This window comes from Leptospiraceae bacterium (assembly GCA_025059995.1).
In the GTDB taxonomy this organism is placed as follows: Bacteria; Spirochaetota; Leptospiria; order Leptospirales; family Leptonemataceae; genus SKYB61.
Genome location: JANXCF010000006.1, coordinates 57,672 through 115,342, shown reverse-complemented (window position 1 = coordinate 115,342; position 57,671 = coordinate 57,672). Strand labels below are relative to the sequence as shown.

General features: G+C 33.1%; 59 protein-coding genes (2 of these 59 cut by a window edge). 32 read left to right on the top strand and 27 right to left on the bottom strand.

The features are described 5' to 3' along the window. The 3 genes from NZ853_09370 to NZ853_09360 all read left to right on the top strand — a co-directional run. Nucleotides 1-947, top strand: the end of a protein-coding gene (locus NZ853_09370) for a methyl-accepting chemotaxis protein (protein ID MCS7205896.1). It extends 1,558 nt beyond the left edge of the window; the window shows 947 of its 2,505 coding nt (coding positions 1,559-2,505); its start codon lies off the left edge, out of view; the stop codon is at nucleotides 945-947. Between the two features lie 69 nt (nucleotides 948-1,016). Continuing rightward, the gene (locus NZ853_09365; protein ID MCS7205895.1) at nucleotides 1,017-2,798 is read left to right on the top strand and encodes an acyl-CoA dehydrogenase family protein; all 1,782 of its coding nucleotides are present in this window, start codon (nucleotides 1,017-1,019) and stop codon (nucleotides 2,796-2,798) included. A gap of 1 nt (nucleotide 2,799) precedes the next feature. After that, nucleotides 2,800-3,672: a patatin-like phospholipase family protein gene (locus NZ853_09360; GenBank protein MCS7205894.1), complete on the top strand. Its 873-nt coding sequence runs from the start codon at nucleotides 2,800-2,802 to the stop codon at nucleotides 3,670-3,672. Here NZ853_09360 and NZ853_09355 read toward each other — a convergent pair. After that, nucleotides 3,655-4,332: a riboflavin synthase gene (locus tag NZ853_09355; protein MCS7205893.1), complete on the bottom strand. Its 678-nt coding sequence runs from the start codon at nucleotides 4,330-4,332 to the stop codon at nucleotides 3,655-3,657. The two genes, NZ853_09360 and NZ853_09355, sit on opposite strands and share 18 nt — an antisense overlap. A gap of 85 nt (nucleotides 4,333-4,417) precedes the next feature. On the opposite strand from NZ853_09355, the gene NZ853_09350 reads away from it, so the two are divergent. The 5 genes from NZ853_09350 to NZ853_09330 all read left to right on the top strand — a co-directional run bounded on the left by NZ853_09350 (nucleotide 4,418) and on the right by NZ853_09330 (nucleotide 9,535). Further along, complete coding sequence (locus tag NZ853_09350) at nucleotides 4,418-5,209, top strand: adenosylcobinamide-GDP ribazoletransferase (GenBank protein ID MCS7205892.1); 792 nt, start codon at nucleotides 4,418-4,420, stop codon at nucleotides 5,207-5,209. Next, on the top strand, nucleotides 5,191-5,715 hold the full coding sequence (gene cobC / locus NZ853_09345) for an alpha-ribazole phosphatase (protein ID MCS7205891.1): 525 nt from the start codon (nucleotides 5,191-5,193) through the stop codon (nucleotides 5,713-5,715). Before NZ853_09350 ends, cobC begins: the two co-directional genes overlap by 19 nt. 15 nt (nucleotides 5,716-5,730) lie before the next feature. Beyond that, nucleotides 5,731-6,270, top strand: a complete 540-nt coding sequence (gene msrA / locus NZ853_09340) for a peptide-methionine (S)-S-oxide reductase MsrA (GenBank protein MCS7205890.1) — start codon at nucleotides 5,731-5,733, stop codon at nucleotides 6,268-6,270. Nucleotides 6,271-6,480: 210 nt separating this feature from the next. Continuing rightward, nucleotides 6,481-8,502: a sigma 54-interacting transcriptional regulator gene (locus tag NZ853_09335; protein ID MCS7205889.1), complete on the top strand. Its 2,022-nt coding sequence runs from the start codon at nucleotides 6,481-6,483 to the stop codon at nucleotides 8,500-8,502. Between the two features lie 46 nt (nucleotides 8,503-8,548). Next, a complete protein-coding gene (locus NZ853_09330) occupies nucleotides 8,549-9,535 on the top strand; it encodes an acetylxylan esterase (GenBank protein ID MCS7205888.1) in 987 nt (328 codons plus the stop codon). Nucleotides 9,536-9,541: 6 nt separating this feature from the next. On the opposite strand, the gene NZ853_09325 is transcribed toward NZ853_09330, so the two are convergent. Then, nucleotides 9,542-10,357, bottom strand: a complete 816-nt coding sequence (locus NZ853_09325; protein ID MCS7205887.1) for a hypothetical protein — start codon at nucleotides 10,355-10,357, stop codon at nucleotides 9,542-9,544. Between the two features lie 84 nt (nucleotides 10,358-10,441). Here NZ853_09325 and NZ853_09320 point away from each other — a divergent pair, with 84 nt between their 5' ends. From NZ853_09320 to NZ853_09310, 3 genes are read left to right on the top strand one after another with little or no spacing between them, the layout of a single operon-like run. After that, a complete protein-coding gene (locus NZ853_09320; protein ID MCS7205886.1) occupies nucleotides 10,442-10,756 on the top strand; it encodes a polymer-forming cytoskeletal protein in 315 nt (104 codons plus the stop codon). An 11-nt stretch (nucleotides 10,757-10,767) separates the two neighbouring features. Then, nucleotides 10,768-11,754: a homoserine kinase gene (thrB, locus tag NZ853_09315; protein MCS7205885.1), complete on the top strand. Its 987-nt coding sequence runs from the start codon at nucleotides 10,768-10,770 to the stop codon at nucleotides 11,752-11,754. A 12-nt stretch (nucleotides 11,755-11,766) separates the two neighbouring features. After that, nucleotides 11,767-12,765 (top strand): thioredoxin domain-containing protein, encoded by a 999-nt coding sequence (locus NZ853_09310; GenBank protein MCS7205884.1) that lies wholly within the window; start codon nucleotides 11,767-11,769, stop codon nucleotides 12,763-12,765. 1 nt (nucleotide 12,766) lies between these two features. Here NZ853_09310 and flgE read toward each other — a convergent pair whose 3' ends face one another. From flgE to NZ853_09280, 6 genes are all read right to left on the bottom strand, one after another. Next, the gene (flgE, locus tag NZ853_09305) at nucleotides 12,767-14,158 is read right to left on the bottom strand and encodes a flagellar hook protein FlgE (protein MCS7205883.1); all 1,392 of its coding nucleotides are present in this window, start codon (nucleotides 14,156-14,158) and stop codon (nucleotides 12,767-12,769) included. Between the two features lie 4 nt (nucleotides 14,159-14,162). Next, nucleotides 14,163-14,738 (bottom strand): endoflagellar hook capping protein, encoded by a 576-nt coding sequence (locus NZ853_09300; GenBank protein ID MCS7205882.1) that lies wholly within the window; start codon nucleotides 14,736-14,738, stop codon nucleotides 14,163-14,165. A gap of 5 nt (nucleotides 14,739-14,743) precedes the next feature. Then, nucleotides 14,744-16,288 (bottom strand): flagellar hook-length control protein FliK, encoded by a 1,545-nt coding sequence (locus NZ853_09295; GenBank protein ID MCS7205881.1) that lies wholly within the window; start codon nucleotides 16,286-16,288, stop codon nucleotides 14,744-14,746. A gap of 84 nt (nucleotides 16,289-16,372) precedes the next feature. Beyond that, complete coding sequence (locus NZ853_09290; protein MCS7205880.1) at nucleotides 16,373-16,861, bottom strand: Hsp20/alpha crystallin family protein; 489 nt, start codon at nucleotides 16,859-16,861, stop codon at nucleotides 16,373-16,375. 10 nt (nucleotides 16,862-16,871) lie between these two features. Continuing rightward, nucleotides 16,872-17,279 carry an Hsp20/alpha crystallin family protein gene (locus NZ853_09285; protein MCS7205879.1) on the bottom strand — a complete coding sequence of 136 codons (408 nt, stop codon included), beginning with the start codon at nucleotides 17,277-17,279 and terminating at the stop codon, nucleotides 16,872-16,874. 101 nt (nucleotides 17,280-17,380) lie between these two features. Further along, entirely contained in the window at nucleotides 17,381-18,052 is a 672-nt protein-coding gene (locus NZ853_09280) for a bifunctional precorrin-2 dehydrogenase/sirohydrochlorin ferrochelatase (GenBank protein ID MCS7205878.1), read from the bottom strand. 415 nt (nucleotides 18,053-18,467) lie between these two features. Between NZ853_09280 and NZ853_09275 the strand changes: the two genes are divergently transcribed. The 11 genes from NZ853_09275 (at nucleotide 18,468) to NZ853_09225 (ending at nucleotide 32,599) form a co-directional block, all read left to right on the top strand. Then, a complete protein-coding gene (locus tag NZ853_09275) occupies nucleotides 18,468-18,752 on the top strand; it encodes a ferredoxin family protein (GenBank protein ID MCS7205877.1) in 285 nt (94 codons plus the stop codon). Nucleotides 18,753-18,970: 218 nt separating this feature from the next. Next, nucleotides 18,971-19,537, top strand: coding sequence for an aminoacyl-tRNA hydrolase (gene pth / locus NZ853_09270; GenBank protein ID MCS7205876.1), 567 nt, complete (start codon nucleotides 18,971-18,973; stop codon nucleotides 19,535-19,537). Between the two features lie 71 nt (nucleotides 19,538-19,608). After that, on the top strand, nucleotides 19,609-21,618 hold the full coding sequence (gene ftsH, locus NZ853_09265) for an ATP-dependent zinc metalloprotease FtsH (protein ID MCS7205875.1): 2,010 nt from the start codon (nucleotides 19,609-19,611) through the stop codon (nucleotides 21,616-21,618). Nucleotides 21,619-21,632: 14 nt separating this feature from the next. Beyond that, nucleotides 21,633-23,237, top strand: coding sequence for a hypothetical protein (locus NZ853_09260; GenBank protein ID MCS7205874.1), 1,605 nt, complete (start codon nucleotides 21,633-21,635; stop codon nucleotides 23,235-23,237). A gap of 76 nt (nucleotides 23,238-23,313) precedes the next feature. Then, a complete protein-coding gene (locus NZ853_09255; protein MCS7205873.1) occupies nucleotides 23,314-24,240 on the top strand; it encodes an ATP-binding cassette domain-containing protein in 927 nt (308 codons plus the stop codon). Nucleotides 24,241-24,247: 7 nt separating this feature from the next. Then, nucleotides 24,248-24,976, top strand: coding sequence for an ABC transporter permease (locus NZ853_09250; GenBank protein MCS7205872.1), 729 nt, complete (start codon nucleotides 24,248-24,250; stop codon nucleotides 24,974-24,976). A 9-nt stretch (nucleotides 24,977-24,985) separates the two neighbouring features. Further along, a complete protein-coding gene (locus NZ853_09245; GenBank protein ID MCS7205871.1) occupies nucleotides 24,986-26,710 on the top strand; it encodes a GldG family protein in 1,725 nt (574 codons plus the stop codon). Further along, nucleotides 26,707-27,732, top strand: a complete 1,026-nt coding sequence (locus tag NZ853_09240; GenBank protein MCS7205870.1) for a DUF4340 domain-containing protein — start codon at nucleotides 26,707-26,709, stop codon at nucleotides 27,730-27,732. Before NZ853_09245 ends, NZ853_09240 begins: the two co-directional genes overlap by 4 nt. A 10-nt stretch (nucleotides 27,733-27,742) precedes the next feature. After that, nucleotides 27,743-30,484 carry a YfhO family protein gene (locus tag NZ853_09235; protein ID MCS7205869.1) on the top strand — a complete coding sequence of 914 codons (2,742 nt, stop codon included), beginning with the start codon at nucleotides 27,743-27,745 and terminating at the stop codon, nucleotides 30,482-30,484. 117 nt (nucleotides 30,485-30,601) lie between these two features. Further along, nucleotides 30,602-31,438 carry an HDOD domain-containing protein gene (locus tag NZ853_09230; protein MCS7205868.1) on the top strand — a complete coding sequence of 279 codons (837 nt, stop codon included), beginning with the start codon at nucleotides 30,602-30,604 and terminating at the stop codon, nucleotides 31,436-31,438. Then, nucleotides 31,439-32,599 (top strand): adenylate/guanylate cyclase domain-containing response regulator, encoded by a 1,161-nt coding sequence (locus NZ853_09225; protein ID MCS7205867.1) that lies wholly within the window; start codon nucleotides 31,439-31,441, stop codon nucleotides 32,597-32,599. It begins immediately after the preceding gene. Here NZ853_09225 and NZ853_09220 read toward each other — a convergent pair. Then, nucleotides 32,582-33,772: a formylglycine-generating enzyme family protein gene (locus tag NZ853_09220; protein ID MCS7205866.1), complete on the bottom strand. Its 1,191-nt coding sequence runs from the start codon at nucleotides 33,770-33,772 to the stop codon at nucleotides 32,582-32,584. The genes NZ853_09225 and NZ853_09220 overlap by 18 nt on opposite strands. A 108-nt stretch (nucleotides 33,773-33,880) precedes the next feature. On the opposite strand from NZ853_09220, the gene NZ853_09215 reads away from it, so the two are divergent. After that, on the top strand, nucleotides 33,881-34,210 hold the full coding sequence (locus tag NZ853_09215; protein ID MCS7205865.1) for a hypothetical protein: 330 nt from the start codon (nucleotides 33,881-33,883) through the stop codon (nucleotides 34,208-34,210). On the opposite strand, the gene NZ853_09210 is transcribed toward NZ853_09215, so the two are convergent. Beyond that, entirely contained in the window at nucleotides 34,207-35,373 is a 1,167-nt protein-coding gene (locus tag NZ853_09210) for a pyridoxal phosphate-dependent aminotransferase family protein (protein MCS7205864.1), read from the bottom strand. The genes NZ853_09215 and NZ853_09210 overlap by 4 nt on opposite strands. A 65-nt stretch (nucleotides 35,374-35,438) precedes the next feature. Between NZ853_09210 and NZ853_09205 the strand changes: the two genes are divergently transcribed. The 4 genes from NZ853_09205 to NZ853_09190 are packed head-to-tail and all read left to right on the top strand — an operon-like array spanning nucleotide 35,439 to nucleotide 37,065. Then, nucleotides 35,439-35,774 carry a hypothetical protein gene (locus NZ853_09205; protein MCS7205863.1) on the top strand — a complete coding sequence of 112 codons (336 nt, stop codon included), beginning with the start codon at nucleotides 35,439-35,441 and terminating at the stop codon, nucleotides 35,772-35,774. Nucleotides 35,775-35,786: 12 nt separating this feature from the next. Further along, entirely contained in the window at nucleotides 35,787-36,344 is a 558-nt protein-coding gene (locus NZ853_09200; protein MCS7205862.1) for an RNA polymerase sigma factor, read from the top strand. Further along, nucleotides 36,337-36,798, top strand: coding sequence for a hypothetical protein (locus tag NZ853_09195; GenBank protein ID MCS7205861.1), 462 nt, complete (start codon nucleotides 36,337-36,339; stop codon nucleotides 36,796-36,798). Before NZ853_09200 ends, NZ853_09195 begins: the two co-directional genes overlap by 8 nt. Before the next feature lie 45 nt (nucleotides 36,799-36,843). Continuing rightward, entirely contained in the window at nucleotides 36,844-37,065 is a 222-nt protein-coding gene (locus tag NZ853_09190; GenBank protein MCS7205860.1) for a hypothetical protein, read from the top strand. Here the strand turns inward: NZ853_09190 and NZ853_09185 are convergent. From NZ853_09185 to cobT, 5 genes are all read right to left on the bottom strand, one after another. Beyond that, a complete protein-coding gene (locus NZ853_09185; GenBank protein MCS7205859.1) occupies nucleotides 37,056-37,976 on the bottom strand; it encodes a hypothetical protein in 921 nt (306 codons plus the stop codon). The two genes, NZ853_09190 and NZ853_09185, sit on opposite strands and share 10 nt — an antisense overlap. Nucleotides 37,977-38,395: 419 nt before the next feature. Further along, nucleotides 38,396-38,902 carry a hypothetical protein gene (locus NZ853_09180; GenBank protein ID MCS7205858.1) on the bottom strand — a complete coding sequence of 169 codons (507 nt, stop codon included), beginning with the start codon at nucleotides 38,900-38,902 and terminating at the stop codon, nucleotides 38,396-38,398. Between the two features lie 242 nt (nucleotides 38,903-39,144). Then, nucleotides 39,145-39,684: an OmpA family protein gene (locus NZ853_09175; protein ID MCS7205857.1), complete on the bottom strand. Its 540-nt coding sequence runs from the start codon at nucleotides 39,682-39,684 to the stop codon at nucleotides 39,145-39,147. A gap of 72 nt (nucleotides 39,685-39,756) precedes the next feature. Continuing rightward, nucleotides 39,757-40,140: an HU family DNA-binding protein gene (locus NZ853_09170; GenBank protein ID MCS7205856.1), complete on the bottom strand. Its 384-nt coding sequence runs from the start codon at nucleotides 40,138-40,140 to the stop codon at nucleotides 39,757-39,759. Nucleotides 40,141-40,204: 64 nt separating this feature from the next. Next, a complete protein-coding gene (gene cobT, locus NZ853_09165; GenBank protein ID MCS7205855.1) occupies nucleotides 40,205-41,221 on the bottom strand; it encodes a nicotinate-nucleotide--dimethylbenzimidazole phosphoribosyltransferase in 1,017 nt (338 codons plus the stop codon). A gap of 225 nt (nucleotides 41,222-41,446) precedes the next feature. On the opposite strand from cobT, the gene NZ853_09160 reads away from it, so the two are divergent. Next, nucleotides 41,447-41,851, top strand: a complete 405-nt coding sequence (locus tag NZ853_09160) for a response regulator (GenBank protein MCS7205854.1) — start codon at nucleotides 41,447-41,449, stop codon at nucleotides 41,849-41,851. Here the strand turns inward: NZ853_09160 and NZ853_09155 are convergent. Next, nucleotides 41,838-42,758 carry a M23 family metallopeptidase gene (locus NZ853_09155; GenBank protein ID MCS7205853.1) on the bottom strand — a complete coding sequence of 307 codons (921 nt, stop codon included), beginning with the start codon at nucleotides 42,756-42,758 and terminating at the stop codon, nucleotides 41,838-41,840. The two genes, NZ853_09160 and NZ853_09155, sit on opposite strands and share 14 nt — an antisense overlap. A gap of 90 nt (nucleotides 42,759-42,848) precedes the next feature. Between NZ853_09155 and NZ853_09150 the strand changes: the two genes are divergently transcribed. Together NZ853_09150 and NZ853_09145 are read left to right on the top strand one after the other, a co-directional pair. Beyond that, nucleotides 42,849-43,547, top strand: a complete 699-nt coding sequence (locus tag NZ853_09150; protein ID MCS7205852.1) for a hypothetical protein — start codon at nucleotides 42,849-42,851, stop codon at nucleotides 43,545-43,547. A gap of 1 nt (nucleotide 43,548) precedes the next feature. After that, complete coding sequence (locus NZ853_09145) at nucleotides 43,549-44,226, top strand: RluA family pseudouridine synthase (protein MCS7205851.1); 678 nt, start codon at nucleotides 43,549-43,551, stop codon at nucleotides 44,224-44,226. On the opposite strand, the gene nadD is transcribed toward NZ853_09145, so the two are convergent. The 10 genes from nadD to ndk all read right to left on the bottom strand — a co-directional run bounded on the left by nadD (nucleotide 44,212) and on the right by ndk (nucleotide 53,347). Then, nucleotides 44,212-44,835, bottom strand: a complete 624-nt coding sequence (gene nadD / locus NZ853_09140) for a nicotinate (nicotinamide) nucleotide adenylyltransferase (protein MCS7205850.1) — start codon at nucleotides 44,833-44,835, stop codon at nucleotides 44,212-44,214. The two genes, NZ853_09145 and nadD, sit on opposite strands and share 15 nt — an antisense overlap. Beyond that, on the bottom strand, nucleotides 44,832-46,133 hold the full coding sequence (locus NZ853_09135; protein ID MCS7205849.1) for a glutamate-5-semialdehyde dehydrogenase: 1,302 nt from the start codon (nucleotides 46,131-46,133) through the stop codon (nucleotides 44,832-44,834). Before NZ853_09135 ends, nadD begins: the two co-directional genes overlap by 4 nt. Before the next feature lie 55 nt (nucleotides 46,134-46,188). Beyond that, entirely contained in the window at nucleotides 46,189-46,869 is a 681-nt protein-coding gene (locus tag NZ853_09130; GenBank protein ID MCS7205848.1) for a FecR family protein, read from the bottom strand. A gap of 59 nt (nucleotides 46,870-46,928) precedes the next feature. After that, nucleotides 46,929-48,200 (bottom strand): hypothetical protein, encoded by a 1,272-nt coding sequence (locus NZ853_09125; protein ID MCS7205847.1) that lies wholly within the window; start codon nucleotides 48,198-48,200, stop codon nucleotides 46,929-46,931. After that, the gene (gene secF / locus NZ853_09120; GenBank protein MCS7205846.1) at nucleotides 48,166-49,086 is read right to left on the bottom strand and encodes a protein translocase subunit SecF; all 921 of its coding nucleotides are present in this window, start codon (nucleotides 49,084-49,086) and stop codon (nucleotides 48,166-48,168) included. Before secF ends, NZ853_09125 begins: the two co-directional genes overlap by 35 nt. Beyond that, nucleotides 49,083-50,999: a protein translocase subunit SecD gene (gene secD / locus NZ853_09115; protein ID MCS7205845.1), complete on the bottom strand. Its 1,917-nt coding sequence runs from the start codon at nucleotides 50,997-50,999 to the stop codon at nucleotides 49,083-49,085. The genes secF and secD overlap by 4 nt, the downstream gene beginning before the upstream one ends. Before the next feature lie 10 nt (nucleotides 51,000-51,009). Continuing rightward, nucleotides 51,010-51,336 carry a hypothetical protein gene (locus tag NZ853_09110; protein MCS7205844.1) on the bottom strand — a complete coding sequence of 109 codons (327 nt, stop codon included), beginning with the start codon at nucleotides 51,334-51,336 and terminating at the stop codon, nucleotides 51,010-51,012. A gap of 3 nt (nucleotides 51,337-51,339) precedes the next feature. Next, nucleotides 51,340-51,717 carry a preprotein translocase subunit YajC gene (gene yajC / locus NZ853_09105; GenBank protein MCS7205843.1) on the bottom strand — a complete coding sequence of 126 codons (378 nt, stop codon included), beginning with the start codon at nucleotides 51,715-51,717 and terminating at the stop codon, nucleotides 51,340-51,342. Between the two features lie 183 nt (nucleotides 51,718-51,900). Continuing rightward, nucleotides 51,901-52,953, bottom strand: a complete 1,053-nt coding sequence (locus NZ853_09100; GenBank protein MCS7205842.1) for a polyprenyl synthetase family protein — start codon at nucleotides 52,951-52,953, stop codon at nucleotides 51,901-51,903. After that, the gene (gene ndk, locus NZ853_09095; GenBank protein MCS7205841.1) at nucleotides 52,931-53,347 is read right to left on the bottom strand and encodes a nucleoside-diphosphate kinase; all 417 of its coding nucleotides are present in this window, start codon (nucleotides 53,345-53,347) and stop codon (nucleotides 52,931-52,933) included. Before ndk ends, NZ853_09100 begins: the two co-directional genes overlap by 23 nt. A 97-nt stretch (nucleotides 53,348-53,444) precedes the next feature. Between ndk and NZ853_09090 the strand changes: the two genes are divergently transcribed. Next, nucleotides 53,445-54,833 (top strand): MFS transporter, encoded by a 1,389-nt coding sequence (locus NZ853_09090; protein ID MCS7205840.1) that lies wholly within the window; start codon nucleotides 53,445-53,447, stop codon nucleotides 54,831-54,833. Between the two features lie 648 nt (nucleotides 54,834-55,481). Here NZ853_09090 and NZ853_09085 read toward each other — a convergent pair. Next, entirely contained in the window at nucleotides 55,482-56,873 is a 1,392-nt protein-coding gene (locus NZ853_09085) for an amino acid permease (GenBank protein MCS7205839.1), read from the bottom strand. Between the two features lie 138 nt (nucleotides 56,874-57,011). Here NZ853_09085 and NZ853_09080 point away from each other — a divergent pair, with 138 nt between their 5' ends. Further along, a protein-coding gene (locus NZ853_09080; protein MCS7205838.1) for a hypothetical protein crosses the window boundary here: on the top strand, nucleotides 57,012-57,671 show its 5' portion. The gene runs 60 nt beyond the window's last position; only the first 660 of its 720 coding nucleotides appear in the window; the start codon lies at nucleotides 57,012-57,014; its stop codon lies beyond the right edge, outside the window.

Sequence of the window (57,671 nt, the reverse complement as noted above, 5' to 3'; positions counted from 1 at the left end):
TCAGAAATAGTTTTCGTACTATTATTGAAAAAGTAAACACTCTTTTAGAAAATCTTTTTGAAGTTTCGAAGGAATTCCAAAAGCTTACAAAAGAACAACTCGAGAATACAGATTTAGAAAGTACCGCAATAGAAGAAATGTCAAGCACTACCATAGAAATTTCTACTTCAATGGACAATATAACCAATTTCACAATAGAACAAGATGCTCTAATTCAAAATCTTAAAAAAAATATTCATGCATTGAGTGATGTTATCAAAGAAACAAAACTAAGTTTCCTTGAAATCCAAGAAAAAATGAGAAAAACCAATGAAATCAAAGAAGAAAACGAAAAGGAAATACAGAAAATTCTATCATACATAAACCAAATTCAAGAAACATCAGGTAAAATTCATCAAGTAACTAATATCGTCAAAGACATAGCAGATCAAATAAGCTTGTTATCTTTAAATGCTTCAATAGAGGCTGCGAGAGCTGGAGAAGCAGGGAAAGGGTTTGCCGTCGTTGCCGATGAAATTTCAAAATTATCTGATAAAACAAGGCTCAGTATAAAGGATATTAGGGAATTCATAAACACAACTCAACAAAATATTATTAAAATTAATGAGTTCAGCAACTTCGTAAAAGATAGCTTTAATAAAGTTTTAGCCGAATTTGATTATATCTATCAATTATTTCAAAATACCCAACAAGTGATGAATAGACAGGAAATGGTGAATTTGGGGGTTTTAAATCAAATACAAGCAGTAGCAAAACGCTCACAGGAAATCAAAAACAATATCTATGAAAAGAAAATCGCCATTGATGAGATTACGAAAAATTTAGCTTCCATCATTAAAATCATAACACAAACGTCTGAACATTCAAAAACCATCCATGAAACCACAAAATTGGTTCATAAAGAATTCAATGAACTAAGTAATGCCATCAATTTCTTTAAACTATAGAATCAGCTTCAGTTAAAAATTGACTTTTTAGTCAAAATCGAAAGGTTGGTTTATCAGTGGAGGAAATCTATGATTGTAAGCAACTATTTTTCTGATAATGAAGATTTACAATTGAATTTTGAATATATCGTAGATTGGGAAATCCTAGTTCAAGAATACGAAAATCAATTTGAAGATGCTAAAAAATACAAAGAAACGAAAGATGAGCGATTTGCCACTGCCCCCGATAGTCTGGAGGCTGCGATTGATTATTACCGAACAGTATTAGATGCTTATGGTGAAATTTCAGGAAAAGAAGTAGCTCCCAGAGCAAAAGCGATTGATGAAAAAGGACTTATTTTTGACAAAGGAAAAGTAATCTTCCCTCAAGAAATGATCGAAGCATTGGAAATCATCAAAGAAGCAGGAATACTTCCCTACTCTACCCTGAGGGAAAATGGGGGTTTGGGGCTCCCTGCAAGTGTGCAAATGATGATTGCTGAAATTATATCTCGTGCTGACGCTTCCGTTGCTGTTTGTTTAGGCTGTGTGAATTTAGGAGAGACCATTGAGAGTTTTGGCTCAGAAGAACAAATCAAAAAATGGGTTCCATTAATGACGAAGGGGGAATACTGGGGAGCTATGGCACTTACAGAACCAAATCATGGCTCGGATCTACAACGCATACAAACCAAAGCCGTAAAAGGTGAAGACGGAAAATGGTATATAACAGGAACAAAACGTTTTATTACTCATGGTTGTGGTTTTGCCGACAAACCTGCTATAATACTTACTTTAGCAAGAACTGGCACACCTGAAAGTGGAGGAAAGGGTCTTTCTTTTTTTATCGTAGATGGAAGACACGTGGAGATTGCAAAGATAGAAAAAAAATTAGGTTTACATGGTTCTCCTACTTGTGAAGTGGTTTATGAGAATGTTCCTGCTGAACTCATAGGCGAAGAAGGAAAAGGGCTCATTAAATACGCTATCCAGATGATGAATGGTGCAAGATTGAGTGTAGCAGCACAGGCTTTAGGTATAGCTGAAGCTGCCTATCGAGAATCTAAAAAATACGCATCAGAACGCATCCAATTTGGAAAACCCATAGAACAAATCCCAGCCGTAAAACGAATGTTAGAAAACATGGAAATGGAAATTGTAGCGATGAGGTCCTTGCTGATGGAGGCAAGTAAGACAGTAGATATGTATCATTGGAGAAAAAATCGAATGCATCGTTCTAAAACCCCCGAAAGAGAAATCCGAAAGGACCCCCATATCTATAAATGGGAAAAATTAGCGGACTTGTTTACACCGCTTTCAAAGTTCTATAACTCAGAAATGGCAAACAAAATCGCTTACAATGCTATCCAAGTATTTGGAGGATCTGGATATATAGAAGAATATGATGTAGCCAGAATTTATCGAGATGCACGAATCACGAACATCTACGAAGGTACCACACAATTACAAGTTGTAGCTGCAATTGGAAATATCCTTTCTGGTATGCAAGAAAAAGGAATACTCAAAGAATATATTGATAGTGAATTACAAAATTTTCCTCCATCAGAAAAACTTATTCAATTATTAAGACTATTCGAAGATATTGTAGGACATTATCGTAATATCGAAGACAAAGAAATCAAAGATGGTTTTGCGATTGAGGTGGTTGAATCAGGAGCTCGATTTTTAGCTTCTTTGTTAATTGAAAGATCCATTGCCAGATTAAATGGAAAAGTAAGTTTAGACGTCATATTCAAAAGAAAAGAAATTTCTAACAAATACCTAAATGAAAGCATAGCCATCTTGAGTGGTAATTTGCAAAGAATTCTACTCTTAACAGAAACAGAAAGAAAAGAAGTTTTGACTCACTAAAGTGAAGATTGCCAACCTCAAAATTGGAAAACCCAAGATTGGCTTAGCTTTAGGCTCTGGCGCAGCAAGGGGTTGGGCTCACATTGGTGTGATCAAAGCCTTAGAAGAAAATCAAATTTTCCCTGATGTCATTGCTGGCACTTCTTCAGGTGGTGTTGTCGGAGCATTTTACGCTGCTGATGGTCTTTCTATTTTAGAAGATGCATTAAGAAATTTTAAAAGTTTGAAGGACACTTTGCTTTATTTGGATTTCGGTATAGGATCTGGAGGAATCGTAACAGGAAAAAGGTGGTGGAAAAAATTTTTAGAAACTTATCTGCCTGTGAGAACATTTTCTGAACTAAAAAAGTCCTTTGGGGTGGTAGCAGTGGATTTACTTACTATGCAAGAAGTTTATATCACTGAAGGAGAATTGATGCCTGCCATTCGTTCAACCATTGCTGTGCCTGGAATTGTTTCTCCTTTTGAATACAAACAATTTAAATTCGTTGATGGGGGGGTTTTGAATCCTGTTCCCGTGGATTTAGCAAGGAGATTGGGTGCAGATATAGTGATCGCAGTTGATTTGGATTTTCAACCAGAAGTTAAAAATCCTGAATCCGTTAGAGATATTCTTCTTCGAAGCATTGAAATCATGAAGCATCGAATCAGAATTGATAACATGATTTTCACGAAGCCAGATATAGTAATCAAACCCAATCTAAAAGATATTGCTTTTTTTGATTATCATAAACATAAAATCTCTATTTCAGAAGGATATCGAGCCACTATGGAACAAATAGAACTCATAAAAAAGATCATCAAACGAAAGATTACATTTCTGAAAAAAACTGAAGATTATCATCCAAAAACATTTTTAAAAATCGCTTCTTGAATTATGAACATCCAGATACCTTTGTAAATACTTTCCTAACATATCAAATTCCAAGTTGACCAAACTACCCTCTTTCCACTGTGATACATTTGTGATTCTATAGGTGTGAGGAATGATGTTTACAAACAAAGATAAGTAATCCTCGTAAAGAAAAATACTTTGATTCATAAAAAATCGTTCTAGAATTTGTTTTTGGGAAATCGTTTGATCAGCCAAGTTTGAAATCGTCAAACTAATTCCATCGATAGCAATACTACCACGAGGTATTACGAGATTTTTATATACATCAGGATAAAGTATTTGAAATTCCCAGCTCCCATCTCGAAAGGTTTTCTTCCAGACAATCCCCATACAATCTACATGACCCATAACGAAATGTCCTTCTAATCGATCTTGCAATCGTAAAGATCGCTCCAAATTGATTATACTATTTTCCTGAATGAACATAAAGTTTGTTTTCGATAAAGTCTCAATAACAGTAGTAACGCGATGTTCGGAGTTTTGAATTTCTTCAATTGTCAAACAAACACCGTTATGACTTACACTATCACCTATCCGAAACTCATGAGAGATCGGTGACTCAATGAAAAAGATTTTATTTGTTCCAGACAATTGAATTTTTTTGACCATCCCTGTTGTCTCTACGATTCCTGTAAACATGTTTAAAAAATTTTATCTTTCTTTACTTTATCTGGCAATAAAAAAAGCAGTTGAGTTATCCCAAAAGCCAACTTTTCTGTGAGGGATGTTGAATTTTTTACGAAATGAAAAAGACATTTTTTTATTAGCATTGTCTTATTATACTCGCATCTCTGTTCCAAAGGATCTACCCTATTCAGAAGAAAGACTCCAACACTCCACAAGATATGTAGCTATAATAGGTTGGATTGTGGGTGTGTTTTCTTTTGTTTTTTATGTGATTTTTGAGTTTTTGGTTCATCCATCGTTTGGAGTTTTCTTTTCTCTTTTAGCAGGGGTTTGGATCACGGGTGCCTTCCATGAAGATGGTCTTACTGATACAATTGATGCTTTCGGTGGTGGTTGGACAAAAGAAGACATCTTACGCATCATGAAAGACAGTAGAATTGGTTCTTTTGGCACAATTGGTATTTTTTTTCTTTTGATGGGAAAGTATTTGTTATTAGAAAAATTAGCATCATCTAAAAATACCCTTTTCATTTTCTTAGTAATGATTCTCTATCACTCTTTGGCAAGAATTGCTCCTTTGTATTTGGCAAATTTTTCTTCTTATGTTCGTGATGAAGGAAAAGCAAAACCTATAGCTAAACACATCCATTGGGAAAACATACTGATGGCTACTTTACTTGGGTTTATTCCTTTTTTCGTTTTTAGTTGGATATTTTCTTTTTGGTATCTTGCGATTGTGATTCCGTTGGTTCTTCTTGTGATTTATTTAAAATCTTTTTTTGAAAAATGGATCCAAGGAATCACGGGGGATTGTTTAGGAGCTACAGAACAAATTGCAGAATTTTTGATTTTGCTAAGCATCACTGTTATATGGAAATTCACATCATAAGGCATACGAAAACCATCAAAGAAAAAAACCGAATCTACGGAAGATTTGATCCTCCATTAGCTGATACTTTCTATCAAGAAGCCATGCAGTATAAACAAATTTTAGATCAAAATTACGATAAGGTTTTTTGTAGTCCCTTGGAACGTTGCAAACGATTGGCTGAATTTCTGGGTTTTCGTGATGTGATTTATGAACCGTCATTGATGGAATATTCGTATGGAGACTGGGAAAACAAACGCTGGGATGAAATCAATCCTAAAGAACTTCAACACTGGATGGAAAATTATTATCACGTTGCTCCCCCTAATGGCGAAAGTTTTCTTGGCTTTCACGAAAGAGTCACTAATTTTATCAATAGTTTACAAAAAACACCTTACGATAAAGTTTTACTCATTACTCATCAAGGAGTGATAAGAAGCATGATAGTTCTATTTGAGAATTTACCCTTAGAGAAATTTTTCGAAATCTCCATTGAACATGGAAAAGTTTACTCTTATAAAATTTGAATTTTTTTTATAATTATGAATCAAGTTGTTCTAGATCAGGCTACTTTTGGTGGTGGTTGTTTTTGGTGTCTTGATGCGGTTTATCGACTTACTCCCGGAGTTGTAAATGTAGTATGTGGCTATGCTGGAGGAGATAAACCCAATCCAACATATGAAGAGGTATGCAGTGGAACCACAGGACACGCAGAGGTGGTTCAAATCACTTTTGATAAAAATCAGATTTCGTTCTTAGAACTTCTAGAAGTTTTTTGGCAAATCCATGATCCGACTACACGAAATCGACAAGGAGCTGATATCGGCACTCAATATCGTTCTATAATTCTATATCACAATTCAGAACAAAAAGAATTAGCTCTCAGCTCCAAAGAAAAGGCTCAAAAACTCTTCTCAAGACCAATTGTAACTGAGATAGTTCCTTTAGTTAACTTCTATCCAGCAGAAGATTATCATCAAAATTTTTATCAAAAACATCCCAACTATCCCTACTGTGTATTTGTGATTCAACCAAAATTGGAAAAACTTTCCCATCTTGTGAAAACTTTGAAGAAATCATGATTTTTCCTCAAGAACCTAAAGAACATAAAAAGTTTTTAATAGTGATTCTTTAACCCGGCGATTTGAAATCTGAATTTTTATGTTTAAAACTCAATCCAAAAAACATTTGTCGATAGTTGCAATAAATTAAAACTATCCTTAATAATGGAGAAAACAGAACAACGGATTTATAAAAATATACTCTCCGTAATCACAGAACTTTCTTCTTTGATGAATCAAGTTGAAAATTCAGAATCCCTTTTGGAAAAATTTTTAGAAGAATGCATAAAAATTACAGAAGCAGACTCAGGAAGCATCATGCTATTAGATGAAGAAAAGAATCTTCTCCTTCCCATTGTAGCCATTGGTTTAGATAAAAATTCTGAGGGAATGAAACTCAAGGTTGGAGAAGGAATCACTGGTTGGGTAGCAAAACACCGAAAGGCTCGTATCATCGATAATGCCTTCTATGAGAAAGACTACGTTAGAGTAAGGGAAGATTTGGTTTCAGAAGTTGCCGTCCCTATGATACAAAATGATAAGCTCATTGGTGTGTTGTCTCTTGACTCAAAAAGAGAGGCCGCCTTTTCAGAACATGATGCTTTATTCTTGCAAATCATTGCTAACTTGTCTCTGGCAATATTCATAAAAATCAAAGATAACGAAGAATTAAAACTCAGAGAAAAATTCCATAAAACTCTTTTAGAAATTTCTTCTATCATTACAAAATCAACTAACATAGAAGAAATCTTCGAAGAAATTATGCTTCATTCTCAAAAAGTTTTGAAAATTTACAAAAGCACATTATTTCTGTATGATAAAAGAGAAAAACTACTAAAAATCAGAGCTTCTTTTGGCTTCTTGGATGATTCCATTAAAGATGTCGTATATAAACCTGGTGAAGGTATAACAGGAACTGTCTACTTGAATAAAAAACCCATATTTCTTCCGAGTGCCAAAAAGGATCCCAACTTTCTAAACCGGATGAAGATTATAAATGAAGATATTGATATGGGATTTTTTGCTTACCCCATCATCAGTGGCACAGATGCTGTAGGTGTCTTTTCAATCTTTACATTTCTACAAGATCAAAGTAGAACCAAAGAAATTTTTGAGTTCTTACAAATTTTATCTACGTTTATTTCTCAAACAATTACTATTCAAAAATTCATAGAAGAAGAGAAACAACCTTTCATCGAAGAGAACTTACGCCTTCGACAAGAATTATCCCAGAAATACAAATTCGGAAGTCTGATTGGTAAATCCCCGAAGATGCAACAACTATTCGAACAAATACGACTGATAGCCGACACACGCAGTTCAGTTTTTTTGGTAGGAGAATCAGGAACAGGAAAAGAACTCATAGCTTCGGCGATACATTATAATAGCTCAAGAAAAGATATGCCCTTTATTAAAATCAACTGTGCGGCAATTCCCGATAACCTTTTAGAAAGTGAGCTTTTTGGTTATAAAAAGGGTTCTTTCACAGGTGCTGTATCGGACAAAAAAGGGAAGTTGGAATTAGCTAATGGTGGAACAGTTTTTCTAGACGAGATTGGAGAGATGGATATAGCTTTACAAGCAAAGCTACTTCGTGTTCTACAAGAAAAAGAAATCGAACCGATTGGAGGAAGACCCCAAAAGGTTGATATACGTATCATAGCAGCAACCAATGCCAATATCGAAGAACTCATACAACAAAAGCGCTTTCGACCAGATCTATATTATCGTCTAAACGTAATTCGTTTGGATATTCCACCCCTTCGTGAACGAAAAGAAGACATCATTCTCTTGACCAAGCACTTCATCGACAAGTATTCAAGAGAAAATGGAAAAAAAATCCAATCCATTACGAAAGAAGCCATATCCTTGTTAGAAAGCTATGATTGGCCTGGAAATGTTCGTGAATTAGAAAACCTGATTGAACGTGCCGTTGTTTTAAACACCACAGGAATTATTGATGTAAGTGATTTTAAAGATATCCTTACAAAGAATGAAAATTCAAGTTTAATCAATAAACAGCAGCAAGAAATGAAACTCCTCCCACCAGAGAGAACTTATTTTGATTGGGAAAGTTTAATGGACAAGTCCCATGGGAAGGTATATCGAGTCATCATTAGTGAGGTTGAAAAAAGACTGATCCTTCACGCTTTGAAGAAATTTCGATACAAAAAATCAAAAGCGGCTAAGTTTTTAGGTATCAATCGAAATACACTGGATAAAAAAATCAGAGAGCTCAATATAGAATACTAAAAAAAGAAAATTGCTTTCTATGTTTTTCGTAAAAGAGTGCTAAAAAATGGCAAAAAAATTTCCTAGCTTTGATGAATGCTATCATGCAAAACCTGTCATAGAAATGCCCGAAAATTTTGATACATTTTGGGAAGAAGAAATATTAAAATTGAAAAAACGTCCATTAGAACCCATACAAAAATTAAGGCTAAAAACTAACATCGCAAAAGAGAGCTTTTATGACATCCAATTTCGCGGACATTTAGACAACTATATCCAAGGGTATTTGATACTTCCAAGAAAACTCAAAAAGGTTCCTTTGATCATAACCCTTCATGATTATTGGAAAGAATTTACTTTGCTAAATGAAATGAATCAAATGATTTCCTCTCAGAATATTGCACACTTACATTTATACTTACAACCTCAGGAGATTCTTCAGCAAATTCATGAAGAAGAGAAAGATGATCCAAAAAAAGAGTTTTTGTTCCCTACTCTTTTTCTGGATGCCTATAAGCAATCTACTTCTCATGATTATGGAGTTTTTTTGGTTCTGGATGTTTTACGTTCGATTGATTTTATTCGATTGAACAAAAACATCGAACATACAAAAGTAGGTATTTTAGGAAGAGGTCTAGGAGCAAATCTGGCGATTTTTGCAGCTGCACTGCGACCTGAGTCCATTAAGGTTCTTGCCTTAGAAAGACCTTCTTTGGTTTGGATGGAGTATTTTATCAAATATAGCCATTCCCAATTATCAAAAGAATATCAAAAGATATTACAATCAAAAAAACAAAAAGTCAAAAAAATCATAGATTCCCATTCTATTTACAATGACGCTCTTTTAGTAGCAAATAAAATCAAAGTTCCAACTTTGATAAGTGTAGGTATGGAGGATGAAGAGCATCCCTCATATTGTGCGTTTGGATTTTTCAATTCCATACAAACTGACAAATACATGCAGGTTTTCACCGACGAAAAACAAGACCCCGACCAAAGAAAAGAAAGAACGAAAAGTCTTGAGTTCTTGATCGAAAGACTTAATAACTATTAATCTTCTTCAACCACCAAAAAGAAATTTTGTTTGTTGAACAAAAAGAAGGACTAAAACGTCCATATAAAGATAAGCAGGCTTTTGTATCCCCCACTCATACAATTGATACTGAAACCAAAAAATGAGAATTCCTGGGAAAAGCAAAATCAATGTCTTCACCAACAAAGGATTCCTTCGTCGTATATAAATATCAAAAAATCCTGATAGTATGCTATAAAAAATTGATAAAAAGCTAAAAAGAAACGAAGTAAGTTCTCCCATTAGAAAAAAATAAAACAAAACAAAAATCACAAAGCCATCAAACAAGTCCCCAGGCATTCGATATAGAGCTTTTTTTAGTCCTTTCAGATTTTTCTGTTTTTCTTCTTTTTCTGCTGTATATCGTTTTATGAAATCTATAAATTTTTTTTTGCTAAATAGTTTCTTTTTCGGAAATTGCAAATCCTTAAAATCAGAAGAAGCTTGTGGATGTAAAGAAATTGTTGGGATGTCGTAGCAACCACCAATTGCCTTTAGAACCTGTTCATCATATAGATAAGAAAAATAGTTTCGATAAGTCGTAATTTTAGAGAATAACGATACTGGACGCTGGGTTTGGAAATCTCTTTCTTGCAAAATCGAACCCCGCTGGATGAGAATAATATAGTGTTTTTGTTCATTTGACGGGAAGTATTCAATTTTGACGATTTCTTTTATAAAGTTATACTCAAGTTCGAATTTTGTTCCATCCGTCAAAATAGCTTCATAAGCACGATGATAACTTTTTGAAGGTTTTTTTCGCTTCCAAAGTTGATAATAAAAATCTTTCGTTGAATATCCCATAATTTTATATCAGGTATTTTATTTAAAAAAAAATATCGGAAACACTTGACTAAGAAATAATGAAAAAAAGAATCAAAATAAAGTATGGAAAGGCATACAATCATTAGCAAAGATATACGATTTCGAGGGAACCTAAAATTCGATCATGTGGTAAAGATTGATGGAATTTTTCAAGGCACAATCGAGTCTAAAGGAAATCTAATCATCGGACCTACTGGCGAAGTAGATGCTGATATTAAAACTATAAATTTAGAAGTTTACGGGAAACTAAAAGGGAATGTAATTGCAAACAACAAAATCTCATTGAAAAAGAATTCTTATTTACGTGGCGACATTCAATGTAAAGAACTGGAGATTGAGTCGGGTTCGAAGTTCATTGGAACCTGTATGATGGAATAATTATAAGCTTTATGAATTCTTTATTTTTTCGTATTCCTGCAACTTCTGCAAATCTGGGACCGGGCTTTGATGTTTTTGGTTTAGCTTTGAATTTGTATAACTACTTTTATGTGGATTTTTCGGATGAGGCAAATTTTGAAATCTATGATCCCCAAAATGAAATTTTACCCTATTCAGTATTATCTCAAAATTTGATTTATCAGGCTTACAAAAATCAACTCCAAAAAAAAGGATTTTTCGTGGAGGAATTCCCGAAGTGGAATGTGACAATAGCCACCGAAGTCTCTATTGGCAAGGGTTTTGGTTCTTCTGCTTCAGCAATCGTAGCTGGAAGCTTTATTGCAAAAAAAGTATTAGAAAAAAAAAATCAGTTCCTCACTTTAGAAGAAGAAATAGAAAATTTTTTGGATTTGGAAAATCATCCTGACAACGTAGTTCCTGCAAGGATTGGTGGTTGGGTTTTTTGCTATAGCCAAAAGCACTTTATCAAAAAGTCATTGCCAGAGAACTTAGGTCTTTGTGCATTAATTCCTGACTTCGAAATCCGAACAAGTGATAGCCGAAAAAAGCTCAAAACCCATTATGAACGAGAAGATGCTTTATCAAACATAAAAGGCTGTTTGCTTTGGTTAGAATATATCCATTCAAAAAATCCAGAGTACCTCAAGCTTGCACTCCAGTCTGATCGTTTGCATGAACCTTATCGTTATCCAGAAATTCCCTATATCAAGGACATTCGAGATTATGTGCTTGGTATTGGTTGTTATGGCATGAGTCTTTCTGGTTCTGGTCCAGGCCTCATGATTTATTATGATAAAAGCAAAGAAAAGTATTTTCAAAAAAAACTGCTTCATCTTCAAGAAGAGTTGAATCGAAACAAAGAAAATCATTTTCATTTAAAATTTTGCCTACCTGACTACGAAGGATTAGCTCTTTTACGAGAACCAATTGATTTTGAAAATTTTTATTTTCAACAAAAAGAAACTATGACTATTTAAAAAGGAGAATGTATGAAAACAAGGATCATTTTGATATTACTTGTTTTTGTTTATGCCACTTGTAAAGAAGAAAGCGTCTACGTAAAAGTTGGTGGGGATAAGTTAACAGAAGAAGATGTAAAAAAAGCCTTCCCTGAACAATTCAAACAAATCCGTAAACAATACGAAGATCGAGTCCGAGATCTCCTAGTTGAACTTGCACACCAAAGGATGTTCGAACAAGAAGCAAAAGAAAAAGGTCTCACGATCGATCAATACATCCAAAGGATACAAGATCAAGCTCCAAACCCAACAGAACAAGAAGTAGAAGAACTTTATAAAAGACTTGTACAATCAGGGCAAGTGAAAGAACAAGAAATCAACAAAGAAGACTTTAAGTTCCGACTTTTCAGTTATTTAAAACAAGAAAAAGCTCAAGAAGAAATCCTCAAAGAAGTAGCAAGACTCAAGCAAAAATACAAATTCTATCAACCAGTTGAACGATTTGAAGTAAACATCAAAGGAGACCCATACAGAGGCAATCCGAACGCAAAAATTGTCATAGTTGAATTTTCTGATTTTGAATGTCCATTTTGTTTAAAATCCCAAAAAACTTCCCGTCAACTTCGAGAAAAATATGGAGATAAGATCAAGTGGGTGTTTAAGGATTTTCCTTTGGATTTTCATGCTTTAGCTATGGATGCCCACAAAGCAGCCAAATGTGTTTATCGATTGAAACCAGAAAAATTCTGGGATTATTTTGATGCACTTTTTAAAGAAAATCGAACCAAAGAAGACCTAAAACTTCCCTCTTTGGAGCAAAAAGCAATGGCATTAGGGATTTCTAAAACAGAATTACAAAACTGCATGAAGGATCCAAAAATCGAAGAAGAAATCCAAAACAACATAAAAGAAGGAACAAGATTAGGAGTAACGGGAACTCCAGCCTTTTTCATCAATGGAAGGAAAATCTCAGGGGCTGTTCCCATCACTGAATTCGAGACCATTATCCAAGAAGAGCTGACGAATTAATTTATCGCTTCAATCCAAGCACTTCCTGAATCATTTGATCAGTTGTGATGATGGTTCGGGAATTAGCTTGGAACCCCCTTTGGGTAACAATCATATCCGTAAACTGATCGGTCAAATCTACATTCGACATTTCTAACAATCCTGCTAAGATTTTTCCTCTACCTCCTGTTCCAGCCTCACCAATGATGGGTTCTCCTGAGTTCATGGAATAGCTAAATTTAGTTTCTCCTTCTTTGTTTAATCCCCCTGGGTTTGTAAACAAAGCAAGGGCGATTTTCGCCAAAGGTTCAGTTATGCCATTTGTGTAGGTGCCGATGATGGTTCCCGTATTGTCAATTGAAAACGACTCCAAATACCCCATGGGATAACCATCTTGTTCTTTTGCACGGGTGGTAAACTCCGATGCAAATTGAGTCAAGCCATTGACGTTTCCTGCTTCTCCTAATTTGAGGCGTATGGTTTGAGTTGCAGGATTACCAGGAATACGAAAACTTATGAACACATCCAAATCACCCGTAGTTAAGGCATCCGTCCCATCAGAAACAGAAGCTAATTTCCCATCACTTGTAAAACCAACTTCAAACTGGTTATTTCCAGGAATAAAAGTATCAAAACCCTCGGGACCTAAAACATTAACTGTGAGATTTTCAGCATCATCTAAAAAAACCCTACCTCTCCAAAGATTTTGATCAATCTTATAGAATTCTAATCGTAGTTCTCGTTTATTGCCTTCGGGATCATATACAAAAATGGTTGTAGCATGTCCTCTTCGTTTATCCGTAGGTCCATAGATAAATTCACGAATCTGCTCTTCAGTAGCATCAGGAGGAACGATTTCAACGGCTTGATTTAAATTCGATTGATAGATTACTTCTGTGGTGGCTTTTGCTGGCTTCTTCTGATACAAGGGAATACGAATATCCTCTATTGTAGAAGCTGTATTGATAAATGCATTTCCTTGATCATCATAACGAACATTCCATCCTTGAACTCGAAGCCCCGTTCCTGGGTGAACAAAATAACCATCTTTATCCAAATCAAAAAACCCAGCTCGTGTATAAAATTGTTTATCACCCTCTCGAATGATAAAAAAACCTTCTCCCGAGATTGCAATATCCGTATTTTTTCCTGTGTTTTGTAAACTACCTTGAGTCATGAGTTTATCGATAGAAGCGATCAAAGAACCCAATCCCACTTGTTGTGGGTTGATACCTCCAATCTTTTCTTTTGGTTCTGAAGCTCCTGCTAATTCTTGGCTAATCAAATCCATAAAATTTACTCTTTCTGACTTGTATCCATGAGTATTCACATTCGAAATGTTATGACCAATCACATCCATACGTATTTGATGGTTTTTCAATCCCGAAACACCTGAATACAACGAACGCATCATAAAATCACCTCGTAGTTTCGATTAAGTTATTTTGATATTCTTTGATGGTTTTTTGGCTTTGTTCTGAGAGTGGATTTGACATTTGCTGATTTGTATTTTGGTTATCTTGTGGTTTTGATAGGGAAACCATAATGACTTTTTCTTTTTTGATGGCTGCATTTTGAACTTTTAAATAATAATCCCCAGCTTCATCTCTAAAAATGGCTTCAACGATTCCCGATACTTCTTCACCACTGACCTCATCTTTACCTACAACAAATTTTCCTAAAAAATCAAAGTTCTGATTTGAATTTAAAACTTCTATACTTTTTGCTATGTTCTGCATTTGCTCAAGAGCTGAAAACTGAGCCATCTGCGCAATGAACTCTTGATCTGACAAAGGACGAGTAGGATCTTGATGAGACAGCTGGGTAATCAGTAGCTTCAAAAAATCGTCCTTCCCAAGAGTCTTTGCTTTATCATAAATCTCTACATTCTGTAAGTTGTTTTTTTCTAAGTATTCTTTAAATCGAAAATACTCTTTTATGTTTACTGACTTGTTTTGTTGAAAATACTTCTTTTTTAGTAATTCCACTTCCATAACGTTTAACCCCAAAGTTCGATATTATGGTGTGTATTAAGGGTCATGAGGTTATAATCTTCAGTTCGTTCTTCTTTATTTTTCTGTATTTTTAATTCTTGGTTTGACTGAAAATTTTCTTTTTGATATGAAAATCTTTCTCTTTCATGATCCCCAAGATAGGGATTATGATGAGATGGTGATTGAAAATTTTCTTGGGTATCATAAAACAAATTCATTGAATCTTGCATGTTTGAGTTCGAAAGCATTGGTTCTTTCATTCGAATTTGGATTTGTTCCAAATAAATCCCATGCTTTTGAAATTCATTTTTTAGCATTTCCACACTATCATTTAGTTTTTGAAAAACAGCTTGATTATCCACTAATAGCCTCAATACCAAATGACCATTTTCGTATTTGATATTGACCGACATGTAACCAAATATGGCGGGGTTCATGCGAATTTGTGCCGTAAATTCATTTTTCCCCACTTGGACCTTTGCTTTTGAAATGAGTTCTTCTAATGCCTCTTTGAGACTTTGATCAAGAGAAACAAACTTTTTATCTATTACATCTCTTATTTCACTTTTTGGATTGGTTAAAATCTCACTTTGTTGAGGGTTTTTTTCAGCATAGAATTTATCACGTATTTCTTCTTTTGGTAAAGTTTTTGTTTCTAATTCTTTTGGCTTTGTGGTGATTTGTATTTTATCGCTTAAAATAGAATTTTCCTTGGACCAAACGTTGAGTTGATTGTTATCTTTCTGAGCTGATGTGATTTCATTTGATTCAATAGGTTTTCTTGGATTACTTTTTTCTTGTCTTTCGGAAACAAGCATTTCTTTTTTTGACATTTCATCAATGAGTTCCTTTGTTGTGAGCTTTTCTTGTTTTGTTTCTTTTTTTTCTTTATGCAAACTCAAAAGTTGCCATAAAGTGTTCTCTTTGATCTGTTTTTCTTGATGTTCTAATTCTTTTTTTTGAAAATCCACAGAAGCACTGATTTTTATTTTAAACTCATCATTTAAAAGAGATGCTCGTATCCCAAAAACATTTTGTTCTTTTTCAAAGATTTTTCCTTCAGTGGAAGGTTCGTTCTTTTTTATCTCTTCTATCTGTTGTGATTTTTGCTCTTTTTGATTCTGGAGCTTTTTTTCTGTTCTTTCAATGGGAATAAAATCCAGCTTTTTTTCAATTTTTTCTTTCTCATTTTTGTGATTGTTTTTTGGAATAGAATTATCTTTTGCTTCAGATAAATAATCTTGTATGGTTTTTTCTTTTAGTTCGTTGGGTTCATGGATTGTCTTTTTTCTGTTTTGTTTTTTTTGATTTTCTTCAGTTTCTTTTTCAGTTTCAGATAAAGCTTTTTGTGTTTCTTGCTGTTTGTTTTGATTTTGATGATTTTGTTTTTCGATATGATTTGTTTTTAGTTCATTTTGATGGGTTTGTTGTAATAGCAGTTGATAAAATCCTCCTTTTTCTTTTTCTTCTATATTTTCTGCTTTTTGTTTTGGAACCGAATCTAATAACGCAGTTCCCTCAATATCATTTTTTATAAAAAAGATTTTCATCTACTTTAGAGTTCGTAAGTTTATAAAATTTCTTGATAGAATTTTGAATAAAAAAAGAAACTGCCTTTCGGCAGCTCAGGAAGTTTAGGAACTTTTGATTTGGATTTTTTTTACGTTAGATGAGGTTTTTACTTTTGGTAATTTGATGGTGAGAACTCCGTTTTTATACGTAGCATCGATTTTGGCTTCATCAACTTCTACTGGCAGAGGTAATACTCTTCTAAATGAACCAAAGCTACGCTCTTTTCGATAGAAATTACTTCCTTTTTCTTCATGTTCATATTTTTTCTCACCCTGAATGATCACGGCATCTTTGGTTATTGATACATCTAAATCCTTTTCATCAATTCCGGGAACATCAGCTTTGATTACAATTTCATTTTCGTTTTCTGTAATATCTACTTTTGGATAGAAAGTTCTTTCAAAACTGGGTAGAGAAGAAAAACCAAATTCTTCAAAAAGTTCATCCATTCGCTTTTGTAATGTATCAAAAATATCTCTAGTCGCTACGTATTTTTCTTCTTTTGATTCTGGGCTTTCTTTTTTCCATGGAACTAAATCTTTCCATTTCATATGAACCTCCTTATGATTTGATAGCAATTCTTTTTGGTTTTTCTTCATCTGCCTTTGGTAAAACTATGGTTAGTATACCCAATTTATACTCAGCTTGAATTTCTTGGTCCTTCACTTTAAAGGGTAATTGGAAGGTTCTTGTAAATTTTCCAAATTCTCTTTCATTCCTCAACAAAGTGGCACCCTCATGTTGATCTTGTTTCTTTTCTACCGAAATGACCAAATTATTATCTTGCAACTCTATTTGGATGTTTTCAGGTTCCACACCGGGGATTTCACTTTTTAATAAAATCCCATCATCATTTTCATAGACTCGAAACTTCGGATATCTTTCCCGACTTCTTAGTGTTTCATTTATAGTATTCATGAACTCTATTACATCGTTCCATAAATATTCATCCCATCGATTCCACATCATAAGCACCTCCTTTTAATGATTTGATTAGAATTTAAGCAATAGTTATACCAAAATAAAATCTCTAAAATCATAATAAAATTAAAAAAATCCACAAAAAAATATCATTTTGAGTATTGGATTAACAATTGCAACAATATCCCCAAAGCCTCATCTTCACTATTTCTCAAAACTTCCAAAAAAGATGGCTGTAAAAGTTGATCGTAGAGTTGCTTTCTCTTTTCAAAATCCTTGATCTGAGCGATAATTTTGGAACGGTATTTCGATAAAAATTCTGTCAGTTTAATCAAGTCATCAGTTATAATTTCATCTAACTTTTTTTTTATGTACTTTCCAACAACGGGTGCATGCCCATAAGTGGAGATACTTACCAAAATCGAATCTTTCTCATAAATATGGGTATTGTAAAAATCACAATACTGAGGTCTATCCAAAAATGAAACAAACTTAGAATACTTCTTTGCAAATTTAAGGACTGTATCCAATTCGTTCGAAGGATTTGCCTCATATTCTATTTGATTCTTTATGACTTTTTCATCAGAAAGAAAAATCAAATAGGACTTTAATAAAATCTGATAGTTAATGTATTTTATCCAAATGATCTTTTTTTGATTTTGAACCAATTCCTCCAATTCATCAATAATATATTCAGCTAATAAAAATATCTTGGGTGAATATGGTAAGAGATCATAAATTTTTTTATAAATGGATTTTCCACCACCAACAAAGGAACAAATTCGATCATCTAATTTTAAAACGATGGGATATAATTTCATTTTTTGGTAAATCCCTATTTTTTACAAATTACTATGGTTTTCTAAAACCATTTTCTTATAAAACCTCATATCCACTCAAAGCTTTAAAAAATCCATGTAAAGCATAAAGCATAATGGAAATTGAAAATAAAGAAATTGATGTTAAACTTTGATACTTAAAACTAACAAAAAACTCCAATAAAACAAACGATTTTATGATTTCATTCGAATGAATAATTCTATCTTTAAAAAAGTGCAAAAAAGCTCAAAATCTTTACTAAAAAAGTCATTAACTCAAAAGAATTCAAGGTTATGGCAGAAACTCTACGTTAAAATTGGTTTTATTAAGTTCTTTCAATCTTCTATCTAAAAAATACTATACAACTTCAATAAGTTATTTTTTTTTACATATATTTAAAAGACTTAGGAGGTCAAAATGGCTTTTGTGATTACAGAACCTTGTATAGGGGTATGTGATACTTCTTGTGTTGATGTTTGTCCAGTTGATTGTATACATCCAACAAAAGAAGAATGGTCTAAGTATGGATATGATCCTAATAATTTATCTGGAAAACAATTATACATCAATCCAGAAGAATGCATTGATTGTGGTGCTTGTGAACCTGCTTGTCCGGTCCAAGCTATTTTCCCTGAAGACGAGGTCCCCGAAAAATGGAAATCCTATATCCAAAAAAATAGAGAGTTCTATGGTTTGAAGTGAAAAATCCAATCACACAACATCAAAATTTAGAAAGTTGTAAATTCAGTAGCAAAAAAACTTAAAAAAATTTTAATTTTTTTCGTCTGATAAGGATAAAAAGATTATCCGAAGGCTTTGAAAAAGTTCTTTGTAGGGAGAAAATGATCCCCTTTTGAGTCTTTATAATATAAATAAAATTTTACTTGACAAGCAAGAAAACATTATAGTTTATAACGAAAATGAAGCTAATCATAGGCCTTGGAAATCCGGGAGAGAAATATCAAAATCGACGCTCAAACATAGGATTTAAGATTTTAGACATCATAGCTAATAATAATAATATTGAAATCCGAACGAAGAAAAAAAAATCACTTATCGGAAGAGGTTCTATTGATGACGAGGAAATAGTATTGCTTAAACCTCAAACTTATGCTAATTTAGCAGGTGAAGCTGCTTTATACATTGCTTCATTTTTGCGTGTAAAACCTAAAGATATTGTAGTAATCATGGATGATATCACTTTACCCTTAGGAAAGATTGCTGTGGATGTGAGTAAACAGAGTTTTGGACATCCCGCAATAGAAAACTTAGCGAATTCTTTAAAATCTTGGGATTTTATCAAGGTCCGAGTGGGTATCGCCAATAAGAAAACTTCTACAATGGCTCGAGAAGAATTTATAAATCAAGAATTTGAACCTCAAGAAAGTTTTCGGCTTATTAACATCATTAATGACGCAGAAGCAGCCATAAGGGAAATCGCTCATGCAAAGGATATCAATGAAATCATACAAAAATTCAGTGAATAGATTGACTATCGATTTTTTTTTAATATTTTAACAACAAAACTTAAAACTTAGAACTAATAAAAGGAGAAAAAATGAACAAGGGATTAAGAATCATTTTTTTTATCACAGGTTTCATCATTCTACTTTACTTATTTCAAGGTGTGAATCAGTTTCAAAATTTTGAAACACCTGAACCAATGACTTACTCTGAATTCAGAAAAATGCTCGTAAACGCTCCTGATGCAAAGGGGAAAATCTTTACGAAAAATATTCAAAAAAATTTGTTTGAAGAAAATCCTTTCATCCTCAAAGTCACACCTACAAGGATTGATGGAAGGTATGTTGGGAAAAATGTTGATTTATCTAACGAAACAGATATACAAAAACTCAAAGCATCCACGATACCCTTTTATGTTGAGGTTTTGCCAGATATAATTAATGATGAATTCATACAAATATTAGAGAAAAACGGCATCATCTATAAATTCGAAAATCCACAAAAGGGAGGCTTTTTGAATACCATTATTAGTATTTTACCATACGTTTTTATCATTCTTCTTTTGTGGTTCTTCATGTTTCGGCAAATCCAAAGCACTGGTAATAAAGCCTTAGCTTTCGGTAAAAGTAGAGCCAAACTTCATTTAGAAGGCAAAACGAAAGTGACTTTTAATGATGTAGCAGGCTGTGATGAAGCAAAAGAAGAACTACGAGAAGTTGTTGATTTTCTCAAAGATCCAAAGAAATTTCAAAACATTGGAGCTCGCATTCCCAAAGGAGTTTTACTCGTAGGTCCACCAGGAACAGGAAAGACTCTTTTAGCAAAAGCAGTTGCCGGTGAGGCAGGTGTTCCTTTCTTTTCTATTTCGGGTTCTGATTTCGTGGAGATGTTTGTTGGCGTTGGTGCCTCAAGAGTAAGAGATTTGTTTGAACAAGCCAAGAAAAATGCTCCATGTATTATCTTCATTGATGAGATTGATGCAGTAGGTAGATTAAGAGGAGCTGGATTAGGTGGTGGACATGATGAACGAGAACAAACCTTAAACCAGCTCCTTGTGGAAATGGACGGTTTTGAGGAAAACGAAGGAATCATCGTCATTGCTGCTACAAACCGACCTGATATTTTAGACCCAGCGCTTTTACGTCCGGGAAGATTCGATCGACAAGTGATTGTGAATGCTCCAGATGTAAAAGGTCGCGAAGAAATACTCAAAATCCATGCTCGAAAAGTTCCTTTAGCCTCTGATGTTTCATTAGCGAAAATTGCTCGAGGAACTCCAGGCTTCACTGGAGCTGACTTAGCAAACCTGATCAATGAAGCAGCCCTTCTTGCAGCAAGAAAAAACAAAAAACGTGTTACCCAAGAAGAATTAGAAGAAGCAAAAGACAAAGTTTTGATGGGACCCGAAAGACGAAGTTTTTTGATCACTGAACAAGAAAAAGAAGTCATTGCTTATCATGAAGCAGGTCATGCTCTATTAGGAACCATGCTTCCCTATGCAGAACCAGTTCATAAAGTAACTATCATTCCAAGAGGAAGGGCTCTCGGATTAACCCAACAATTACCCGAAGGTGATAAACACATCCATCCAAAAAAATATTGGTTGGATCGGATTTGTATTTTGATGGGCGGTTATTTAGCCGAAGAAATTGTCTTTAAGGACACTTCAACGGGAGCAGCTAATGACATTCAAGTTGCCACCAATATAGCAAGAAAAATGGTCTGCGAATGGGGAATGTCAGAAAAATTAGGAACAGTGTCATATGCCCACGAAGAACAAAATATCTTCCTTGCACGTGATATTGCTCATGTTAAAACCTATAGCGAGCAAACAGCTGCGTTGATTGATGCCGAAGTAAAAAGATTCATTGAAGAACAACTTTCTCGAGGTAAAGAATTATTAATCAAACACCGTGATAAGCTTGACAAAATTGCAAAAACCCTTTTAGAAAAAGAAACCATTACAGGAGAAGAATTGAACGAAATTGTAGGGTACGAAAACTTAGCACCTAATCAAAAGCGAATCACTCTATCCCAAGAAGCACCAAAAAAAAGTTATCCAGAAGTTTCTAACGGCGAAATGGAACCCATCCCTGCTACATGAAATAGCAGGGCTCTATGTCTCTCATCACTGAAACAAATCGCGAAGATCAAGATTTTTTAATTAAAATCCTTAATGAACCTTTCACTTGTATATATGAATTACCTACTTTAGAAAAAGAAACGATTTCTCCATTAATAGAAACCCCAAAGTTTGAGGATGAGTATCTCTTCGTCGAAGAAAAAAGGATAGTAAGACAATTCTCACATCCCATTGAAGTAGTTCTACGACCTCATATTTATATTTCCAACGAAATTTTTAATAAAATCAACATAGCTACCAAAAACCTTAAAGTAAGAAGAATATTTGAACAATACGGTTCTGATTTCATAGAAAAGCTGGAAAGTATTCGGAAGTTTTATCGTCTTCTGATTGAAACCAACACGGACGAACAACTGGAGAAAGAAGCTCAAAAACTAGGAAAACGTTTTTTCGGAGAGAGTTTCAATGAAAATCAAAAAAACTTCATCAAAATGAAGCGCTTCATCGAAAGACTTAAATCTTTTCATGAGGTTGCATCAAATAACTGGAAGGACATAGAAAAACTCATTGATACTTTTCTTTTTATACAAGAAACAAAAGAATATTTCAAAGACATTCAAGAATACCAACTGCAGAAGATCTTAATACTCAATCACCAAACAGAAGTTTTTTTGAATTTATTAGAGAAATATTTACGTGTTCAGGGATACCAACAATCATCTCCTTACAACTATATTGCTAGCCTGAGCTACGATGAAAACATCCAATATACTCTAACGGGATTGTATAATTCCTTGACATTAGAAACTCAAAGTCAATCAACACAAAAACTAGAACTAAACTCTCTACAAGAGATAGCTAAAACAATTATTTTTGATTCTGAGATAAAAAAATTCCAAAAAAACCTTTTATCTACCCGAATTTTAGGAAGTAAAAACTGGAATCGCACGTTAGATTATTTCCTTGAAGTAAAAAGAGATGATTATCAAAAAGACATGGAACTCTTTTATCACTCCCACCATGTAGTTTTTGATGACAAAACCTTAGAAGAAAGTTATTTTATTTCTTCTTATAATAGTACTCCACTAAACCCAAAAAACATAGATGAAATTCTAAGTGGATATTTAAGCATGTTAAGAAAAACCTTCGAAGAAATTCGTACTGAAATTTTACAAGATGATTTTAAAGGGATTTTGAAACCAGATATTTTCTTTTATCACATAGGAGCAAACACGATTTTTCAAATCCTCATGGAAAAACTCAGAGAAAAAAAATGGGGAGAAATTCTCTACTTTGATTCCAATTTATTAATTCGAAAATACCCTAATAGCTTAATAAAAAAGATTTTCATTGATTGGTGGGAAGAAATCCATGCTAATATCGATCAAGAAGAAGTTGATGCATATACTATATATGTATTTCAACAAGAAATTGTATTACAAGAATACATAAAGGACTACGAACAAATCAAAAAGGCATTCGAAAAAACACATAAATCTCATTTTGAATTTGATCGATGGTTTCATGAAAATCACAAAGAAGTTTTGAAAACCACAAAGTTTTATATCTACAAGCGTTTCTATCCGTCTTTACTAATTGATTTTAAAAAACTATTTCCTGTACTGATTTCCTATTCATGAATTCGCCAAAGGACAACTTCTTTTCTCATTCCAAAAACGCTTGAATTTCCGATTAAATCCTAAGTTTTTGGCTTTGATGATCAAAGTTGAAAATCTAACTGTTCAGTTTGGGAATTTCACTGCGATTGATCAAATTTCTTTTACAGTGGACAAAACGATGGGAATTATTGGGCTATTGGGACCCAATGGAGCTGGCAAAACCACAACCATGAGGGTTCTAACTGGATACCTTACCCCTACCTCTGGTTATGTAGAAATCGATAATATCCCACTCAATGGTGATGAAAAACAAAAACTCACCATCAAAAGAAAAATTGGTTATTTACCAGAGTCTAATCCCCTTTATCCAGAAATGCTTGTGGATGAGTATTTAGACTTTATGGGGAAATCCCGTGCTTTAAGTGATGATACCCTAAAAAAAAGAAAAGACATCTTAGTTGAAACCTTACGGTTATCATCGCATTTATATACACCCTTAGGGTTATTATCAAAGGGATTTCGTCAACGAACAGCACTTGCAGCTACTTTAATTCACGATCCTGAAATCATCATTTTGGACGAACCAACCACCGGATTGGATCCAAATCAAATTATTACCATCCGAGAATTCATAAAGAGTTTATCAAAAGAAAAGCTAGTGATCCTTTCTACCCACATCCTAAAAGAAGTTCAAGATGTTTGTAATCAAGTAATCATTATTCACAAAGGAAAGATTGTAGCCAATCGAAGGATAGAAGAATTACAAAAATCAAACTTGCGAGTTATCATAGCAAAATCCCAAAGAGATAATATAGAAAATACATTAAAAAACCTTGACCTCATATTAAACGTGAGGGTTCAAGAAATCCCAAATTCCGAATTTAAAAAATACATTTGCGAGCTCAAAGAAGACAGACCCGAAAAACTATTTTACGAAATCAAGAAGTTTGACTGGGATGTGATTGAATTCTCTCCATTAGAAAAATCAATAGAAGAAATTTTTCAAGAACTCACACAGAACTGAGGCGTTTATGAAAAACATAAAATTTCTTTATAAAAAAGAGTTACTTTCCTACTTCAACACACCAAGTGGATATATTTTCATGAGCATTACACTTTTTTTTAACTTTCTTTTTTTCTTTTTGGGGATCTTTGATCTCATACCGGGTTTCTGGGATGCCCAATTGGCAAGTATTGAGTCTTATATGAACCTACTTCCGTTTACGTTTATTTTTCTTGTTCCTGCTGTCACAATGAGGGTATGGGCAGAGGAACGAAAAATGGGAACCATAGAAATCCTAAAAACTTTGCCCTATACTGATTTTGAACTGGTGATTTCGAAATTTTTAGCAAGTTGGACCTTTGTTTCATTGGTGATCATTGCTGCTTTCCCTTTGACGATCAGTATTTCTTTACTTGGTATCACTGATTGGGGAAAAACCTTTACCATCTATTTTGGTTCAATTTTGATGGCTGGAGCTTATGTGAGCATTGGAATGGTGGCTTCGGCTTTGACGCGAGAACAAATAGTCGCTTTTGTGTTGACATTTTTTATCAGTTTGTTTATGTTTTTGAGTAATTATTACCTTCTCACTCAACACTTGCCACCTGATTGGAATTTCTTTTTAGGAATCTTTTCAATTAGCTATCACTTCTCTTCGTTTTCAAAAGGCATGATTTTAATCAGTGATGTGATTTATTATTTATCTTTCATCGCACTGATGTTATACATTAACACAGAAATCGTCAAAAGATTTTGAGGTTTTAATATGAAGTTAGCTTTTCGACTCTCATTTTTCCAATCCAAAAGCTTTATTTATGCGAATATCTTCATACTCTTTTTTTTAGTGAATGTCATTGCTTATAACATCAATTGGAAATTAGATCTTTCGAAAGGAAATATCAACACCCTTAGTGGAAGCACAAAAAAAGTATTAAATCAACTAAAATATCCCCTCTTGATTGAAGCCTACATTAGTCGGGATATTCCAGGACAAATCTTTTCCCAATTACAACCCATTATTTATCAACTAGAAGACATCCAAAGACAAAACCATTCTTTGATTCAATTAAAAATCATTGATCCGAACAATGAAGAACTTCGCTCATTGGCAAGCAAACGAGGTATCCAAGGTATCCCCATAGAAGAAGCTGAGATCGACAAAGCTTCTGTAAGATTAGGATACTTCGGAGTCTATTTACAATATACCGACAGACATACTACCTTTTCGTTAGTGGAACAAGGCGGAATTTTGAGCAATTTTGAATACGTCTTTTTAAAAGAAGTAAAAAAACTCCTTCAGGATCCTGATACCAGAATCAGTGGGATTGGCTATTTGAACACCGAAGGAACTGGTAAATTTCGAAGATGGCAAACCCGATTAGACATGGATAAAGATAACTACTTTGCTTTTAAAAACTTCATTGAAAAAGAAATGGGAGAAATCAGAGAAATCCAATTAGATCAACCCATTCCTGATACAATTGAAACCCTTCTGGTCATCGGCTTACCCAATATCACTCAAAAAGAACAAGTTTATTTAGATCAGTTTTTACTCAGGGGAGGAAATTTGATTCTTATGCTAAAAGGTTTTGATTTTACTATCACTCCCCCCAATCCTCAACTTATGCAATTAGGTCTGAGCTCAGGGAGTCGTGGTTTTACCACCATTCCCGATGAACTCAAAATTTGGAATGAATTTTTAGGAAAATACGGATTAGGCATCAATGAACGAGTCATTTTAGAACCCAACTTAGCAGCTCCTGAAATCGACATTTTAGGACAATTCTTGGGAAGATACCCTAACCCCTCATGGGCAGTTTATACAGCTGAAAACAATAATATTCTTTCTGATGTAGAATTTTTAAGATACATCCCTATGGTGATTTTTCCTTGGTTCTCTGATTTACGTTATAACCCTAACGTTCAACCACAAGTAAAGTATAAAGTATTAATTCAAACTTCTGATGAAATCATTGCTCGAAAACAAACCTCTCTTGAATTGAAGGATTTACAATTCTTAGATAAAAATACAGAAGGACAAGAAAAGATTCCTCAACAACTACCTGTGATGATTTTAGCTCAAGGGAAATTTCAAAGTGCCTTCAAAGACGAATACCAGACTTTGGACATTGATCCAAATTTGAAAGCAAATTTCAACACAGGTCAATTAGGAAATACTGAAGGAAGGATTTTATTGATTGGCACACCCTATCTCGTTTCTGACATCTTTTTTCGTAATGAAGCCAACATGGAATACTTCAAAATCAATTTTGCCTTTGTTCAAAATGTGATTGAGTATTTTCAAGGAGACTTAGACCTATTGGAAGTTCGTTCAAAAATTCCTATTTTACCAGTAATTCAGCTACAACTACCCAAAGAACTACAAACAGCTTTTGCTTGGTTTCATACCTTAACAATACCAGTTCTTTTTGCCATATACGGTTTTTTACGTTTGAAGAAACGATACCAAAAACGAGGTGATGATTTATGAAGTTTTTTGAAATTTATAAAAAAAATCTAGGTTTTTCTTTATTTATCACAAATGTATTTTTATTTTTTCTTTGGATGTTGATTCAAGACCCTTTTCATCTCTTGAGTAAAGCTTTTGAACCATCGTCGGAAATCCTTAAATTTGATTACAAAAATCTGCAAAACATCCTGATTGAATTTCCCGACAAGGGCTTAAAATACACACTAGAAAATCAAAGTCAACTCACCTCAGAAAAAAATATCAAAACCTTAGATGACTTTTTAAAGCAAACGGATTGGAAATTTACACTTTCAGATTTAAAGACAAATCAAAAAGAAGAATACACAATCGACAAAGATAACTTGAAAAGTTTCATTGAAACCCTATTAGAAGCAAAACAATATTATCATCTACCTCTCAATAGCGAAAATCAAAAACTAACAGGCATACACGAAAATAGCGCCAAAATCCAAATCCAATACACTAATCAAAAACAAGATATTTTAACGATTGGCAATGTGAGCGTAAGAAATAATAGTAGTTACGTCGTTCTAAATGATGAAAAGAAAATCTTTCAAGTTGAAGGCAACTTAAAAACCAAATCAGGATATGATGATAAATACTACTTTCGAAATCATAAAATTCTAACAATCGAAAAAGATAAGATTGAAAAAATCATAGTCGAACATAACAATCAAAGATACACTTATGCCAAGGCAAGCACTGATTGGCAGATTTTAGAACCAAGACCCGAAAAAATTGGCACTTCAATAGAAGGCATTTTAGACGAAATTGCAAACCTCAAAGCCACGACTTTTTACAACTTCCAAAAGCCACAGGAAAAAGACTTAGAAGAATGGAACGTCACCTTTCAAATTTTTATCTCTCAACCTAATCAACCACCTCAAATAGAGAAGTTAGAATTCTTCGCAAAAAAGGATTATGTTAAGTTTTATCTAAAACACAAGGATCAATACTACCAAGTTTCTGCTTACCGCATCGAAGATCTCTTAGAACCCCAAAAGTTAGTAGGTAGAAATTAAGAAAACCATTATGAAAAAGCTTTTTTCTGTTTTTATTGTTCCTTTGTTTTTGTATTTTTTTATTTTTGTTTTTATTTTTTATAAAATTTACTTATTAAATCATCACTTCATTACTCATGATAATTTTGCACAGTTTTATGTTTACTTTGTAGAAAGAGAGATATGGAATTTGAATGTTGGGTATGGCTTTCCTGCTTTTGCTGAACCCCAATGGCAGTTTTTCTATCCCTTTAAATACCTTTTCCCAAAATCATACAAAGCTTTTGATTTTTATATTTTGCATTATTTACTAATTGGTGCTTATTTTACGTTTCTTACGGCTTATTACATCACAAATCATTTTGTTGGTTCTTTTGCCGCTGGAATAGTGTTTTCTCTATCTGGTAGCATGGCTGGACAAATCAGCATGATGAGTGTGTTGGCAGGTTCTAGTTATTTGCCTGCAAACTTTTATTTTTTTTATCGTTTTCTTAATGAAAGAAAAGCTTTTCTTTTCTTTCTTTGGGTTTTGGTTTTGGCTCTTCACTTTCTTGTAGGGCATCCTCAGTTCTTTGCTTATAGTTTGATTTTTAATTTCTTTTTTTTGGTTTTTTTTGTTTTTGAACAAAGGGACTATAAACTTTTTTTTTATTTTCTGGGAGGTGTGATTTTAAGTTTACTACTTACTGCTTATGCGTTGCTACCTCAATGGGAGCTGTTAAGTTTTACTCTACGAAAAAAATTCATAACTTTCAGTCGACTCAATGATTTTGAATTTCCCTTAAGAAATTTAATCCATTTCATTTATCCTTTTTTTTGGGGAGGGATAAGTTCAGAAAAATTTTTGTTCACGTATATTGAGCCAGAGTTTAAAGGCATAATTCATAACTTCCATGAACAATTTCGTTATTTTGGACTACTACCATTATTTTTTGTTTTTTTTATCAATAAAATTAACAAAAAAAGTTTAAGATACTTTATAATCTTTTCTTTGATCTTATACTTCATCTGGGCATTAGGTAGCCAAACCTTTTTCTCGAAGATTGTATATAACATTCCCATTTTGAATCGCTTCCGAGGACCATCACGCCATTTCTTGGAAATAACTTTTTTAGTGAGTTTGATAACAGCAATTGGATTCCAACACCTCTCAGATCAAAGATTTAAAAAGTATTTTTTTGGTTTATTTATTCTTTTCATTGGTTTCTTTTTCTTATACATCTATTTCTTTAAAGAACTACAAGAACAATATTTTAACATTAATTATTTCACCTTAAGCTTCAAAGATAACAATGGAATCACTTTTCAATGGCTGATCCTTTTGAGCATTTTGATTGTATTTTTGATCAATCTAGAACATCAACTCAAAGCCATTTCTTTATTCTTTGTCCTATTACTTGATTTAGGTTTAAATATTCAATATTCGGATGCTTTAGTCTATACATTTGATCATCAAGTAGAAGAAAAAATCAATACAGAAAGCAAAGACCTTCAATCATTCCTTCAAGAAGAAAAAATTGATTTAAAAAATTATCGATATTTTCGGAATTCCTTTTGTGTTCGATATGATATTAAAAACTGCAGTTGGCTCAGCATGCATTCGAACTGGAACTCTTTACATGGCTACAAAAGTGTAAATTTTAATAATCCTTTATTACCTTTAGAGATTGGCTACTTAATGATTCACTTCTACAAGTTTCCCTTAAACATAAAACAATGGAATATTGGCTTATATTTATTTCAAATAAAAGGGCATTCCCATCACTACTATGAGAAGATGCAACTTGATCCATTTCTGATTTTCCCCCTTATCTTAGATCACCATAAAAAAACAAAGTTTGAAATCAGTGTTCCCAAAGAATTTTACTCTCATTCTTTCATCCAAACCATGATTTTTTATTTGAGTGCAGAAAAAATGAATCACTCTAATCAAAGAAAAATTCTAACAATTTCCTTCCCAAAGCTTCAAATACAAAAAGAATTTTACTATCAAAAAGATATATCCAACTTCAAAAATAATTGTGAAATTACTTCACCATATCAAATCCAAAGAAAAAACCTAAAAGACTGTGATAACCTATACAAAGTCCTCATTCCCATAAACACAACAAAACAAGATCTGGAAATCCATTTCGAACTTCTTGAATCTGCAGTCATTCATTTATACGGAATTGAAATCTCTGATGGAAACAAAACAGAAATTTTAGATCCTAAAATACTATTAAAAGATTACTTTACCAATCCAGAACTGAAAATCCATTTAATGGAGGATCATTTGTTTCTACGATATCAACACCCTGTCCCAAAAGCATTTTTTCCTAAAAGAATCACCACAACAACAAAAGAAAAATTATGGGAAATTCTGAACTCCAACAATATTGACTTTCGGAACTTATCTTATGTTCATACCAAAGAAATTTTTGAAAAAGAGTTTTTTCAAAATCACCATTCAAAAGTGGAATTGATAGAAGAGACCCCAACCAAATTGATCTTAAAAACATCAACCCAAGAAGAAAGTTTTTTGGTCATTTGGAATTTATTCTATCCAAGTTGGATCGCCAAAATCAATGGTAATGAAACAAAAATTCATAATACCAACATAATTGGAATGGGAATTTTCGTTCCAAAAGGAGAAAATCAAATCGAACTTGTATTTTCATCAAATTCATTACGTTTAGGATTGTTGATCGCAGGAATAACAATCTTTTTGATTGTTTTTTTCTTTTTGTTCTTGTTCTTCATCAAAAAGAAAAATATTTTTATAACGGTCTGAAGAAATAATCTTTTCGGTTTGATCTTCTGAGAAATAAAATAATTAGAATGTAAAGAATTTTATTTAATTATAAGAATAATTATTGCCAATTTTCTTAATAAAAAAATTTATACTACTATGACAAACATAAAAGAATTTTCTATTCCACCCCTTCCACAAGTTGTGTTGCAAGTTATGCAATATGATCACAATTCACCGACAGCAAACACACAAGACATTGAGAAGATTGTAGCTCCCGACAAAGGTATTACTGCAGAAATACTAAAGGTTGCAAACTCAGCCTACTATGGTCGTTCTGGAAGAGTGAAAGTTCTTCGAGATGCCACGGCATTATTAGGTTTGAAAGCCCTAAAAAATCTCATTATTTTCTTGGGAACTAAGGGTTTGAATGAAAAAATAAAACATCCTATCCTGAAAAAATACACGAATGCTCTTCCCATTGTTTCTGCTCTTTTAGCGAAAGAAATAGCTATTGATTTAAAAAAAGAAAGCATTAAAGAAGAAGTTTTTTTAGCGGCTTTGCTCCATAAAATTGGTATGAGTATTTTGGCTGTGAACAAGTCTGATCACTATGCCTTAATCATCCAAGAATGTGAAGAAAATGAGTTTGATTTAACAGAAATCGAACAAAAATCTTATGGTATCAATCATAGTGAGTTAGGAAAAAAAGTCTCAGCAGATTGGAAATTACCCGAGGAATTAATTCGCTGTTGTGGAATTGGAACTCATACAAAAGTAGAGGAGCTTCAAAGTGATTTAGAGAAAATCACGTTTATTTCTTCGATTTGTGCAATGGAATTACTTCACATTCCGATAGAACCCACGAACTATCAAAAAGCCAATCAAATTTACAAAAGTTTAGGCGGTGAAGGAGATGTTATCATCAAATTTGCTAATGACCAGATGTTGGAAAGAATCAAACAGCATCCTTTTTACCAATTATCTTTGATTTAAATGAACACAATCAACAATCAAAAGGTATATAAAATCCTTATTATTGAAGACGATGTCTCTCAAGCCGAATTGTTAAAAAATTTCATTTCTATGTGGGGTTATCAAATCTATGTAGAAGCCGATGGCCATGAAGGTTTAAATGCTGTCCATAAATACAAACCTGATCTTATACTTTTAGACATCTATCTTCCTTCCATCCCAGGCTTAGAAATCTTAAAAGAAATCCGAAAAATTCCTGAGTTTGATTTGATCCCTATTTTCGTTATGTCAGCCGATACTTCTGAAGAAATCAAAATCATCACTTTATCGAATGGTGCAAATGAATTTATAGGAAAACCCATCAAAATGGCGGATCTCATTATGAAAATTCAAACTGCCTTGGAACTATTAGAATCTCGTAGAACCATCGATGAATTAAATAAAAAGTTGGAAAAAGAAAAACAAAGGTTATTGAGATACTTCTCTGCTGACTTAGTAGAGAAAATCCTTAACGAGGAGATACCAGCAGAATTAGGTGGTGATATTGTAGAAAGCACTATCATGTTTTTCGATGTTCGTGGTTCTACTACAATCGCAGAAAGGATGGGACCGAAAAACTACGCAAACTTTATCAGTAATTTGTTTTCTGATTTAATGGACATTATTTTTAATAATCAAGGTTCTGTGAATGAACTTTTGGGGGATGGTTTATTAGCGACTTTTGGATGTCCTGTTCCTACTTTTAATGATCAATTCAATGCCCTTAAAACAGCCATCGAAATAGCTGAATACATCAAAGGATTTAATCAATACGTAACTGAAAAAGTGGATTTTGGGATTGGTATTGCTTCCGGAAAAGTCTTTGCAGGCAATATTGGCTCTATCCGAAGAATGAAGTATGCCGTCATGGGGGATCCAGTAAATACAGCTTCTCGCATTCAAGATTTAACAAAAGAAACAAAAAACAAAATCTTATTTGATCACCACACATTCTATCTTTGTAATGAAAAACAAAACAAACTAAAACTACCTCAAACGAACGAAATTTTTGTTATTAAAAGAGTCGGAAGTTTTCTTCTGAAGGGGAAAACTGAACCAACGGAGATTTATTCTCTACTTGGATACAAGAAAAAGACTGCGAAAGAAATTCAAGAAAAAACAATCTCACTTGCTACGAATTAGTAAGCGAAATCCTCCTTTTCCATTCAACAAATCATTTGAACCAACAATCGTTCGATGAAAAACCTTTGCCTTTTCAAGGGGAAGGTGATAGCTTCCTCCTCGAAGCACATAAAAAAACTTACCACTCAGTCGTTGATAAATTTCTTTTGAGAAGCGACTTCCTGGATAAGGAATAAAATAAGAACTTGTCCATTCAATGGCATTTCCACACATTCCAACAATACCGCGAAAATTAATGTCAGTAAGTTGATAAACATCTATCACTTTGGGTAAGTTTCCTTCTTTTTGCCACTTTTCTAAGGTATTACAATTTTCAATCTGGGAAGGGAAATCAAGATACTGAGATGGCATCAAAGAATGATTAAGCACTCTTTCTAAATCACCTCTTGCTGCGTACTCCCACTCCCATTCTGTTGGGATTTGCTTACCTGTCCAACGAGCATAAGCCTCTACATCTTTGTATGTTGCATGAATGAATGGGTGATTTCGTTCCTCGTAAGACAAACGATAAAGAAAATCAGGACATGGATATTGAGTCCTTCGACAAAAGATATAAAACTCTTGATTTGTAACCTCGTATTTATCTATATAAAAAGCAGAGATTTTAGGCAGATTCTCTAAGTTCCACTGATGATAGTAAATATTGAAGGATGACTCATTTGGATCATCGCCTTGACCATATAACAAATATCCTTCTGGCACATATATCATGATTTTCTTATCCACTGGATGGATGATCTCACGAACTTGGGTTATATCTTGATTTTGCTTTGCTACGAAATCATCAAGTGTTACATCTTTTTTTTGTTTAAGCATTGAAATTCTACCAAGAAAATACTCATTCGAAGAAATGGGTTTTTCATATTTACATGGCACTTTTATCAAATTTAGATATAACTTTGAATTTTGAATAAACAAATTCACTCCTTGAAAACATTGATGGATTTCATTTTCTTTCAAAAGATATAGCTCTTGCTTTTGGAATATGAGAGACTTCAAGAAACTTACTTCATAATCATCATCCACCTTCATAGTAAAGTAATCTTTATTGTGGATGGATACTATGGTTCCTATATTGACAAAATCCTCTTGAGCAATAGAAACACGAAAGCTCAAAAAACAAAAAAAAGCAACGGAAAAGAAAAAAAAATTTCTCTTTTTCGGTTGTTTCATATCATTTTTGTCGGATAGCTCTGATATTCTATTGATAAAGAATGAAAAAATACTTGTCATTTGAAAACTAAATATCTGATTAGTATTATTACATAAAAAGGAGATGGTATGATAGTTAAAAAGTTGATTCTTCCAGAGAAAACCCATTACGAAACACCGAAAGAAAAAAAACCCAACGTTCATGATTTTCATAAATTTAAAAGCCAAAAGAATAAAAAAAGGGATTTTTCCAAAGATTTATTCTCTCATCTCGTACAAGAAAAACCAAAATCTCAAGAGATGAGAAATCACTTAGCGTACTCGACAACGTGGAACATAGAAAACAAATTCAAAACGTTTTTTTACGGAGAGATAGTAAAACGAAATAACTTTTTTTCAACTGAGTTATCAGATATGCAACGGGAAAACATTCTTAGAATCTCTGAATTGACATCTTAAAAAAGAAATTTATCCCTCAATTTTAAAAATGCTTCTAAAAGCTCATCTACTTCATCTTTTGTATTGTGTGCATGAAGATTGACACGTATTCGAGATGAACCAACAGGAACTGTGGGAGGACGTATAGCTACTACATCAAATCTCTTCCTAAGTTCATTTACAACAGCCATCAATTTTTCTTCATCGGGAATGAGGACGGGTATAATCTGAGTAACCGAATTTAGGATATGAAATCCCATTAACTTTAAATTTTCTCTGGCATAGTTTGATAAATCCCACAAATGGCTTCGATATCTTTCTGCCTCATCAGACTCCAAAAAGTCGATAACCTTTCCCAATAAAGGAACTAAAAAAATCGGTTGCGCAGTTGAATAAATGAATCCTCTTGCAAAATTAATCAGATATTCTTTTAAGATAGTTTCGCCACTAACAAAACAACCCATCACTCCTGGAGCTTTACCCATGGGAAAAACTAAAACGCTAACCTGTTTTTGAACCCCCAAATCATAAGCAAGACCTTTCCCTGACTTCCCGTAAACACCAATACTATGAGCTTCGTCTAAAAATAAATTGCATGAGTATTTTTCACAAAGTTCTAATAACTCAACCAAAGGTGGGACGTCTCCATCCATGCTAAAAACGGCTTCTGTAAAAATCCAAAATTCACTTTTTGGGTTTCTCCTGGTTTTTTTTAATAAGTCTTCCAGATGTTGAAGATCGTTATGATGAAAATATATTTTTTTCGCTTTGGAAATCCTTACACCATCAATGATGCTTGCATGAGATAAACGATCAACAAAGGCAACATCACGAGGTGAGATAAGAGCTTCAATCGTAGATAAATTCCCCACATAACCACTATGAAATAAAAGAGAATCTGGAACATCCACAAGCAAAGAAAACTTTTTTTCAATCAATTCAAAGATATCTCTATGACCTGAAATCAAGCGTGAGCCTGTGCTTCCCACTGTATCGTGAAAATCATCTAAGACTTCTTTTAAGAATTTTAACAAAATCCCCTTGTGATTTAATCCTAAGTAATCATTTGATGAAAAATCAATCCGAGTGTGAATTTTGGGATTTAAATTCCGATAATGTAATCTTTTTTTTCTGGTTTCTAATTCATATACCAAACGTTGTAAAAACTTTTCCTTTTCTTTCATAAAAAATCACAACTTTTGTAAATTTTTTGTTTCTAATTTAAATAAAGATAGAAATCAAAATTTCTATGGAAATAATTGAAGCAATCTCTAAGTTGTTAATTCCTTTAATACCTATAAGTGGGATTATTATGGGTGGAATTGTATTGATAATGTTTTTTAAATGGTATTTTGACTACAAAAGGTTTTTGATTGAAACGGGCAATTATCAGCCGATTCAGATTCAAAATTTTCGACCTTTTATTTTATTGGTTGGAATTTTAGCTCTTTCCACAGGTATTCCAATCACACTTGTCTTTTTTTCGATTTATGGTATGAATTTAAGTCTTATTGGTGGTTTAATACCTCTTTTTGTTGGAATTGGTTTGATCATTTTTTACATTTACACACTACCAAATAAATAGATACATAGAAGGGTGTTGAATAAAGACAAAGAAAACTTAACAAAAATTATCAAAGAGAATTATAGCATGGTCTACAATTTGGGCTTGAGATTGTTCAAAACCAGAAAAGAAGAAGTGGAAGACTTCGTTCAAGATGTATTTCTGAAGTTCTTCGAGAATTATCATAAGTTTGATGGTAAATCCAAAATTTCTACATGGCTTTATTCTTTAGCACTGAATTTAGGACTCAATAAAATCAAAAAACAAAAACAAATTCAAAAATGGTTAGAGTATGATTCGTATTCTGATCAAAACCTTTTAGAAAGCCAGTTGATGGAAACATCTGATTTAGAACAAGAGATTGAGAAAAACGAACTTCAATCATTAATCCAAAAGGAACTCATGGAACTTCCAGATGCATATCGTATTCCTTTGATTTTGAGTTACTACGAGAGATTGTCTTATAAAGAAATCAGTGAAAAAATCGAAATCCCTGAAGGAACCATAAAATCCCTCGTCTATCGAGGAAAACTCATTTTAAGAAACAAACTAAAAGACATCATTAGTAGAAAGGAGAAAAGTAATGCATAGAATAAAAGAAATCTGGCAAGATGATATTAACGAAGATGTTTGGAAACACATAGAAGCATGTAGTATCTGTAGAAAAGAATATGAACTTTCGAAATTAATTAAAAGTTCAATTTCGAACCTCCCTATGATTGAAATAGCCCCCAAGAAAGAAGTGATTTCACAACTGATACACCTTCAAACACCATATGACCTAAGATTTTTGATCATTCTTCTTTTTATTTTTTTATTTGCAAATTGGATTTTCGAAAAACTTATGATGCAATCAACACTTTATACTAATATCATCATCATTCTTATTTTATATTCAAGCATAATGTCAGTAGTAATTTCCATGATACTAGGTTATCATATATTCGTGAAGTATTCAAAAGCTGTTATCGAAAACTCAAAAAAATTCGACGAAATCCTAAAAAAAATACTCATGAAAAAAGAAAAAATGACGATATTCAGATAAGACTTAATACTCAGCAAGGAAGCTACTATTTTGCAAGGAGGCAATATGTACGATTGGATATACCGTGAATTAGATCCGAATTTGAATTGGAAAGTTTACCTCACGAAAAAAAACATTCTTGCTTCTATAAATAAAGGCACAATCATGCCAGAAAATGGTTTAACAGCAGAACATCTACTCACAGAAAAGCAACTAAAAAAAGTGCAAGAAATACGAAAAAGAAAATTAGAATCTGTATTTGAACAATTTGAAAGACTTCAAAAGTAGATTTTCTTATAGAGCTGAAAAAATAGCCTACTTGTTAAGTAGGAAGACAAACCAGGTTGTTCCATTCGAATGCCCCCCAAGAATATAAAAATATCATTGAGCAGAGAAGGATCTTTTTTTATATTCAAAGTCTGCATTAAAATTAGAGAGAAAAATTCCCAGAATTGAGTTTCTGAAAGAAAAGCATTATCTTTCATAAATTTTTCTATTTCCTCTTCTAAATTAAGAAGCTCCAAAGGATGTTCCAAAGCAGCCTGAATTCTGGGTTTTATTTTCTGATAGAATTCAAATAGTTCATAAATAGAGTAATCTAAAGTACCACCTAAAATTTCCAAAAAAGAATAATCCGAAATTTCAGTAATTTTCTTCATTTGATCAAGAGAAAAATTTTGAATTGCTATTACAATACTTCGACTTACAATGGTATCACTTAAATAATGTAGACTAGGTGTGAAAAGAATGAATTTACTTTCTGATAATGGTTCTTCTAACGTTTTAAGAAGAGCAATCTCAGCTTCATTCCCTAACATCTCAGCAGATGGAATGATGATGATACGAACATCTGAAATAATTGGTTTATATGCTAGTACTGATTTTTGTAACCATCGTATAGAATACTCTTCTGGATCTTCAGGATCACCAATTTTTATTTTATCCTCTGGAAAAAGAATTAGATCTGGATGTTCAATTTTTTTCATCAAAAGGCAAGATCTACACTCTCCACATCCTTTCTTATTTAAACATAAATGTGTTTTTGCAATTATCTCTGTAGCTATATATAATTTTAGTTTTCTGTTGGCACCACTGAAAATTAGGACATTTGGTAAAGGATTTTTTGTGTAAAAATCAATTATTTTCTTTAAAATTTTTTGTTCATTAATAGATTTTTTTATAATCCCAACCTCATCCATTTAATAGTCATGTATTATATCCAATCCTCAAGGAAAATCTAATTTTCATCCATAGGTATCATTGAGAAAGAAAAGAGAACACCACAGGTGCCCCCTCTTATTTACCTAAACTCTCTTCCTTTTTTAGAGTTTACTGCAGTGATGTATGAGTTCAAATTCCCCTTATAACAAGAAGCAATTTATATACCATGATAAGAGAATATTTGTTACTTTGAATTTTAATAAAAATTGTCATCTTTTTTTCTTAAATTTTTACTATTTAATTTTTAAAAACAAATCTATTACTTTAAAATAGTGTAAGACATACAAATTTTGAATATTTATGTATTTGAAACTCTCTCTTTTTTGAACAAAAAATATGCATAAATTTATAAATATATAGATTAAAGTTTAATTTTATGAACATTTTTTATGCAAATTTATGGGACTTGAAGTTTGGTTTTTCTGTCCAAGAAATCCAATAAGATGTTTTCAATTTTTTCTTCGTCTAACCATTGCTTCACTAAGTTTAGCTTTTTGGGGTTTTGGATATACGTCTTAATGATTTGATCATCGATTTCTAAGACCGAAACATGACAACCTGAATTCGTCAGCGTTTGAATTGCTAAGTTTCTAATTTGGTGATAAAGTAGTGTAGAGTCTTTACCATTAGAGATAATAATTTGAGGTTGATCTTCAAAGTTTAAACTGTAAGCCTTTAAGATATTTACATAATTTAAGTAATTGTATTCAAATAGTAATTTTAACGAATGTTGTGTGATTGTCTTTAAAGATACATCTGTATAGTATTCTTCAAAAAGAAAAAGAAAGGGAATGGTCGAAATTTCCTCTTTTATTTTTATTTTTTTTATGGCTCTTTTTACATGTTGATAGTTTCTTGTGTCAATAATATAATCGATTACTTTATTATTTAACTCATTACTCAATGAATTCTTTAGAAGAATCTTTTTCTTAACGTAAGATGTATAATAGGGATTTTTACCAAAAAAAATAAACTTTACATTAAATTTGCTCAAGAAGCAAACTAAATCTTTACCGATTGGATGATAGGGATTAACAACTAAAATAGTGGAGAAAGAAAATTTATTGAGGTATTGCTTATTTATTATTGTTTGACAAGAAAAAATCAGGGTATTGAAAACCCTGATTTTTGAACAAAAATTTTAGATTACTTATTAACAACTCGAAAGGTCACTCTTCGATGCCTTTGATCGTAGGGATCAATACCAGGTATCAACTCATCTTCTGCTGCACCACGAACTTTCAATTTGTTAGCTGAGATTCCTGCTTTAACTAAAGCATCATATACTCGTTGAGCTCTTTGTGTAGAATACCAAACATTTCCTTTTTTTCCTAATTCTGGTTGTGCTTCACGAGGACCACTTTCATCAGTATGGCCGACTATCTCTAACACTAAATTATCTCCTAAGTTATTGACCACTTGCATAAATCGATCTTTATTTTGGTTATACCACTTATTAAAATCTGCAGAGTCTAACCTGACATCTTTGTAATTCCATCCCTTTCCATATGGTGCATAAACAAAACCTAAATCTTTCCCTACTTCAAAAGGTCTAAGATTTCTTTCTTGAGCTGTAGTATCAGTCTTTGGTTGTTCAGTTTGCTGGGTAGTTTGTCCTGTAGCACATGACAACACCCAAACAAAACTCAGGATCATAAAGATTGTTGTTATTTTAAATACTTTCATAGTAATTCCCATAAAATTTTTATGAAAAAAAGTTTCAACCAATTTTTTTAGTATTTTATGTAAATCTAAATACTATTTCCAATTTTTCTTATCGGAAAAAAATTCTTTAAGGGTTTTTGGGAATGTCCATTTAGGTTTTCGACTTGCTGGTCTCGCTGGAACATCTACAATTTGCCCTGTGAAAGGATTTCTCTGTTTACCTGCTTTCCTTGCTGGAATTTCTTTCATGGAGAAAATTCCCAATACAGGAAATCTAATACGATTGCCCTTTACTACTTCTTTGCTTACATTTGTAAACACTTCTTCTAATGCTTTTTTCATATCAGATTTTTTGATAACCAATACACCCTTTTGATTTACAGTTGCTATCTTTGATATATGATCAATCAAGTCTTGTAAAAAATCGTATTTTTGTTGACTCTTTTTTTTCTTCGATGAAGGGTTCACTTTGCTCATAAGCTATCTCCTTTTTTTTGTATTTTTAGTCGGTTATTTACGATGAAAATAAAATTTCTTTTCATCAAAAATCATATAGTATTTTTTTACTTACTTTTGCAGAATCAAAATCTGCCATTTCAATTAGGAATCTTACTGCTGACTCCAAAATGGGAAAAGCAATCGCTGCACCAGTTCCCTCCCCAAGTCGTAAATTGAGGTTTAATATGCTCTCACTTTTAAAGTAGTCTAATAAGATTTTATGTCCTCTCTCTGAGGATTGATGGCTAAAAAAAGCATTATTTAAAATCTCAGGCTGTATTTTATAAGCCACCAAAAAAGAAGTGGTTGCAATGAATCCGTCAATAAGAAGAATCATGTTTTCCTCATAAGCCTTTAAATACGCACCAACCACCATCGCAATCTCATAACCACCCACAAACTGTAGAACTTTTATAGGATCATCAAACTTTAATTGATAGCTCTTAATACTTGTTTCAATAACTTCTTTTTTTCTTTTCAATTGTTCTTCAGAAATTCCTGTTCCATAACCAACACACTCATCTAAGGAAACATCTAAAAGAGCATACATTATAGCTGAGGCTGAAGTAGTATTCCCAATCCCCATTTCTCCACAAATCAAAAGGTTTTTATGTTTTGCATATTCATCAATGATTTCTTTCCCGTAAGATAAGGCTAATTCCAATTCATCTTCTGTCATTGCTGGTTCTTTGTAAAAATTTCTTGTTCCTTCTCGAACTTTTTTTGATATCAGCAAATCATGCTTGGAGAATTTACCCTTCACACCTGCATCTACAACAAATAAGGGAATCGAATGTTGCCGACAAAAAACATTCATTGCCGCACCACCATTTAGAAAATTCAACACCATTTGATATGTGACTTCTTGTGGATACGCACTAACCTTTTCTTCCACTACTCCGTGATCAGCAGCAAAAATAAAAGCTATTGGCTTTAATTGTGGATTTAAGGAGTTTTGTATTTTACAAATTCGAAAAGCTATTTCCTCTAATTTTCCTAATGAACCCAGAGGTTTTGTCTTATTGTGAATTTTCTCCCAAATCTGGTTTTCTGTTATCATAATTTTCTCCCAAAAGAACTAATGATTTCCCATGAACCTAAATCAGTTAAAAAACCAACTAAAAAATTGACGTCAAATGATTGAAATTTAGTTTTAGTTTTTTTTATGTTTTCAGTAGAAACTTTTTTTAAAAACTTTAAGAAATGACCCTTAATATTTTCTATGCAGACACAGAAATAGAAGAAAACCCTTTTTGTTTCATTATGATACTTAATCAAAAATTCTATGGAAGAAGATAAAAAAGATAATCCAATTCGAAACAATCAAGTTATAAGAATTTTGATTGTTGATGATTCTTATTCGAGTGTGTTGATCACAAAAAAATTTTTAGAGCTCTGGAACTATTCAGTAGATATTGCTCTTAGTGGAGAAGAAGCCATTGCCAAAGTAAAAAACAAAGACTTTAATTTAGTCTTAATGGATCTTTTCATGCCCGATATGGATGGATGGACAACTACAAAAAAAATCCGTGAATTTAACCAAAAAATTCCCATTATCGCTATTACGGCTTCCCTCGACGAACATCAAATAGAAAAAATCAAAGAATATGAATTCCAAGACTTGATATTTAAACCCTTTAAACCCAAAGAACTCCATGACGTTATTATAAAACATCTCAATCGGGATTGAAAAAAACCTCTAAAGGATTCTTCCATTGAGAACCTACTTTGTATTCTAAATGTAGATGTGGTCCTGTTGAAGCTCCCGTAGTTCCCGTATATCCTATGATCTGCCCTTTTTGAACTTTATCCCCCGTTTTTACGTTGGTTCTTGTCAGATGGGCAAAAAGAAACTTTGTGTTGTTATATTTTAAAATCAACGTTTCTCCATAACCTTTTTTGGAACCTGCATATTCTACCCAACCATCTGAAGGTGCATAAATGGGTGTATTTAGAGGCACTTTGATGTCAATTCCTCTGTGAAAGTGCTTTTTTCCTGTTAAAGGGTGTTTTCTCCAACCAAAACTTGATGTGATCTCATAGTTGACACCACGAATTGGAAATATGAATTTCGTATTCTTCTCTTCTTGTGACTCTGTGATTGATTTTTCTTTAGGTGGTTGAAAATTTTGATGATACACTTCTAAATTTTTCTGATTTGGAGAAAATTTGATATTTATTTTTCTATTTTCATAGTGAACTTCCAATTCCCATGATTCCCACGAAGAAAAAGCACTGTTTTCTTTTGTAAAATAACCTCGATGATTTACTAAAATTACTTTTTGATTGGGCTGAAATTCACTTAGTTCCAAATCCAGAAGAGCTCCATTAAGTGATAGCAAAGTAGTATGGTCTGATGATGTTTTTGCTAAAACGTAGTAAAAGTCTTCATTCGGTTTTATCTGATAGAGATAGAATTTTAATTCTTTGAGATTTGGGTTTTTAATATGCTTTTTTGTTTCTTCCCGTAATTCTATAAAATTGGAATCATTTTCTAAATTCTCGATGATAAAAAGTTTGTTAATTGTAATTTTACGTTCTTGAAAAGAAAAGAGCTCTCCCCACAAAAAAAGAAAAAGCAACCAAAAGAACTTCATAATCCAACTTTCGGTAAATGCTTACTTCCCAAAAAAGTTTTTTCTAAAGAAAGGATTGTCTTAGCCTTTAATCCCAAAGGAATGGTATCAATGCAAAAAAGAATTTTTTTTGTTTTAGTCTTTTTTACATCTACCTTTAGCTTGTGGAGTGTTGACTTCTATAGCTTTGAATCACCTTACAAAATAGAAGAAACAAAAATCAAGATAGAAAACCTTCTGAAAAAAATTGATAACAAGTATTTTAAACCGATTGATGAAACTTTAGGATTCCACTATGGTTGGGTATCTCGATGGCTATCACCTTTTGATTATAAAATTTACTTAACCCACTACGAAAAGCGTCAAGATCTCGTGATTATCCGTATCGAAGGAAATGGTGGAGATGCTCTTTCATTAAGAACCATTTTTTTCAAAGAAAACCTAAACAAAGAAGAACTAGAAGGCTTTCAGTTTTATTCTTTGGAATCAAAAAATCATCTTTTTGCTCAAACTTTAAATCTTATTCATCCTGCTCTGGGAATACTCTATACAGGGTATCGTTCTCCATCCCTCACAAAATCCCAAATGCTTTGGAGGTCTGTGGGGCATTTTATCGTCGATACCATACTCATTTGGGCTGCGGGAAAAAATTGGTTTCGAAATGACTGGAATCCCAAAAAGTTCTCAGGAAACATCATTGGTTCTATGATTTTTGTTCGTTCCATCTCGGCCATTCAGCTTTTTAATCGCGTTCGAGCCCATAATCGCTATTTAGAACTTGGGTATTCATTTCCTCTTGATTTGTATTAGAATGTTAAAATTCCTATATGAAGACAACCATCTACTCGTTGTGGAAAAACCCATTGGCATGTTATCCCAATCCGATCGAAAAAATGAATATAGTCTTTACGACTACCTAAAAGATTACCTCAAAAAAAAGAAAAACAAACAAAACGTTTATTTAGCAATTCTTCATCGATTAGATCGAAATACAGGGGGAGTAATGATTTTTGCTAAAACTTCAAAATCAGCTTCTCGACTTTCTGAGCAATTTCGAAATCACCAAATCAAAAAAAGCTATATCGTAATTACATCCAAAATTCCTATTACTGGAACCAAAGGAACCATGATTAGCTACATAAAAAAAATCGAATCGAAACGAACTGCCATTCTAAGCAATGCCATGGATCCGAAAGCAAAATACGCAGAATTAGAATACGAACTATGGAATGAGTTTGAATACAATCAAAAAAAATACTACAAATTCCTTGTGCATCCAAAAACGGGAAGATTTCATCAAATCCGATTTCAATTCGCTCAACACAGAGCTCCCCTTTTGGGAGATCGAAAATACGGTAAAGATACCACTACTCCCTTTCCTGCTCTTTGGGCTTATGAAATCCAAATCCTTCATCCCACACAAAAAAAAGAACTTCATTTTCGGACACCACCCCCTGAGGGTTGGCCCTTCAATTTAAAAATAGAGTGATTCATTTTTTATAAACAAATATACTTCATACGGCAGGCAGTCTTTAAGAAACTGATACGAAACATTTTTTTTTATAAGTTCACGAATTTTCGTTGATGAACAATTCGGCGGCTCATACAAAAGAAGGTGAAACTTCCCATAAGGAATAGTCATTTTTAATTCCTGGATTTTGCTTTCAATGAGTGATTTTGGATGTTCTGCTCTTTGGACAATATAAAAAGAAAAATTCTGCAAAATCCAATCAATTTCTCTCCACTTTTCTAAATGTAGCAAACTATCAGCTCCTATCAAAATCCCAGTTTTTTCTGGTTCTGGAAGTTTTCGTAAAGTTTCAACGGTATAATAAATACGTTTTTCTTGAATTTCCCAATCCCAAAGTTTAACTTTTGATACCAAATCCACTGAAAAATAACTTTCTATGGCAATTTGGATCATTTTATATCTTTTTTCTGCAGGCGCATATTCTTCTTCTAATTTGAAGGGTGAGCGATAAGTAGGAACAATCCAAACTTCTTCACATTGATTTGTTTTCAGAACAAATTCAATGGTTTTTAAGTGACCATAGTGAATGGGGTTGTATGAACCTCCATAAACTAAATAAGAAATCATGTTCGAATGTGACCATTGCCTTTCACTATATAGACAGTTGTTGTAAGGTCCTTAAGACCCATAGGTCCTCGCACATGTAGTCTCTGAGTTGAAATTCCAATCTCAGCTCCCATGCCGAATTGACCACCATCATGAAAGCGCGTAGAACTATTCACAAACAACGCAGCACTATCCACTCTTTGTAAAAACTCTTCTACGATTGAATAATCTTCAGAGATAATCCCTTCGGAATGATGACTTCCATACGTATGAATGAAATCAATAGCTTCGTTCAAATCCTCGACAATTTTTACAGATAATCTTTGATCCAAATATTCGGTGCTATATTCTTTCTCAGGATCCTCAATAAGAGTAGCTTTTTCGAAAATTTTGATTGTTTCTTCGCATCCTAATATGATTGCTCCTGCATTCCATAGAGCTTCTAATAGTTCTCTTTTGAAAGGGAAGTCTTTATGTATCACTAAATTCTCAATGGCATTACAAACCGACGGTCTTTGTAGTTTTGCATTGATACTTACAACAATGGCTTTTTCTAAATCAGCTGATTTATCGATGTATAAATTACAAACTCCTTTGTCGTGTTTTACAATGGGAATGCGTGTATGGGAACTCACAAATTGAATCAAGCCTTCTCCACCTCGTGGCACCACTAAATCCAAATAAGCATCCTGTTGAAGTAATGCATACATGAAAGCCCGATCAGGATTATCCACAAATTGAACAATATCCCTCGACAAGCCTGCTTTCTCTAAGGAATTCTGAAAAAACTCAAACAAAACTTTGTTGGTGTGGAAAGCTTCTTTCCCACCACGAAGGATCACGGTATTCCCACTTTTAATACAAAGGGCACCTACATCTATGGTTACATTAGGTCTTGACTCATAAATCACAAAAATGGAACCCAACGGCACTCGTTTTTGAATCAACTCCAACCCATTTGGTAATGTATAACCTTTGATGATTTCTCCAACAGGATCAGGAAGCTTAATTATATCATCTATTGCTTTGATGAGTTCTTGGATTCGCTTTGGATTCAAGAGGAGTCGTTCTATCATCGAAGAGGAAAGTTGCATCTCTTTTGCTTGTTGAAGGTCCTTTTCATTTTGTTTCAGTAATAACGTTTGATTTTTAGGTTCAGAAAGTAATTCCATTACTCTTTGTAAGACTTCATTTTTCTTTGTGGTGTTTGTTTTTCGAAATTCGTAAAATGCCCTTTTTGATTTTTGAGCGATTTCTTGAGCTTTAGCGAGAAATTCTTGAGAGCGCTCTTTGATTTCTGAAATCTCTGCAACTAACATAAAGATAAAATTTTAAATAAACAAAAAAGAGTCAAATGTTTCTTTTTGATTTATTTCAATTCTTTAATTTCTTTTTCTGTTCTTCTATGATTTTTTGATTTGACTCCAATTGTTGGATGAGGATTTCTAAGTTCTTCTGACGAGTTTTTTCGAATTCTTGTAGTAGTTCAAATTTTTTCTTCTCGTAATCTTCTAAGAGAGACTTTTCGAAAGCTTCATACGTTGCGATGATTTTTTCACCAGAATTCAGAATCACTCTTTCTTTCTGGTTGATATCCATTACCATTAAAGAACCATCATTCACAGCTATGAGAGTTTTATTGTTGTCTGCTTCCATCAAAAACTCTGTTCCTCTCACACTCGCAATTGCCGTGGGAGCTTGAACATCGAATTGAATCCTTTTTTCTTTTTGTTTGTCAATCTTAGTTAGAACCTCCCCTTGCCTTAATACAAGCTTATATTCATATTGTTGTATAGCCTTCAAAATTTTTTCAAATTCTATTTTTGTATTTGCTCCAATTCGAATCATAACCCCATTGGCAAGTTGAACGTGCAAACTCGATTCTTTTTCAGTGGTGATTATATCTTTTTCTTCAATTAGAGTTCGAATTTGGATTTCTTTTTTTTGCCCATCTCGAGTCAAATATGACTTCCCTTTTGTATAAACCACCAAACCTTTCGAAGAAGAATACACAGGAAAAACGATGACTAAAACTAAAAACCAAGATTTATTCATATATTCTCCTTATTGAATTGGACTTTAGTATTATAATTTTGTTCACTGAAAAGCTTTTTTTATTCGTTTGTCATTTTCCTAAAGGAATAAATCGAAATTCCTTTTAAAGTAATTTGATCTTTTAGCAACAAAGGATACTCTGAAAAAAACCAATATTTTTTTTCTTTTATATCTTCTATAGCAAGAGTTTGTTGATTTTGTATCCAATAAATAAAATCAAAAGGATTTAGATGAGGGAAAAAGAAATCAAAAAGAACTCTTCCAGACTCAACTAAAACACGATAAACCCCCAACGAAATAAAAAATTGATTTAACTCGCTAAAAAATGACTCTTCTCCATAATTGGGAAAAATTCTATAATAGTGTGAATCCATTTTTTCTAATGGATATTGATTTTGATATTTATATGGTATAAGAAAGTAAAAGTCTTTTTGACTTTTTTCTGAAATCCTGAGTTGTTTTTGATAAAAAGAGAAAAAATTTTCGAAGTACCTACCTAATAAAAAAACTCTAATTGGCTGATAAGAAAATCTATCGTATTCATTTATGACTTCTTCTAAAAATAAAAACAAACCCCGCAAGAATTCATCATAACTAGCTTTATGGTCATACAAAATCGCTGTTTGACGAGAAAGATTGGTTTCTTTTAACTCTTCTGATTCTTCTGGATCTATCACTTCTTTTCGAAAATCCAACGAGGGTTGATCTATGGCAGTGGTTCCTGGTCCGACAAGAACAGCATCAACTTTTGAACGAAAAAGCATAGTTATCATTTTTCCCAATTCACCAGTTATGGATACAGGTTTTTCTCCTCCGATAAAAAAATTTCTATCGGTCGCAATCTTGATAAGGTATTGAGGTCTTTCAAATTGAATAGCTTGTAAAAATGGATGTAAAGCAAAATGAGGTTTTTGAAAAATAGAAACCTTTTCCACATCCAACCCCATTTGAATAAGACTTTTTATCCCCATTTTTTCTAACGAAGGATCCCATTCTTCAACATAGATTTTTCTAATTCTGTCTTGATAATTTTTGATACGTAATATACAAGGTTGTGTTCTTCCGTAAGTAGAGCAAGGTTCTAAAGTGATATACAAATCTAAGTTCTTGAGCTCTATTTTTTTTGAATCAAAATGATCGAAGGCTACTATTTCTGCGTGTCTTTGACCTGGAGGTTCTGTAGCTCCAGTTGCAATCACTTCATTATTATGAGCTATGACAGCTGCTACTGGGGGATTTGGGGAGGTTCGCCCAATGGATTTTACGGATTCTTTCCAGAGGGTATCATATATGATTTTAGGTATGAAGTTTATGTTGTCGGAATTTTTCATAAAGAAACATGATAGGACAAGCTATTGCAATCGAAGAATAAGTTCCTATAATGATGCCGAAAATCAAAATCAAAGAAAAATCAATCAGAGACTCAGCATTGCTAATTATAATGGCAATCAAAGAAAGCATTGTTAAAAAAGACGTGATAATGGTTCTCGAGAAAGTCTCCCTAATGGCTTCGTTGATGAGAGTTGTATTGATTAAATCACCTTTATCTCGGATTTTACTTCGGATGCGATCAAAAATAATAATGGTATCATTGATTGAATAACCAAGAAGGGTTAAAACGGCAGCAACTACAGGAATAGAGGGTTCAATTTGAGTAATGCCAATAAATCCAATAGTTAAAATCAAATCATGGAGCAAAGCAATAGTTCCTCCCAAAGCAAAAGAAAAATCAAAACGAAACGTAATGTAAATGGTAATCAAAATCAAGGTCCAAAACAAAGCAGCCAATGCTGTTTGAAATAAATCCATACCATAACTTGCTGATATCACCTCTCGAGAAATGATATTTTCTTTTGGGATTTTGAGGTATGGCAAAAGTATGTTTTCTAATTCTTCCATGATAGTTCGATCTTCTTTGATTTTTTCTTTGAGTTGTTCACGAACCTCAGGACCAAACTCAATATCATACTTGTGTTCTTTTTGATCAACAAGTCGAACTGTAAATTCTTGGAAACCTGCTTCTTTTAGTTGACTTTCAATGATTTCTTTGTTTTGCTCAGGAGGAAAGATGATGGTAACTCGTATTCCCCCATTAAACGTGATAGAAGGCTTAAAACCTCCGTAGTAAGAAAACGTCACTCCATAAAAAACCAAACCCATGAAGATAGATACAAAAAAATAAGTATTTCGATTCTCTATGATTTTCCAAGTTTTCATTTCTTTACTCCAAAACGTAAGCCTCTGACACTACCAATAGGAATTTTTTTCCAACGCAACCCATAAAGAAGAAACTCAAACAAAAACTTAGCGATATAAAGAGAAGTAAAAAGCGAAGTCAGTAATCCAAAAAACAAAGTAATGGCAAACCCCTGAATGGGTCCATCCCCCGTATAATACAAAATCACAGCAGCAATCAAAGTAGTAATATTTGCATCCAAAATGGTCCAAAAAGAATCTTTAAATCCTGCTTCCACACTATATGTCATGGACCTTCCGTTTCTTAATTCTTCCCGAATTCGTTCAAAAATGATCACACTTGCATCTACGGCCATGCCCACCGTTAATATCAAACCAGCAAAACCTGGTAAAGTCAAAGTAAACTCTAGCATGGTCAAAAAAGAAGAAAGCAAAATCAAGTTATAAAACAAAACAATCACTGCAATCACACCAGCAACCTGATAGTAAAAAATCATAAAAGCATTCACCAAAAGAAATCCAATCAACACCGCAACCACACCCGTTTTGATGGACTGATACCCCAAAGTAGGACCAATGTAGGAAACCGATATGATTTCCAATGGAAGTGGCAGAGCTCCTTCTCGTATAACATTCGCAATTTCTCGTGCATCTTGAAGATCAAACTGTCCTGTTATCACACCACTTCCACCAACAATGGCTCCTTGTATCACCGGATCAGAAATCACCCTATCTCCCCAGAGAATTGCTAAACGTTTCCCAACATTTTCTCTAGTGATTTTGGCAAACTTCTCAGCTCCCGTTGATGTTAAAACAAAATTGATTTGATACCATGCCGTGTTTTCTTGTATGGCTTCCCTTGCATCAGCCATATCACTTCCATCCAAAACCACTGGACCCAAAACCCTAAACTCATAGGGTAAATACTTCCCTTGTCCCGTTCGACTCTTTCTCCAGTATAAAAAAATTTTTCCATCTTTTTCTGTGATATTGGCTTTTTGTTGAACTTCTTTTAGGATTCTTTCTGCCTCAAAAAAATCGGGTCGATCTTGTTTGTAAATTTCTTGGAGTTTTTCTAAGTAGGGAAGAAATTCCAATGTGTTTAATCTTTCCGTTGCTTCATCATTGACCAAACGATATTCTACGGTCACCGTGCTTTTGATGATGTCTAATACTTCGGCGGTATTAGCCACCCCTGGCAAATCCACGTTAATGCTATAGCTTGAGGGTTGAGTTCGGATCTCTGGTTCTGTGAGGTTTTGATTCAGTAAACGTTTCTCGATGATACTTCGAGCTTCTTCTAATAACTCAATTTTTCTACTTTCTGATAAATCAAAACTTAAGTTAATGTTTTCAATTCTGGATTGGATGTCTTCTTTTTCTTTTTCTGTCAGGTTTGGTTGCTTGAGTTGTTTTTCTAAATCTTCTAAGATGGGTTGATACTTGTCTTTGAGTTTTTCTACATATGCCTGATAGTCAGCTCGAAATACCGCCCTCATCCCTCCTTGTAAATCCAATCCAAACTTCAAAGATAGCTTTTTGACTCCTGTCTCCGAAAGAAACCCTAACAAGTTCTCAACAAAATGAGGTAGATAACGTGTTTTTCGGTTATCCACTAAATTCGGAAAAGCTTGCATGAATTCATTTAATTTCGTGGTCGTGAGAAATCGCTGTTTGATGGTGCATTTTCTTTCTTTTATGGGGTCAGATTCTTTGCAAACAAAATCAGGAAAAAACTGCTTCATTCCTTTATCAGATTCTAAGAACTCTTTGATTTGTTCCTCTGTGATGAGGACCTTTTCTCCTTCTTTTGTGCGATAATAATCCAAAAAATGTATCTCAATTTCCCTTACATCATAGTTGGGAAGCAATAAGAAAAAACTAAGTACCAAAACTCCAAAAAAAACGATTGCTTTGCCAATAATCTTTTTCATAGATAGTTCCTCAGGTTTGCCTTAAACGATAGACAAGAAAGATAGTAAAAATAATGGCCAAGATAATCAGATTCACAAACGTTCGGTTCTCAAACAAACTTAAAATTTTTTCCCAAAAAGATTCACTTTGAGTTTCTGAAATTTCCATTTCTTCTTCCTCTGCCATTTTTTTTGCTTCTTGTTCAATACTCTGATCTTGCTGGGATGGAGTATAGTATTCTTGTTTGTAGCCCGGTAGAATCTCTCTAAATAGGACCGGAGGTGATAAATCAGGTGTTTGAGGATGTAGAACTCTTGAAAAAGCAATAATAAAAACCAAACAAAACCAAAATTTCATTTTCTAAGAATTGGAGGTAGATTGTTCTTGCGATGGTTGTGGTTTTCGCAAATCATAAATAGTGGATTTTAATACCTCCATTTTTGCATTATCTCCAATTCGTAAAATTATAGTGTCGTCTTTGATTGAGTGAACGGATCCAATAATACCTGCTTGTGTTATTACAACATCACCCTTCTTTAAACTTGCAATGAGTTGTTGTCTTCTTTTTTCTTCTTTGCGTTGTGGTCGAATAGTAAAGAAATAAAGAAACAAGAAGATCAAAATCAACATTATTAAGGGATAAAAAGATGCAATCAAAGATTGATCATCGCCTCCTGTTGTAACTGGAGCTTCAGCTGCTTTTTCTTGTGCTAAGTATTGAATATAGCGTGGTTCCATAAAACTAACTTTTTTTTATAAAAGTTAAAAGCAACAAGAAATCAAAAATATGATTTTAATTAAAAACTAAAAAGAACCAAAAATGCTTTCTGTTAAACTCATTTGAAAAGCATTACACTTTAAAAATTAAATTTTCAAAATTCTTCTAATTAAAACCATGTAAAAGCTTTTTGTAAAGCTCGTTTAGGATTTTCTTTCCAACAAAAAAAATGGCAAGTATCTTAAAGTTGTAGTAAAATCCTCTTGAGGTCTAATGGAAAATTCTTCAACATAATCCGAGCAACGTTTTGCAAGGCTTTTTGCTATTTGCAATGTGATTTCTGAACCAAAAACGGATGGGAAAGTCAATTTCCCTATTTGTTGATCTTTCTTGACTTTTTTACCTACTTCTTCTTCAATCCCCAGTTCATCCAGAAGATCGTCAGTGATTTGGAAAAGCAATCCCAAGAGTTCACAATATTCAATGTATGGTTGTTTTCTTTTCTCATCAAGAACTATGTTTTGATAAATATCCGAAGAATATAACGCCATTTCCCCTACAGCACGAAATAATAGAGCTGTTTTGTGATAGTGTATCAAAATCACTTGTAAAGCATTAGAATAAGAAAGAAAATTTTCTAACAAAAAGTAGTAATTCTTTTCTTTAATAACTGAAAGCAATTGTTCATACCCACGAAAACTATGGGGAAAATCTTTTTTTTCTGATGATAAATCCAATGCTTGTCCCAATATTATGCCATGAATGCCTGCAAATCTCGACAACACTTGTATTTTTTCTATAGGATTTTTTTTTGTTTTACTTAAAAGATAAAATGCCAAGGTATTTAAAGCATCACCGGCTAAGATTGCTGCCCATTCGTTGAAAGCTCTGTGGCAGGTGGGTTTACCTCTTCGAAGTTCATCATTGTCCATTGCGGGTAAATCATCATGTATCAAAGTGTAGGTATGTATGAGTTCAATTGATGATGATGTTAACAACAAATCAAATTTTTCGTCATTAGACAAAGAATCGTGATAATCAGAAAACAACAAAAACAAAACAGAACGAAAACGTTTTCCCCCGCCTAACAATGAATACAAGATTGGCTCATATACTTCATAAACGTAATGAGACTCTTTCTTTACAAAATCAGAAATTTCTTTTGCTAAAAAAGCATCAACTTTACTTTGTAAAAAACTTAATGTCTTTTGGATCTTTTCTTTTTGTGTTAAATCAAGATAATAATTCTCTTTCACTAAAGAAAAAGCTTATTTCTTTGATGGCATTCTCGGGGGAATCAGAACCGTGGACTGCGTTTCTTTCTTTGTTTTCGGCAAAAAGTTTTCGTATCGTTCCTTCCTTTGCCTCTTTAGGATCTGTAGCTCCAATTAGATCTCGCCATTTTTGAACAGCATTTTCAGACTCCAAAACGCCAACAACAATTGGACCAGAACTCATAAAATTCGACAAATCCTCAAAGAAAGGACGATGTTTATGGACCTCATAAAACTTCTGTGCTTCTTGCTTGGTTATGCTTAAGTATTTCAATCCAACGATGCGAAAACCAGCTTCCTCTATCTTCGTTAAAATATGTCCAATGTGTTTATTTTGAACAGCATCTGGTTTAATAATGAAAAGAGTTCGTTCCATCAAACACCACTTTTTTGTTCATGAGCTTATGTCAAATGGAAAAAATATTTACAAATTTATAAAATCCATTAATAATTAACACAAAAGAGAAAGCACTATGGAAATCAAAATCCAAGAATTACCTTTGAGCAAACAAATTGCTTATGCTATAGGGCAATGGGGCTGGTCCATCTTAGTAAATATTCTAAGCCTTCAATTAGTTTATTTTTATGCACCTCCAGAAAACGCAGGAATTCCTTATTTCATTCCCCAATTCACTTTTCTTGGGTTTTTGAATTTTGTTTCAATTTTAGCAGCTTCTGGTAGGTTATTTGATGCGATTACAGACCCAATCATTGCAGGACTTAGCGATCGTTCGAGGCATCCTCAGGGAAGACGCATTCCTTTTTTGAAGTGGGGAGCTCTACCTTCAGCTCTTTTTTTGTTTTTGATTTTCTTTCCAATCAAACATGAGATTTCAATTCTGAATGTTGTTTTCATTTTTGTTTTTCAAACCTTGTTTTTTCTATTTTTGACGATGTATGTAACTCCCTATTTTGCTTTATTGGCAGAGCTGGGGCATACCTCGAATCAAAGGCTGAATTTATCTACTTATATCTCTGTAACTTATGCTTTGGGAATTATAACAGCAGCTCAAGTCCCACTGGTCTCAAACACAATCCAACAAGTATTTGGAATTACTAACACGAGCTCTCTTCAAATTTCTATTGGGATATTTGCTTTTTTTTCTATAATTCTTATGTATTTTCCCGTTTGGTTTATCGAAGAAAAGAAATATTGCAAATCCCAACCTATTGATATCTCAATTCTTGAGTCATTAAAAAGTACCTTCAAAAATCCCTATTTCATTTATTATGTTATAGCTGATTTTGCCTACTTTGCATCCCTAACCATTATCATGACTGGATTACTTTTCTATACTACGGTTCTACTATTCCCTAATGACAAAACCAAAGGGGAGAACTTAGTGGGAATACTATTGCCTTTGATGATTTTAATTTCTTTTATTCTGTATCCATTGGTTAACTATTTAGCAAAGAGAATGGGGAAGAAAAACTTGTTAGTTTTTTCCTATGCATTTATGAGCTTAATTTTTTTTCAAGTTTACTTTTTAGGGGAAAAGTTTTACAATCAGATTTTACCACCTGAGGCTCAAGCCTTTGGATTGATCATCTTATACTCCATTCCTTTATCGTTCGTAAGCATTTTGCCTAATGCAATTTTAGCAGATATCGCTGAGTATGATGCCATCACAACTTCTTTACCGAAAGAAGGAATGTACTTCGCTGCAAGAACCTTCTTACAAAAAATAGGGCAAACCTTTGGTATTTTTATTTTTGCGATTTTGACTTTGTTTGGAAAGGATCCATACAATGACTTAGGTATTCGTTTCAGTGGCTTTGCTGGGTTTATTTTAACCTTCATAGCAACAATTTATATAGCTAAATACAATGAAAGAGAACTCTTAAAGGTAATAGAAAAGTAAATATTTTGCATGATTGCTTTGGCTGAACCATTGCCTCTTGTCCTTCCTTGTCCTTCAGGGAAAAGAAAAGATATAGAAAGAAATACTTATAAGATTAGCAAGTTGTAATATACAATACGAAATGTGTAATAGTCAATATACTTGGAAATGTCTTCATTATCAAAAAAATTTTATTCACTAAGAAAATGAACTTTTAATTCAAGAAATCAGCAAGTTGAGCTAAATCTAGCAAATCAAAACTCTTTTGATTATGGGTAGCAAACCTACCCCTATGAGAAAATCAACTTATTCTAAAAAATCTTTTCATATCGATACCAGAGGTTATCATGAATGGAACTGAAATAAGAAATCTGAATTACTAAAAGAAAAAATTTTCTTAAATACTTTCCCTAAAATCGGAGACTTTCAACCAAAAAGAAAATCCATCCTTTGGAGTTGGCGATATTTCATTTCATCATGAAGCTCGTATTATCTTCAGAGGATATCAAAAAAAAACAAATTCTTGAAAACTTTTATGAATAAGTATTCTATCCCAAAATAGAATGCCCTTAGCAAAAACACGTGATAAACTTTTAAAACATGCAGATAAATAGATTGGTTTTTGTTTTCAATTTGGTTTAGAGTTTTCCGTTGGCTTCATATCTTTACTTACAATTCAGAAAGATTATATTTTTCTAATTTTGGTTTAATTTTGTATTTCCAATAAAGAAGCCCAGACAAGGTCAAGATTATCCCCATCAAAGATTCAAAAAACGCAGAAACTAAGGTATAAAATGCATACAAAAAATAGATTGCTAAGACAATAAAAAAAACCACATAGAAAAGTCTATCGGGAATTCTGAAATGCCTTGGCACATCAGGATATTTTTTTCTTAGTATCCACACTGCCACGATTGTTAAGATATTAAAAACAGAAGAAGTAAAAGAAAAAAAGTCAATTAAACGATCGTAAATGGAAACCGTAGTTTTTAGAAAGTAGGAGCTATATGCCAAAAGGGTTAAAACTGTTGCCCACATCGCTTGGAATATCAACGAACGAACGGGTAAAGAATTTGAACTCAAGGGAGCCAAAAACGAAAAAAAGAGACCATCTCTACTCATTGCCTGCCATGTCCTTGATTTTGTAAAAATCTGGGCATTCACATTTCCTGCTGTATTTAAGGCAATAATAAAAGAAATAGTAGTAGCTCCTATTGGTCCTAAGGCTTTTTCCATTGCTTCAGCGGCAACAAATTTTGAATTTGCTATTTCTTCTGGAGATAATTGCATTAGATAACCAACATTAGTTAAAAGATAGATTGTCATCACAATAAAAATCCCTAAAAATAAAGACAAGGGTAAATTTTTACTCGGATTTTTTACCTCTTCAGCTACATAAGTAGCCCCTTCCCAGCCGCTATAAGTGAACAGGGCATAGCGAAGAGATATGGCCATCCCTGAGATCCAACTGGCAAATTCAAAAGATTCAGGAAAATACATTTTTGATTCATAACTTTTAGGTTGCGAAAAACAAACAATAATAATATAAAACAAGCTAAGCATTTTCAGAAAACTCAATACATCTTGAAACCAACCAGAAAATTCCAAACCAATAGTATTGAAGAAAGTAAAAAACCAGATCAAAGCTATTGTTAAAAACATTTCTAAAAGAAAAGTAGCCTCAACGAAAAAGTAATATTGCAAAATCTTGATGGTATATTCAGAGAAAACAATCGAAACAACCACTATAGCAGCGGTTTCAGAAACAAAAAACATTGCCCAACCACGTAAAAAAGGGACTAAAGGATGATACGCTCGCTTTAAGTATTCATAAGGACCTCCTGACTTCGGAAATGCTGAAACCATTTCCGCATACAACATAGCACTTAAAAAGGTCAGTATTCCACCCACTATCCAAGTCTGAAAAAAAACAAAAACTGAACCACTCAAAAGCATGATTGGTGCAGGGGTTTTGAAAATCCCTGAGCCTATGATTTTACCGATAATTATAGCTATACTTTCTTTCAAACCCAGTTCTTGCTTATATTGAGAAGTCATCATGCCAATTTTTTTGGCAAATCATAACAAGAAAAGAAAATACAAAAATTAGATTAAACGATGTGTAATTCCTTGAGCATCAGAAACAATACAAACATTGGATCAAAAAAAAATTGCATTCGATTACAAAAGAATATATCTATGCTATCGATGAACTTAACTTATGAATACTTACAAACAAAAATAAAAAAGATCATTCAGCTTTTTAAAGAAAGTAATTATCCTAAAGTTGAAGAAGAATTAAATGAACTTTCTTATTTATTTCTTGAAGATAAAGAAAAATACGTCAAAAAAGAAGATTTTCAACAATTGTTTTTAGAATTAAAACAAGGGTTTCAACATTTTCATGAACGCTTTTCAGAAATTTTAAATTACTCAAACATCCGCTTCGAAGAAATCAACAAAAGATTCGAAGTTTTAAACAAACGCTTCGATGACCAAAGATTCTTCACAAAAGAATATTTTGAAAACCAAAAATTCCTAATTGAAAAACATTTTGAAGTAGTCAACAAACGCCTCGATGACATAAAAGATTTCACAGAAAAACGTTTCCTTGAATTAAAAGATTTCACAGAAAAGCGTTTCCTTGAATTAAAAGATTTCACAGAAAAGCGATTCTTAGAAGCCAAAGAATCCTCAGATAAACGCTTCGAAGAAATCAACAGAAGATTTGAAGACATGAATAAAAGATTTAGTTTTTTACAATGGTTCATTTCCTTTCTTTTTTCTGTCTTGGTTGGAATTTTAACATTTTTTTATTATCAGCACTTATCCCTAACGAAAGAAATTCTTAAGGAAATA

Coding starts and splice junctions, on each gene's coding strand:
- NZ853_09365 (MCS7205895.1), top strand. CDS start 1,017: ATGATTGTAAGCAACTATTTTTCTGATAATGAAGATTTACAATTGAAT.
- NZ853_09355 (MCS7205893.1), bottom strand. CDS start 4,332: ATGTTTACAGGAATCGTAGAGACAACAGGGATGGTCAAAAAAATTCAA.
- NZ853_09350 (MCS7205892.1), top strand. CDS start 4,418: ATGTTGAATTTTTTACGAAATGAAAAAGACATTTTTTTATTAGCATTG.
- cobC (MCS7205891.1), top strand. CDS start 5,191: ATGGAAATTCACATCATAAGGCATACGAAAACCATCAAAGAAAAAAAC.
- msrA (MCS7205890.1), top strand. CDS start 5,731: ATGAATCAAGTTGTTCTAGATCAGGCTACTTTTGGTGGTGGTTGTTTT.
- NZ853_09335 (MCS7205889.1), top strand. CDS start 6,481: ATGAATCAAGTTGAAAATTCAGAATCCCTTTTGGAAAAATTTTTAGAA.
- NZ853_09330 (MCS7205888.1), top strand. CDS start 8,549: ATGGCAAAAAAATTTCCTAGCTTTGATGAATGCTATCATGCAAAACCT.
- NZ853_09325 (MCS7205887.1), bottom strand. CDS start 10,357: ATGGGATATTCAACGAAAGATTTTTATTATCAACTTTGGAAGCGAAAA.
- NZ853_09320 (MCS7205886.1), top strand. CDS start 10,442: ATGGAAAGGCATACAATCATTAGCAAAGATATACGATTTCGAGGGAAC.
- thrB (MCS7205885.1), top strand. CDS start 10,768: ATGAATTCTTTATTTTTTCGTATTCCTGCAACTTCTGCAAATCTGGGA.
- NZ853_09310 (MCS7205884.1), top strand. CDS start 11,767: ATGAAAACAAGGATCATTTTGATATTACTTGTTTTTGTTTATGCCACT.
- flgE (MCS7205883.1), bottom strand. CDS start 14,158: ATGATGCGTTCGTTGTATTCAGGTGTTTCGGGATTGAAAAACCATCAA.
- NZ853_09300 (MCS7205882.1), bottom strand. CDS start 14,738: ATGGAAGTGGAATTACTAAAAAAGAAGTATTTTCAACAAAACAAGTCA.
- NZ853_09295 (MCS7205881.1), bottom strand. CDS start 16,288: ATGAAAATCTTTTTTATAAAAAATGATATTGAGGGAACTGCGTTATTA.
- NZ853_09290 (MCS7205880.1), bottom strand. CDS start 16,861: ATGAAATGGAAAGATTTAGTTCCATGGAAAAAAGAAAGCCCAGAATCA.
- NZ853_09285 (MCS7205879.1), bottom strand. CDS start 17,279: ATGATGTGGAATCGATGGGATGAATATTTATGGAACGATGTAATAGAG.
- NZ853_09280 (MCS7205878.1), bottom strand. CDS start 18,052: ATGAAATTATATCCCATCGTTTTAAAATTAGATGATCGAATTTGTTCC.
- NZ853_09275 (MCS7205877.1), top strand. CDS start 18,468: ATGGCTTTTGTGATTACAGAACCTTGTATAGGGGTATGTGATACTTCT.
- pth (MCS7205876.1), top strand. CDS start 18,971: ATGAAGCTAATCATAGGCCTTGGAAATCCGGGAGAGAAATATCAAAAT.
- ftsH (MCS7205875.1), top strand. CDS start 19,609: ATGAACAAGGGATTAAGAATCATTTTTTTTATCACAGGTTTCATCATT.
- NZ853_09260 (MCS7205874.1), top strand. CDS start 21,633: ATGTCTCTCATCACTGAAACAAATCGCGAAGATCAAGATTTTTTAATT.
- NZ853_09255 (MCS7205873.1), top strand. CDS start 23,314: ATGATCAAAGTTGAAAATCTAACTGTTCAGTTTGGGAATTTCACTGCG.
- NZ853_09250 (MCS7205872.1), top strand. CDS start 24,248: ATGAAAAACATAAAATTTCTTTATAAAAAAGAGTTACTTTCCTACTTC.
- NZ853_09245 (MCS7205871.1), top strand. CDS start 24,986: ATGAAGTTAGCTTTTCGACTCTCATTTTTCCAATCCAAAAGCTTTATT.
- NZ853_09240 (MCS7205870.1), top strand. CDS start 26,707: ATGAAGTTTTTTGAAATTTATAAAAAAAATCTAGGTTTTTCTTTATTT.
- NZ853_09235 (MCS7205869.1), top strand. CDS start 27,743: ATGAAAAAGCTTTTTTCTGTTTTTATTGTTCCTTTGTTTTTGTATTTT.
- NZ853_09230 (MCS7205868.1), top strand. CDS start 30,602: ATGACAAACATAAAAGAATTTTCTATTCCACCCCTTCCACAAGTTGTG.
- NZ853_09225 (MCS7205867.1), top strand. CDS start 31,439: ATGAACACAATCAACAATCAAAAGGTATATAAAATCCTTATTATTGAA.
- NZ853_09220 (MCS7205866.1), bottom strand. CDS start 33,772: ATGAAACAACCGAAAAAGAGAAATTTTTTTTTCTTTTCCGTTGCTTTT.
- NZ853_09215 (MCS7205865.1), top strand. CDS start 33,881: ATGATAGTTAAAAAGTTGATTCTTCCAGAGAAAACCCATTACGAAACA.
- NZ853_09210 (MCS7205864.1), bottom strand. CDS start 35,373: ATGAAAGAAAAGGAAAAGTTTTTACAACGTTTGGTATATGAATTAGAA.
- NZ853_09205 (MCS7205863.1), top strand. CDS start 35,439: ATGGAAATAATTGAAGCAATCTCTAAGTTGTTAATTCCTTTAATACCT.
- NZ853_09195 (MCS7205861.1), top strand. CDS start 36,337: ATGCATAGAATAAAAGAAATCTGGCAAGATGATATTAACGAAGATGTT.
- NZ853_09190 (MCS7205860.1), top strand. CDS start 36,844: ATGTACGATTGGATATACCGTGAATTAGATCCGAATTTGAATTGGAAA.
- NZ853_09185 (MCS7205859.1), bottom strand. CDS start 37,976: ATGGATGAGGTTGGGATTATAAAAAAATCTATTAATGAACAAAAAATT.
- NZ853_09175 (MCS7205857.1), bottom strand. CDS start 39,684: ATGAAAGTATTTAAAATAACAACAATCTTTATGATCCTGAGTTTTGTT.
- NZ853_09170 (MCS7205856.1), bottom strand. CDS start 40,140: ATGAGCAAAGTGAACCCTTCATCGAAGAAAAAAAAGAGTCAACAAAAA.
- cobT (MCS7205855.1), bottom strand. CDS start 41,221: ATGATAACAGAAAACCAGATTTGGGAGAAAATTCACAATAAGACAAAA.
- NZ853_09160 (MCS7205854.1), top strand. CDS start 41,447: ATGGAAGAAGATAAAAAAGATAATCCAATTCGAAACAATCAAGTTATA.
- NZ853_09155 (MCS7205853.1), bottom strand. CDS start 42,758: ATGAAGTTCTTTTGGTTGCTTTTTCTTTTTTTGTGGGGAGAGCTCTTT.
- NZ853_09150 (MCS7205852.1), top strand. CDS start 42,849: ATGCAAAAAAGAATTTTTTTTGTTTTAGTCTTTTTTACATCTACCTTT.
- NZ853_09145 (MCS7205851.1), top strand. CDS start 43,549: ATGTTAAAATTCCTATATGAAGACAACCATCTACTCGTTGTGGAAAAA.
- nadD (MCS7205850.1), bottom strand. CDS start 44,835: ATGATTTCTTATTTAGTTTATGGAGGTTCATACAACCCCATTCACTAT.
- NZ853_09135 (MCS7205849.1), bottom strand. CDS start 46,133: ATGTTAGTTGCAGAGATTTCAGAAATCAAAGAGCGCTCTCAAGAATTT.
- NZ853_09130 (MCS7205848.1), bottom strand. CDS start 46,869: ATGAATAAATCTTGGTTTTTAGTTTTAGTCATCGTTTTTCCTGTGTAT.
- NZ853_09125 (MCS7205847.1), bottom strand. CDS start 48,200: ATGAAAAATTCCGACAACATAAACTTCATACCTAAAATCATATATGAT.
- secF (MCS7205846.1), bottom strand. CDS start 49,086: ATGAAAACTTGGAAAATCATAGAGAATCGAAATACTTATTTTTTTGTA.
- secD (MCS7205845.1), bottom strand. CDS start 50,999: ATGAAAAAGATTATTGGCAAAGCAATCGTTTTTTTTGGAGTTTTGGTA.
- NZ853_09110 (MCS7205844.1), bottom strand. CDS start 51,336: ATGAAATTTTGGTTTTGTTTGGTTTTTATTATTGCTTTTTCAAGAGTT.
- yajC (MCS7205843.1), bottom strand. CDS start 51,717: ATGGAACCACGCTATATTCAATACTTAGCACAAGAAAAAGCAGCTGAA.
- ndk (MCS7205841.1), bottom strand. CDS start 53,347: ATGGAACGAACTCTTTTCATTATTAAACCAGATGCTGTTCAAAATAAA.
- NZ853_09090 (MCS7205840.1), top strand. CDS start 53,445: ATGGAAATCAAAATCCAAGAATTACCTTTGAGCAAACAAATTGCTTAT.
- NZ853_09085 (MCS7205839.1), bottom strand. CDS start 56,873: ATGATGACTTCTCAATATAAGCAAGAACTGGGTTTGAAAGAAAGTATA.